47 protein-coding genes and 1 pseudogene (1 of these 48 running past the window's edge) are annotated in these 56,702 nt (G+C 69.6%); 29 read left to right on the top strand and 19 right to left on the bottom strand.

The genetic code is table 11. The features are described 5' to 3' along the window. The first annotated feature begins 52 nt into the window (after window positions 1-52). Window positions 53-1,081 (top strand): tRNA (adenosine(37)-N6)-threonylcarbamoyltransferase complex transferase subunit TsaD, encoded by a 1,029-nt coding sequence (gene tsaD, locus AC3WXD_RS07920; protein ID WP_492323476.1) that lies wholly within the window; start codon window positions 53-55, stop codon window positions 1,079-1,081. A gap of 52 nt (window positions 1,082-1,133) precedes the next feature. Here tsaD and folE2 read toward each other — a convergent pair whose 3' ends face one another. The 4 genes from folE2 to AC3WXD_RS07900 form a co-directional block, all read right to left on the bottom strand. After that, a complete protein-coding gene (folE2, locus tag AC3WXD_RS07915) occupies window positions 1,134-1,937 on the bottom strand; it encodes a GTP cyclohydrolase FolE2 (RefSeq protein WP_020200882.1) in 804 nt (267 codons plus the stop codon). Between the two features lie 306 nt (window positions 1,938-2,243). Next, window positions 2,244-4,154, bottom strand: coding sequence for a 1-deoxy-D-xylulose-5-phosphate synthase (dxs, locus tag AC3WXD_RS07910; RefSeq protein WP_492323475.1), 1,911 nt, complete (start codon window positions 4,152-4,154; stop codon window positions 2,244-2,246). A gap of 57 nt (window positions 4,155-4,211) precedes the next feature. Further along, complete coding sequence (locus AC3WXD_RS07905) at window positions 4,212-5,132, bottom strand: polyprenyl synthetase family protein (protein ID WP_020200884.1); 921 nt, start codon at window positions 5,130-5,132, stop codon at window positions 4,212-4,214. Beyond that, window positions 5,129-5,431, bottom strand: a complete 303-nt coding sequence (locus tag AC3WXD_RS07900; RefSeq protein ID WP_020423639.1) for an exodeoxyribonuclease VII small subunit — start codon at window positions 5,429-5,431, stop codon at window positions 5,129-5,131. Before AC3WXD_RS07900 ends, AC3WXD_RS07905 begins: the two co-directional genes overlap by 4 nt. A gap of 354 nt (window positions 5,432-5,785) precedes the next feature. Between AC3WXD_RS07900 and AC3WXD_RS07895 the strand changes: the two genes are divergently transcribed. From AC3WXD_RS07895 to AC3WXD_RS07885, 3 genes are all read left to right on the top strand, one after another. Further along, a complete protein-coding gene (locus AC3WXD_RS07895) occupies window positions 5,786-6,889 on the top strand; it encodes an aromatic ring-hydroxylating oxygenase subunit alpha (RefSeq protein ID WP_020200886.1) in 1,104 nt (367 codons plus the stop codon). Between the two features lie 273 nt (window positions 6,890-7,162). Then, window positions 7,163-8,092 (top strand): DMT family transporter, encoded by a 930-nt coding sequence (locus tag AC3WXD_RS07890; RefSeq protein WP_454732006.1) that lies wholly within the window; start codon window positions 7,163-7,165, stop codon window positions 8,090-8,092. Window positions 8,093-8,161: 69 nt separating this feature from the next. Then, window positions 8,162-9,019, top strand: coding sequence for a sulfurtransferase (locus tag AC3WXD_RS07885; RefSeq protein ID WP_492323474.1), 858 nt, complete (start codon window positions 8,162-8,164; stop codon window positions 9,017-9,019). A gap of 24 nt (window positions 9,020-9,043) precedes the next feature. Here the strand turns inward: AC3WXD_RS07885 and AC3WXD_RS07880 are convergent, their stop codons facing one another. The 4 genes from AC3WXD_RS07880 to polA all read right to left on the bottom strand — a co-directional run bounded on the left by AC3WXD_RS07880 (window position 9,044) and on the right by polA (window position 15,324). Next, the gene (locus AC3WXD_RS07880) at window positions 9,044-9,826 is read right to left on the bottom strand and encodes a ZIP family metal transporter (RefSeq protein WP_369796860.1); all 783 of its coding nucleotides are present in this window, start codon (window positions 9,824-9,826) and stop codon (window positions 9,044-9,046) included. 205 nt (window positions 9,827-10,031) lie between these two features. Continuing rightward, complete coding sequence (locus AC3WXD_RS07875; RefSeq protein ID WP_020200890.1) at window positions 10,032-10,904, bottom strand: dienelactone hydrolase family protein; 873 nt, start codon at window positions 10,902-10,904, stop codon at window positions 10,032-10,034. Window positions 10,905-11,004: 100 nt separating this feature from the next. Then, a complete protein-coding gene (locus AC3WXD_RS07870) occupies window positions 11,005-12,333 on the bottom strand; it encodes an NAD(P)/FAD-dependent oxidoreductase (RefSeq protein ID WP_029043167.1) in 1,329 nt (442 codons plus the stop codon). 177 nt (window positions 12,334-12,510) lie between these two features. Then, the gene (gene polA / locus AC3WXD_RS07865) at window positions 12,511-15,324 is read right to left on the bottom strand and encodes a DNA polymerase I (protein ID WP_492323473.1); all 2,814 of its coding nucleotides are present in this window, start codon (window positions 15,322-15,324) and stop codon (window positions 12,511-12,513) included. Window positions 15,325-15,328: 4 nt separating this feature from the next. Between polA and AC3WXD_RS07860 the strand changes: the two genes are divergently transcribed. The 4 genes from AC3WXD_RS07860 (at window position 15,329) to AC3WXD_RS07845 (ending at window position 18,923) form a co-directional block, all read left to right on the top strand. Further along, window positions 15,329-16,267 carry an LOG family protein gene (locus tag AC3WXD_RS07860; RefSeq protein WP_081651299.1) on the top strand — a complete coding sequence of 313 codons (939 nt, stop codon included), beginning with the start codon at window positions 15,329-15,331 and terminating at the stop codon, window positions 16,265-16,267. A gap of 200 nt (window positions 16,268-16,467) precedes the next feature. Continuing rightward, a complete protein-coding gene (locus tag AC3WXD_RS07855; protein ID WP_029043170.1) occupies window positions 16,468-16,896 on the top strand; it encodes a DUF2782 domain-containing protein in 429 nt (142 codons plus the stop codon). Window positions 16,897-17,133: 237 nt separating this feature from the next. Beyond that, window positions 17,134-18,117, top strand: coding sequence for a homoserine kinase (locus tag AC3WXD_RS07850; RefSeq protein ID WP_454732010.1), 984 nt, complete (start codon window positions 17,134-17,136; stop codon window positions 18,115-18,117). A gap of 5 nt (window positions 18,118-18,122) precedes the next feature. After that, complete coding sequence (locus tag AC3WXD_RS07845) at window positions 18,123-18,923, top strand: BPSS1780 family membrane protein (RefSeq protein WP_020200896.1); 801 nt, start codon at window positions 18,123-18,125, stop codon at window positions 18,921-18,923. A gap of 10 nt (window positions 18,924-18,933) precedes the next feature. On the opposite strand, the gene AC3WXD_RS07840 is transcribed toward AC3WXD_RS07845, so the two are convergent. Further along, a complete protein-coding gene (locus tag AC3WXD_RS07840; protein ID WP_492323472.1) occupies window positions 18,934-21,288 on the bottom strand; it encodes a UvrD-helicase domain-containing protein in 2,355 nt (784 codons plus the stop codon). A gap of 390 nt (window positions 21,289-21,678) precedes the next feature. Between AC3WXD_RS07840 and AC3WXD_RS07835 the strand changes: the two genes are divergently transcribed. Beyond that, entirely contained in the window at window positions 21,679-24,546 is a 2,868-nt protein-coding gene (locus tag AC3WXD_RS07835; protein ID WP_020200898.1) for a valine--tRNA ligase, read from the top strand. A gap of 53 nt (window positions 24,547-24,599) precedes the next feature. Beyond that, window positions 24,600-25,469, top strand: a complete 870-nt coding sequence (gene galU / locus AC3WXD_RS07830) for a UTP--glucose-1-phosphate uridylyltransferase GalU (RefSeq protein WP_059411296.1) — start codon at window positions 24,600-24,602, stop codon at window positions 25,467-25,469. 978 nt (window positions 25,470-26,447) lie between these two features. On the opposite strand, the gene AC3WXD_RS07825 is transcribed toward galU, so the two are convergent. The 6 genes from AC3WXD_RS07825 to AC3WXD_RS07800 form a co-directional block, all read right to left on the bottom strand. Further along, window positions 26,448-26,675 (bottom strand): sulfurtransferase TusA family protein, encoded by a 228-nt coding sequence (locus tag AC3WXD_RS07825; protein WP_011297045.1) that lies wholly within the window; start codon window positions 26,673-26,675, stop codon window positions 26,448-26,450. 25 nt (window positions 26,676-26,700) lie between these two features. Next, window positions 26,701-27,288, bottom strand: a complete 588-nt coding sequence (locus tag AC3WXD_RS07820) for an NUDIX hydrolase (RefSeq protein ID WP_020206525.1) — start codon at window positions 27,286-27,288, stop codon at window positions 26,701-26,703. Window positions 27,289-27,428: 140 nt separating this feature from the next. Then, window positions 27,429-28,460, bottom strand: a complete 1,032-nt coding sequence (locus AC3WXD_RS07815) for a threonine aldolase family protein (RefSeq protein ID WP_020206524.1) — start codon at window positions 28,458-28,460, stop codon at window positions 27,429-27,431. A 72-nt stretch (window positions 28,461-28,532) separates the two neighbouring features. Beyond that, window positions 28,533-28,721: a 4-oxalocrotonate tautomerase gene (locus AC3WXD_RS07810; RefSeq protein ID WP_020206523.1), complete on the bottom strand. Its 189-nt coding sequence runs from the start codon at window positions 28,719-28,721 to the stop codon at window positions 28,533-28,535. Window positions 28,722-28,781: 60 nt separating this feature from the next. Beyond that, window positions 28,782-29,555 (bottom strand): class II aldolase/adducin family protein, encoded by a 774-nt coding sequence (locus tag AC3WXD_RS07805; protein ID WP_059411381.1) that lies wholly within the window; start codon window positions 29,553-29,555, stop codon window positions 28,782-28,784. Between the two features lie 116 nt (window positions 29,556-29,671). Further along, window positions 29,672-30,895 (bottom strand): YbfB/YjiJ family MFS transporter, encoded by a 1,224-nt coding sequence (locus AC3WXD_RS07800; RefSeq protein ID WP_492323471.1) that lies wholly within the window; start codon window positions 30,893-30,895, stop codon window positions 29,672-29,674. Between the two features lie 222 nt (window positions 30,896-31,117). On the opposite strand from AC3WXD_RS07800, the gene AC3WXD_RS07795 reads away from it, so the two are divergent. The 3 genes from AC3WXD_RS07795 to AC3WXD_RS07785 all read left to right on the top strand — a co-directional run bounded on the left by AC3WXD_RS07795 (window position 31,118) and on the right by AC3WXD_RS07785 (window position 34,357). Continuing rightward, on the top strand, window positions 31,118-31,981 hold the full coding sequence (locus AC3WXD_RS07795) for a LysR substrate-binding domain-containing protein (RefSeq protein WP_020206520.1): 864 nt from the start codon (window positions 31,118-31,120) through the stop codon (window positions 31,979-31,981). A 133-nt stretch (window positions 31,982-32,114) separates the two neighbouring features. Continuing rightward, on the top strand, window positions 32,115-33,596 hold the full coding sequence (locus AC3WXD_RS07790) for an NfeD family protein (protein WP_492323470.1): 1,482 nt from the start codon (window positions 32,115-32,117) through the stop codon (window positions 33,594-33,596). 2 nt (window positions 33,597-33,598) lie between these two features. Beyond that, window positions 33,599-34,357, top strand: coding sequence for a slipin family protein (locus AC3WXD_RS07785; RefSeq protein WP_029044354.1), 759 nt, complete (start codon window positions 33,599-33,601; stop codon window positions 34,355-34,357). 177 nt (window positions 34,358-34,534) lie between these two features. Here AC3WXD_RS07785 and alaS read toward each other — a convergent pair whose 3' ends face one another. Further along, entirely contained in the window at window positions 34,535-37,159 is a 2,625-nt protein-coding gene (gene alaS, locus AC3WXD_RS07780) for an alanine--tRNA ligase (RefSeq protein ID WP_020206517.1), read from the bottom strand. 341 nt (window positions 37,160-37,500) lie between these two features. Here alaS and AC3WXD_RS07775 point away from each other — a divergent pair, with 341 nt between their 5' ends. From AC3WXD_RS07775 to AC3WXD_RS07765, 3 genes are all read left to right on the top strand, one after another. Then, window positions 37,501-38,721: a CaiB/BaiF CoA transferase family protein gene (locus tag AC3WXD_RS07775; protein WP_020206516.1), complete on the top strand. Its 1,221-nt coding sequence runs from the start codon at window positions 37,501-37,503 to the stop codon at window positions 38,719-38,721. Window positions 38,722-38,811: 90 nt separating this feature from the next. Beyond that, window positions 38,812-39,267 carry a DUF2214 family protein gene (locus AC3WXD_RS07770; RefSeq protein WP_020206515.1) on the top strand — a complete coding sequence of 152 codons (456 nt, stop codon included), beginning with the start codon at window positions 38,812-38,814 and terminating at the stop codon, window positions 39,265-39,267. Between the two features lie 28 nt (window positions 39,268-39,295). Beyond that, entirely contained in the window at window positions 39,296-40,315 is a 1,020-nt protein-coding gene (locus AC3WXD_RS07765; RefSeq protein ID WP_370552790.1) for a tripartite tricarboxylate transporter substrate binding protein, read from the top strand. Between the two features lie 42 nt (window positions 40,316-40,357). Here AC3WXD_RS07765 and AC3WXD_RS07760 read toward each other — a convergent pair whose 3' ends face one another. Further along, entirely contained in the window at window positions 40,358-42,100 is a 1,743-nt protein-coding gene (locus AC3WXD_RS07760) for a potassium/proton antiporter (protein ID WP_059411292.1), read from the bottom strand. Between the two features lie 337 nt (window positions 42,101-42,437). Here AC3WXD_RS07760 and AC3WXD_RS07755 point away from each other — a divergent pair, with 337 nt between their 5' ends. Next, the gene (locus AC3WXD_RS07755) at window positions 42,438-42,899 is read left to right on the top strand and encodes a tripartite tricarboxylate transporter TctB family protein (RefSeq protein ID WP_029044352.1); all 462 of its coding nucleotides are present in this window, start codon (window positions 42,438-42,440) and stop codon (window positions 42,897-42,899) included. A gap of 12 nt (window positions 42,900-42,911) precedes the next feature. After that, entirely contained in the window at window positions 42,912-44,414 is a 1,503-nt protein-coding gene (locus AC3WXD_RS07750) for a tripartite tricarboxylate transporter permease (protein WP_059411291.1), read from the top strand. Between the two features lie 69 nt (window positions 44,415-44,483). Here AC3WXD_RS07750 and AC3WXD_RS07745 read toward each other — a convergent pair whose 3' ends face one another. Next, window positions 44,484-45,386, bottom strand: coding sequence for a LysR family transcriptional regulator (locus tag AC3WXD_RS07745; protein WP_492323469.1), 903 nt, complete (start codon window positions 45,384-45,386; stop codon window positions 44,484-44,486). A 198-nt stretch (window positions 45,387-45,584) separates the two neighbouring features. Here AC3WXD_RS07745 and AC3WXD_RS07740 point away from each other — a divergent pair, with 198 nt between their 5' ends. From AC3WXD_RS07740 to AC3WXD_RS07720, 5 genes are all read left to right on the top strand, one after another. After that, on the top strand, window positions 45,585-46,562 hold the full coding sequence (locus AC3WXD_RS07740; protein ID WP_020206906.1) for a Bug family tripartite tricarboxylate transporter substrate binding protein: 978 nt from the start codon (window positions 45,585-45,587) through the stop codon (window positions 46,560-46,562). Between the two features lie 61 nt (window positions 46,563-46,623). After that, window positions 46,624-48,249: a gamma-glutamyltransferase gene (gene ggt, locus AC3WXD_RS07735; RefSeq protein WP_020206905.1), complete on the top strand. Its 1,626-nt coding sequence runs from the start codon at window positions 46,624-46,626 to the stop codon at window positions 48,247-48,249. 276 nt (window positions 48,250-48,525) lie between these two features. Next, a complete protein-coding gene (locus AC3WXD_RS07730; protein ID WP_059411289.1) occupies window positions 48,526-49,386 on the top strand; it encodes a PhzF family phenazine biosynthesis protein in 861 nt (286 codons plus the stop codon). A gap of 123 nt (window positions 49,387-49,509) precedes the next feature. Further along, on the top strand, window positions 49,510-50,127 hold the full coding sequence (locus AC3WXD_RS07725; RefSeq protein WP_020206903.1) for a pyridoxamine 5'-phosphate oxidase family protein: 618 nt from the start codon (window positions 49,510-49,512) through the stop codon (window positions 50,125-50,127). A gap of 25 nt (window positions 50,128-50,152) precedes the next feature. Then, window positions 50,153-50,776, top strand: a complete 624-nt coding sequence (locus tag AC3WXD_RS07720) for an FMN-binding negative transcriptional regulator (RefSeq protein WP_020206902.1) — start codon at window positions 50,153-50,155, stop codon at window positions 50,774-50,776. Here AC3WXD_RS07720 and AC3WXD_RS07715 read toward each other — a convergent pair. Further along, a complete protein-coding gene (locus AC3WXD_RS07715) occupies window positions 50,773-52,212 on the bottom strand; it encodes a CoA transferase (protein WP_492323468.1) in 1,440 nt (479 codons plus the stop codon). The genes AC3WXD_RS07720 and AC3WXD_RS07715 overlap by 4 nt on opposite strands. 320 nt (window positions 52,213-52,532) lie before the next feature. Here AC3WXD_RS07715 and AC3WXD_RS07710 point away from each other — a divergent pair, with 320 nt between their 5' ends. From AC3WXD_RS07710 to AC3WXD_RS07685, 6 genes and pseudogenes are all read left to right on the top strand, one after another. Then, window positions 52,533-54,308 (top strand): glutamine--tRNA ligase/YqeY domain fusion protein, encoded by a 1,776-nt coding sequence (locus AC3WXD_RS07710; RefSeq protein WP_020204583.1) that lies wholly within the window; start codon window positions 52,533-52,535, stop codon window positions 54,306-54,308. A gap of 4 nt (window positions 54,309-54,312) precedes the next feature. Further along, window positions 54,313-54,531: an RNA-binding S4 domain-containing protein gene (locus AC3WXD_RS07705; protein ID WP_006159028.1), complete on the top strand. Its 219-nt coding sequence runs from the start codon at window positions 54,313-54,315 to the stop codon at window positions 54,529-54,531. A gap of 64 nt (window positions 54,532-54,595) precedes the next feature. Continuing rightward, the gene (locus AC3WXD_RS07700) at window positions 54,596-54,979 is read left to right on the top strand and encodes an MAPEG family protein (RefSeq protein WP_020204584.1); all 384 of its coding nucleotides are present in this window, start codon (window positions 54,596-54,598) and stop codon (window positions 54,977-54,979) included. 45 nt (window positions 54,980-55,024) lie between these two features. Further along, window positions 55,025-55,621: a YceI family protein gene (locus AC3WXD_RS07695; RefSeq protein ID WP_020204585.1), complete on the top strand. Its 597-nt coding sequence runs from the start codon at window positions 55,025-55,027 to the stop codon at window positions 55,619-55,621. A 199-nt stretch (window positions 55,622-55,820) separates the two neighbouring features. Continuing rightward, a complete protein-coding gene (locus AC3WXD_RS07690; protein WP_020204586.1) occupies window positions 55,821-56,132 on the top strand; it encodes a hypothetical protein in 312 nt (103 codons plus the stop codon). Between the two features lie 233 nt (window positions 56,133-56,365). Then, window positions 56,366-56,702, top strand: a pseudogene (locus tag AC3WXD_RS07685) (YaeQ family protein); it runs 310 nt beyond the window's last position.

The raw sequence follows: 56,702 nt of genomic DNA, 5'->3' as shown, positions 1-56,702 counted from the left end.
CGCCAACCGATTGATTTGCCGGTCCGCTTCCGGGCCGGCGCTGCCTGTTCCCATGCTTGTCCTCGGCATCGAATCCTCCTGCGACGAAACCGGCCTGGCCCTCTACGACACCACGGCCGGCCTGCTCGCGCACGCGCTCCATTCGCAGATCGCCATGCACCGCGACTACGGCGGCGTGGTGCCCGAGCTCGCCTCGCGCGACCATATCCGCCGCGTGCTGCCGCTGCTGCGGCAGGTCCTCGGCGAGGCCGGCCGCACCCGCGCCGACATCGACGCGATCGCGTTCACGCAAGGCCCCGGCCTGGCCGGCGCACTGCTGGTCGGCGCCTCGGTCGCCAACGCGCTCGGCTTTGCCCTCAACGTGCCGATGCTCGGCGTGCATCACCTCGAAGGCCATCTGCTGTCGCCGCTGCTCACGCGCGATCCGCCGCCGTTCCCGTTCGTCGCGCTGCTGGTCTCCGGCGGCCACACGCAGTTGATGGAAGTGCGCGGCATCGGCGATTACGCGCTGCTCGGCGAGACCCTCGACGACGCCGCCGGCGAGGCGTTCGACAAGACCGCCAAGCTGCTCGGCCTGAGCTATCCGGGCGGGCCGGAAGTCTCGCGCCTGGCCGAGTTCGGCACGCCCGGCGCCTACGCGCTGCCGCGGCCGATGCTGCATTCGGGCAACCTGGATTTTTCGTTCGCCGGCCTCAAGACCGCGGTGCTGACGCAAACCCGCAAGATGGGCAACGTCTGCGAGCAGGACCGCGCCAACCTCGCGCGCGCGTTCGTGGACGCCATCGTCGACGTGCTGGCCGCCAAGTCGATGGCCGCGCTCAGGCAGACCGGGCACCGCAGGCTGGTGGTGGCCGGCGGCGTGGGCGCCAACCGGCAGTTGCGCGAGCGGCTCGACCAGCTCGCCGCGCAGAAGAAGATCGAGGTGCACTACCCCGACCTGGCGTTCTGCACCGACAACGGCGCGATGATCGCCTTCGCCGGCGCGATGCGCCTGCAGGCCGCGCCGGAGCTGGCGCGGCACGACTACGGCTACGGCGTGACGCCGCGCTGGGATCTGTCGGACATCCGCCTGCCGGCGTAGCCGCGGGCACCCGGGCGCGCCGCCGGCGCAAGGCCGGCGGCGGCAGCCCGGATCAGGCGACGCGCTTGTCGCGCTCGATCACGGCGTAGGCGCTGTGATTGTGGATGGACTCGAAGTTCTCCGCCTCGAGCACGTAGGCCACGATGCGCTCGTCCGCGTTGAGGCGCATGGCGATGTCGCGCACCAGGTCCTCGACGAACTTCGGGTTTTCGTAGGCGCGCTCGGTGACGAACTTCTCGTCCGGCCGCTTGAGCAGGCCCCACAGCTCGCACGAGGCTTCTTCCTCGGCCATGCGCACCAGCGCCTCCACCGGCAGGTCGCCCGCCAGCTCGACGTTCATGGTGATGTGCGAGCGCTGGTTGTGCGCGCCGTACTGCGAGATCTTCTTCGAGCACGGGCACAGGCTGGTGACGGGCACCAGCGCCTTGAGAAACACCTTGGCCGCGCCGCCGCGCACTTCGCCGACCAGCGTGACCTCGTAGTCCATCAGCGACTGCACGCCCGACACCGGCGCGACCTTGTTGATGAAATACGGGAAGGTGACTTCGATGCGGCCGGCCTCGGCTTCGAGCTTGAGCAGCATCTTGTCGAGCAGGCGGCGAAAGCCGGCGAGCTCGAGCGGCTCGCGCTCTTCCTCGAGCAGCGCCACGAAACGCGACATGTGCGTGCCCTTCTGGTCCGCCGGCAGGTGCACGTCGAGGTTGAAGGTGCCCACGGTGGCCTGCACGCCGGCCGGCGTCTTCAGCGACAGCGGATAGCGCACGCCCTTCACGCCGACCCGCTGAATGGGGATCTGGCGGGTGTCGAGGCTCGACTGCACGTCGGGCATCACGAAGGCGGGATTGATGTCATTCATACCGGATTCCTAGGTTTCCTCTACGGTCGCGGCATTTTTCGCAGACAACACTGCCGCGCAACGAGTGTGAAACCGCGGGCGACGGCAACCGATGCCTCCCGCAGCTGCGAACACAGAACTTCGGATTTTAAGGGAAATCGCCCGGGGCTGCCGGGAGGGCGGCGATACCCGCACACCAAACGCGGGATGCCGGGAAGACGGGAGGCAGAAGGCGGGAGGAAGGCGGGAGTCGGAAGGCGGGCCGCGCGGGCGGCATCGCGGGGAACACCGCATGCCCGCCGGCGGCGGGCATGCGTGGCGCGCAGGTCAGGCCGCGCGCGTGGCGACCGTGGCCTGGGCCAGCTTGAAGCGCTCGCGCACCGACTGCTCGATGCCCGGCGCGTCGAGCCCGCACTGCGAAAGCAGGAAGGCGGGATCGCCGTGGTCGATGAAGCGGTCGGGCAGCCCGAGCTGCAGCACCGGCACGGCGAGGCCGGCGGCGGCCAGCGCCTCGAGCACCGCGCTGCCGGCGCCGCCCATCACGCTGCCTTCCTCGACCGTGACCAGGTAGTCGTGCTCGTGCGCCAGCTTCTTGACCAGCTCAACGTCGAGCGGCTTGATGAAGCGCATGTTGGCCACCGAGGCGTCGAGCGCCTCGGCCGCGGCCAGCGCCGGGTGCAGCATCGAGCCGAACGCCAGGATGGCCACGCGCTGGCCGGCGCGCGCGCCGCTGGTGCGGCGCACCTCGCCCTTGCCCACCGGCAGCGCGGTCAGCGCCGCCTCGGTCGCCACGCCGGCGCCGGCGCCGCGCGGATAGCGCACGGCGGTCGGGCAGTCCTGCTGGAACGCGGTGGTCAGCAACTGGCGGCATTCGTTCTCGTCGGCCGGCGCCATCACCATCATGTTGGGGATGCAGCGCAGGAAGGCGATGTCGTAGGCGCCCGCGTGGGTGGCGCCGTCGGCGCCGACCAGGCCGGCGCGGTCGAGCGCGAACACCACCGGCAGGTTCTGCAGCGCCACGTCGTGGATCAGCTGGTCGTAGCCGCGCTGCAGGAACGTGGAATAGATCGCCACCACCGGCTTGAGGCCCTCGCAGGCCAGGCCGCCGGCGAACGTCACCGCGTGCTGCTCGGCGATGCCCACGTCGTAGTAGCGGTCCGGGAAGCGCTTCTCGAACTCCACCATGCCCGAGCCTTCGCGCATGGCCGGCGTCACGCCCACCAGGCGCGGGTCGGCCGCGGCCATGTCGCACAGCCAGTCGCCGAAGACCTGGGTGTAGGTCTTGCGCGCGGGCTTGGCCGACGGGCGGATGCCTTCGGCCGGGTTGAACTTGCCCGGGCCGTGGTACAGGATCGGGTCGGCCTCGGCCAGCTTGTAGCCCTGGCCCTTCTTGGTGACCACGTGCAGGAACTGCGGGCCGCCGCCTTCGAGCGCGCGCTTGCGGATGTTCTGCAGCGTCGGCACCAGCGATTCGAGGTCGTGCCCGTCGATCGGGCCGATGTAGTTGAAGCCGAACTCCTCGAACATGGTGGCCGGCACCATCATGCCCTTGGCATGTTCCTCGAAGCGCTTGGCGAATTCCAGCACCGGCGGCGCCACCGACAGCACGCGCTCGATGTGCTTCTTGGTCGAGGCGTAGAACTGGCCGCTCATCAGGCGCGCGAGGTGGCGGTTGAGCATGCCGACCGGGGGCGAGATCGACATGTCGTTGTCGTTGAGCACCACCAGCAGCGGCAGGTCCTTGTAGACGCCGGCGTTGTTCATGGCCTCGAAGGCCATGCCGGCGGTCATCGCGCCGTCGCCGATCACGGCGATCGACACGCGCTGCTCGCCCTGCGTGCGCGCGCCCAGCGCCATGCCGAGCGCGGCCGAGATCGAGGTGGACGAGTGCGCGGTGCCGAAGGTGTCGTATTCGCTTTCGGCGCGGCGCGGGAAGCCCGAGATGCCGCCCCACTGGCGCAGCGAGTGCATGCGGTCGCGCCGCCCGGTCAGGATCTTGTGCGGGTAGCTCTGGTGGCCCACGTCCCATACCACGCGGTCTTCCGGGGTATCGAACACATAGTGCAGGGCGATGGTCAGCTCGACCGTGCCGAGGTTGGACGACAGGTGGCCGCCGGTCTGGGACACGGATTCGAGCACGTAGGCGCGGAGTTCGTCGGCCAGCGTCTGGAGCTGGCGCCGGTCCAGCCTGCGAAGGGCGGCGGGGTCGTCTATGGTTTTAAGCAGTGCGTAGGTCATGATGTCCGTTCGGCGGCCGGATTCTTGTGCCCGGTTATCGGTTTTCTACTTATCATTTCAGTTCGAGCGCAGCACGATCAGATCGGCCAGTTCGCCCAGGCGTTTGGCGCGCGCGCCGAACACCGCCAGCGCCTCGTGCGCCGAGGCGCGCAGTTTCGCGGCCAGCTCGCGGGCGGGCTCGAGGCCCATCAGCGAGACGTAGGTCGGCTTGTCGTTGGCGGCGTCCTTGCCGGCGGTCTTGCCCAGCGTGGCGGTATCCGCGGTCACGTCGAGGATATCGTCCACCACCTGGAACGCCAGCCCGACCGCCGCGGCATAGCGGTCGAGCGCGGCCAGGCCGGCCTCGTCCACGCTGCCGCAGCAGGCGCCCATGCGCACGCTGGCGCGCAGCAGGGCACCGGTCTTCATGCGGTGCATCGCCTCGAGTTCGTCGAGCGACATGGCCAGGCCGACGTGCTGCAGGTCGATGGCCTGCCCGCCGGCCATGCCGACCGAGCCCGAGGCCCGGGCCAGCTCCGCCACCAGGCGCATGCGCGCGGCGGCATCGAGCGAGGCCAGCGAGGCCGATTCGGCCAGCACCATGAACGCCTGGGTCTGCAGCGCGTCGCCCACCAGCAGCGCCGTCGCCTCATCATAAGCCTTGTGCACGGTGGGACGGCCGCGGCGCAGGTCGTCGTCGTCCATGCACGGCATGTCGTCATGCACCAGCGAGTACGCGTGGATCATCTCCACCGCGCAGGCCGCCGCATCGCAGGCCTCGGGTGCCGCGCCGGCCACTTCGCCAGCGGCATGCACCAGCAGCGGCCGCACGCGCTTGCCGCCGCCGAGCACAGCATACCGCATCGCGTCGTGCAGCCTGGCCGGCACGGCATCGACGGCCGGCAGCTCGGCTTCGAGGGCCTGTTCGGTGCGGGCGCCACGGGCGCGCATCCAGCCGGCGAAATCGCCCGCGTCGGGATTCTGCCTGGATTCGCTCATTCCTGCTCTCCCGGCACCGCGGCGGCTTCGGCGGGCGCGCTCTTGAGCACGTCGCCATCCAGCACCTTGACCTGCTGTTCCACGCGCTCCAGCGTCTGCTGGCAGTACTTCACCAGTTCCGCGCCGCGCTTGTACGCCGCCAGCGAATCTTCCAGCGGCAGCGCGCCGCCTTCCATGCTGGCCACCAGCGCCTCCAGTTCGGCCAGGGCGGCCTCGTAGGATGCTGGCGTCGCGGTGGCGGACCGCTGGTCGGCCGAGGCCGTTCCGGGCTGGGCCGGGGAGCTCGTAGTCTTTGGCATTGCGGACAATGAATCTGGGGAAGCTGGGATTTTACGCCAAAGCGCGAGATTGGCCGCATCCATGCTCACGCTCGCGCGGCAGCGTTGCCGGAAAGTGACTTGTGCGCTTGGGTCGTCTTTCCGAATGCGCCCGGAACGGCACCTCCATGACGACCCGGGTCGACTTTTTCGCTAAAAAGGCAAAATAATCAGTCCCTTAACTTTTTGGCTCGGGTACAATCCGCGGTTCGTCAGCGCCATCTCACGCCGGGGCCGGGAAGCAGGTCCGGGCGCCGCTGACTGTCTTTCCCAAATCGATTTCTTTTCGATGGTTGGGTTGTTCACTGCTTTCGCCTGTCATAGGGAGTGGGGATAATGTCCAATCTCAGCACCGCGCTGAAACTGGTGCCGGCTGATTCGCAACTGCCCGTCAACGTCTACTTCGACGAGGCGCTGCATCAACAAGAACTGGAACTGCTGTTCAAGAAGGGCCCGGGCTACGTCGGCCATGAACTGATGGTCCCCGAAACGGGCGACTACCAGGCGCTCGCGGCCGAGGAAGAAGGCCGCATCCTGGTGCGCAACGCGGACGGGATCGAGCTCCTGTCCAACGTCTGCCGCCACCGGCAGGCCATCATGCTCAACGGCCGCGGCAACGCGCAGAACATCGTCTGCCCGCTGCACCGCTGGACCTACGACCTGAAGGGCGACCTGCTCGGCGCGCCGCACTTCGACAAGCAGCCGTGCGTGCACCTGAACCGCTCGCCGCTGCAGAACTGGAACGGGCTGCTGTTCGAGGGCGAGCGCGACGTGCGCGCCGACCTTGCGCGCCTGGGCGTGGCCCAGGACCTGAACTTCGACGGCTACATGCTCGACCACGTCGAGATCCACGAGTGCAACTACAACTGGAAGACCTTCATCGAGGTCTATCTGGAGGACTACCACGTCGTGCCGTTCCACCCCGGCCTGGGCAGCTTCGTCTCGTGCGACGACCTGAGCTGGGAGTTCGGCGACTGGCACAGCGTCCAGACCGTGGGCCTGCACGCCGGCCTGAAGCGGCCCGGCAGCCCGACGTACCAGAAATGGCACGACGCGGTGCTGCGCTTCAACAACGGCCAGCTGCCCAAGTACGGCGCGGTCTGGCTGACCTACTACCCCAACATCATGGTGGAGTGGTATCCGAACGTGCTGGTGGTATCCACGCTGCATCCGCTCGGTCCGGACAAGACCCGCAACGTGGTGGAGTTCTACTACCCCGAGGAAATCGTGCTGTTCGAGCGCGAGTTCGTCGAGGCGGAGCGCGCCGCCTACATGGAAACCTGCATCGAGGACGACGAGATCGCCGAGCGCATGGATGCCGGCCGTCGCGCCCTGCTCAAGCGCGGCGTCAGCGAAACCGGCCCCTACCAGTCGCCGATGGAAGACGGCATGCAGCATTTCCACGAATGGTATCGCCGCGCCATGTCCTTCACCGGGTGAATTGCGGACCGGGGACCTGACGGCCGCGACGGCCGCGACTGCGGCCTGATGCGCAAAACCAACGGAACGGACCGCCCAGGCGGTCCGTTTTGCCTTTGTTGCAGCGCACTCGCGCTGCTACAATCTCCGCTTCCCGTGTGCGCCCGGCTGCGCCCGGCGTCTCGCCGCGCCGCGCGGGCCATTCGCCGCCGCGAAGCCTTTCGCGGGCATGGCCGCCCCGCCCCGGGGCCGGCCGGGCCCGCGCGCTGTCCATTCCTTCCCTGTCGCCCCGCCATGCAATCGCTCTGGATGCTGTTCGCCGCCTTCGCCTTTTCTCTGATGGGGGTGGGCGTCAAGCTGGCATCCGAGCTGTACACCACCGGCGAGATCGTGTTCTACCGCAGCGCGGTCAGCGTGGTCATCATGTGGGTGGTGCTGGCGGGCTCGGGCGTCTCGGTGCGCACGCCGCACATGGTCATGCACATCAAGCGCAGCCTGTTCGGCGTGACCGCGCTGCTGCTGTGGTTCACCTCGATCACGCTGCTGCCGCTGGCCACCGCGATGACGCTGAACTACATGTCGCCGGTGTGGATCGCGCTGATCCTGGGCGCCGGCGCGGCGCTGGCCGGCACGCGCGGGGCCGGCGCGGACCGCAAGCTGATCGGCGCCATCCTGATGTCGTTCGCCGGCGTGCTGTGCCTGCTGCAGCCGTCGGTCGGCAAGGACCAGCTTACCGGCGGCCTGATCGGGCTGATCTCGGGCATCTTCACCGCGCTGGCCTACGTGGAGGTGCGCCAGCTCGGGCAGCTGGGCGAGCCGGAAGGCCGCATCGTGTTCTATTTCTCGGCGGTGGGCATGGTGGTGGGCCTGGGCTGGATGCTGATCGGCGGCGTCCGCCCCCATAGCTGGCACGGCGCGGCGCTGCTGCTGGGCATCGGCATCCTCGCCACGCTGGGGCAGACCGCCATGACGCGCGCCTACAAGCGCGGCAACACGCTGCTCACGGCCAACCTGCAATACGCGGGCATCGTGTTCTCGAGCCTGTGGGGCATGCTGGTCTGGAGCGACAAGCTCAACTGGCTGTCGTGGCTGGGCATGGCGCTGATCATCGCCAGCGGCATCGCCACCACGCTGACGCGCGCGCGCGAGGACACCGCCGGCAGGCAGCCCACCAGCGCCACGCCGCTGCGCTCGCCCGAGGCGGAAGTCCATCCCGAGGTGTAGCATCGACCGTGGCGCGCCATGCCCCGCGCGCGGGCGCGCCCCTGTGCATTTCCAACCAGAGGCCATTCCATGTTCACCACCCTGATTTCCTGCCAGGACCTGCGCGCGCTGCGCGAAGGCAGCGGCCGCCACGGCGTCGTGATCGACTGCACCTTCGACCTGGCAAACCCGGCCGCCGGCCGCGAGGCTTACCACGCCGGCCACCTGCCGGGCGCGTTCTACCTGCACCTGGACAACGAACTGTCCGGCGCCAAGACCGGCAGCAACGGCCGCCACCCGCTGCCCGACCCCGACACGCTGACCGCGCGCCTGCGCGCGCTCGGCGTCGGCACCGGCAGCCAGGTGGTGGCCTACGATGCCCACGGCGGCATGTTTGCGGCGCGCCTGTGGTGGCTGCTGCGCTGGCTGGGCCACGAGGCCGTGGCGGTGCTGGACGGCGGCAGGAATGCGTGGGTGGCGGCCGGCCTGCCGCTGGAAGCGGGCACCGCGCCCGAGCCGGAGACGCCCGGCGACTTCACGCGCAAGGCCTCGCTGGCGGCCACGGTGGATGCGGACCTGGTGCTCGCCAACCTGGACGCGCCGCGCCGGCTGGTGGTGGACGCGCGCGCGCCCGACCGCTTCCGCGGCGAGAACGAGACGCTGGATCCGGTCGGCGGGCACATTCCCGGCGCGGCCAACCGCTTCTTCAAGGACAACCTGCGGGCCGACGGCAGCTTCAAGCCGGCGGCCACGCTGCGCGAGGAATTCGCCCAGGTGCTGGGCGCCACCCCGGCCAGCGCCGCCATCATGCAGTGCGGCTCCGGCGTGACCGCCTGCCACAACCTGCTGGCGCTGGAAGTGGCGGGCCTGCGCGGCGCCGCCCTGTACCCGGGCTCCTGGAGCGAATGGTGCGCCGACCCGGCGCGGCCGGTGGCCAGCGGCGCCTAGCGCCCCGCGCGCGGCCCGCGCGGCTTACTTGCCGGCCGCCGCCGCGTGCGCGCGGCCGTGGCCGTGGCCTTCATGCACGCCGTTGGTGATGAAGAAGATGGCGCCGATCCCGGCCGCCACCAGCACCATCTGGATGATCGACTCGCGCCAGCGCGGCTTGCGCTGCATCTGCGGCATCAGGTCGCTTACGGCGATGTAGACGAAGCTGCTCGAGGCGATCACCAGCACGTAGGGAATCCAGCCGCTCATCTGGTCGAGCAGGTAGTACCCGACCAGCCCGCCGGCGATGGCCGCCAGGCTCGACAGCAGGTTGAAGGCGAACGCGCGCACCTTCGAGAAGCCCGCATTGAGCAGCACGATGAAGTCGCCCACTTCCTGCGGGATCTCGTGCGCGGCGATGGCCAGCGCCGTGACCAGGCCGATGTGCGGATCGGCCAGGAAGGCAGCCGCGATCACGATGCCGTCGGCGAAATTGTGGAAGGTGTCGCCGACCAGGATGGTCAGGCCGCTGCGCCCGGCTTCCTCGCGGTCGTGGCCGTGGTGGTGGTGATGCCCGTCGCCCTCGTGGTGGTGCGAGTGGCGCAGCAGCGCGATCTTTTCCAGCAGGAAGAAGCCCAGCAGGCCGGCCAGCAGCGTGCCGAACAGCGCGCGCGGATCGGCGCCCGACTCGAACGCCTCCGGCAGCGAATGCAGCAGCGCGGTGGCCAGCAGCACCCCGACCGAGAAGCTCACCATGCGCTCCACCACGCGCGAGGCCACCGTCAGCGACAGCAGCGCCGCTCCGAAGATACTGCCCACCCCGGAGATGGTGGCGGCCAGCAGGATGTAGGCAAGGGTGGAATCGATGATGGGCTCCCGGGACCGGCGATGCGCCCCACGGGGAGCGGCACCGGCCTCAAACGCAACAGTGTTGCAAGAAACGAAGCCCGCATTGTACGTAGATTGGCGCCGACTTTGCAAATGCCGCGTCCGCCGGCCACCCCTGCGCGTGATTACGCGCAATTACATGCGATTACACGCCGTGCTGCCTGAACCACGCCAGGCAGCGCTGCCAGCCGTCCTTGGCGTCGGCGGCGACGTAGCTCGGCCGGTAGTCGGCGTTGAACGCATGGCCGGCATCCGGATACACCACGAACACGGACGCGCGGGCGTTGGCATTGTCCGCGGCGGCCAGCGCCGCCTTCATCCGCGCCACGTGCTCCTGCGTGATGCCGGTGTCCTTGGCGCCGTACAGGCCCAGCACCGGCACCTTGAGCTCGCCGGCCACGTCGACCGGGTTGCGCGGCTTGAGCGCGCTGGGCTCGCCCACCAGCTGGCCGTACCAGGCCACGGCGGCCTTGAGCTGCCGGTTGCGCGCGGCGTACAGCCAGGCGACGCGCCCGCCCCAGCAAAAGCCGGTGATGGCCAGCCGGCCGGCGTCGCCGCCATTGGCGAAGGCCCACGCCGCGGCGGCGTCGAGGTCGCCCAGCACCTGCGCGTCCGGCACCTTGGCGATCAACTGGGTCTGCAATTCCTGCAAGGTGCCGAAGCTGTTCGGGTCGCCCTGGCGCGCGAACAGCTCGGGCGCGATGGCCAGGTAGCCCAGCTTGGCGAAGCGCCGGCAGATGTCGGCGATATGCTCGTGCACGCCGAAAATCTCGCTCACCACCAGCACCACCGGCAGATTGGTCTTGCCTTCGGGCTGGGCGCGGTAGGCCGGCATGTTGAAGCCGCTTGAGGCGATGGTGACTTCGCCGGCGGTGAGCCCGGCGAAGTCGGTCTTGATGGTCTGCGCCGACACCGGCAGGACAGCGGCGGCGAATGCCGAGCCCAGCGCGGTCTTGACGAACGCCCGGCGGTCGAAGGACTGTCCGGGTACGAGGCTTTCCACTTCAGGCTTCAGCATGAGGTCTCCTGCTTGGCGGGTTGGGGAGACCGATTCTAAGCAAACATGGCGTACCGCGCACGCCGGAGCCACGCGCCCTGCCCCACCCTGCTCTCAACCCTTAGTGCAGCTTCACGCGCGGGCTGGTCTTGCTGCGCAGCCAGTGGGTCACGGTATCGAGCGCCATGCGCACGGCGCCGTGCAGCGCCAGCACGTGCATGCGGTACAGCGAGGTGTACATCACGCGCGCCATCAGCCCCTCGATGAACATCGAGCCGCCGATCAGCCCGCCCATCAGGCTGCCCACCGCGCTGAAATGCCCGAGCGACACCAGCGAGCCCAGGTCCTTGAACTGGAACGCCGGCAGCGGCTTGCCGGCCAGGCGCGCGCACAGCGCGCCGTAGAGGAAGGTGGCCTGCTGGTGCGCGGCCTGGGCGCGCGGCGGCACCGTGCCCTGCTTCTCCGGCCACGGGCAACTGGCGCAGTCGCCGAAGGCGAAGATGTCCGGATCGGTCTCGCTCTGCAGCGTGGGCCCCACCACGATCTGCCCCATGCGGCTGACCGGCAGGCCGAGCGTGGCCAGCACCGGCGGCGCGGTGATGCCGGCCGCCCACACCGTCAGGTCGGCGTCGATGCGCTTGCCGCTGGCGGTCAGCACCGCGTCCGTGGTGACCTCGGTGACGCGTTCGGCGGTGAAGACGTCGATGCCGAGCTTGTGCAACAGCTTGGTGGTCTCGGTGGAGACGCGCTCGGACAGCGCCGGCAGGATGCGCGGGCCGGCCTCGATCACGTGGATGCGCACGTCGCGGCGCGGGTCGAGCTGGTGCAGGCCGTAGGCGCTCAGCACGTGCGCGGTGTTGCGCAGCTCCGCCGACAGTTCCACGCCGGTGGCGCCGGCGCCGATGATGGCCACGTCCACGCACGGCCGCCCGTCCGCGCCGACGCGCCCGCCGCCGTTCTGCGCGCGCACGCAGGCCGCGATCAGGCGGCGGCGGAAGCGTTCGGCCTGCGCCACGGTGTCGAGCGCGATGGCGTTGGCGGCGGCGCCCGGCACGCCGAAGAAATGCGTGACGCAGCCGATCGCCAGCACCAGCGTGTCGTAGGGCAGCTCGCGCGCGGGCAGCAGCTCCATGCCGTCGAGGTCGACGCAGGCGGCCACCGAGATGGTCTTGCGGGCGCGGTCGATGCCGGTCAGCTCGCCCTGCTGGAACTCAAAGTCGTGCCAGCGCGCCTGCGCCACGTATTCGAGCTGGTGGGTGTTGGGGTCCATGCTGCCGGCGGCAACTTCATGCAGCAGCGGCTTCCAGATGTGGGTCGGCGAGCGGTCCACCAGCACCACCTGCGCGGCCCCGCTCTTGCCGAGCTTGTCGCCCAGCCGCGTGACCAGTTCCAGCCCGCCCGCGCCACCGCCGACCACGATGATGCGATGCGCCCTTGCCTCTGTACTCATGATCTACCCAGTGTCGTCGATAGGCTTGTTGCCCGGCCGGTGCGCGCGGACCGGCCGGGCCTTGGCGCCAGTCTGCTGCACGGCAGCAGGACTGGCAAGCCGCCATTCACCGATTCAGCGGTCGCTTCAATCGAAACCGGATGCAGGCACGGCGGCGCGCGTGGGCGGGCCCGGCGCTCAGTGCGCTTCTTCCCAGTTGCTGCCGCTGCCCACTTCGGCCACCAGCGGCACGCGCAGCTTCGCCACGTTGCACATCAGCTCCGGCAGCCTGACCTTGACCAGCGCCAGCTCCGCCTCGGGGACTTCCAGCACCAGTTCGTCGTGCACCTGCATGATCTGGCGCGTGCCGAGCCGGTCCGCCTCGAGCCAGTCCTGCACGGCGATCATCGACAGCTTGATGAGGTCGGCCGCAGTGCCCTGCATCGGCGCGTTGATGGCCGCGCGCTCGGCGCCCTGGCGGCGCGGGCCGTTGCCGCCGTTGATGTCCGGCAGCCACAGGCGGCGGCCGAACACGGTCTCGACGAAACCCTGCTCGCGCGCGGTCTGGCGCGTCTCTTCCATGTAGTGCGCCACGCCCGGATAGCGCATGAAATAGCGGTCGATGTAGTGCCGCGCGGCCTCGCGCTCGATGCCGAGATTGCTGGCCAGGCCGAACGCGCTCATGCCGTAGATCAGGCCGAAGTTGATGACCTTGGCGTAGCGGCGCTGCTCGCTGCTGACCGCGGCCGGGTCCACGCCGAAGATTTCCGCGGCGGTGGCGCGGTGCACGTCCGCGCCCTCGGCGAACGCGCGCGTCAGGTTCTCGTCGCCCGAGATATGGGCCATGATGCGCAGCTCGATCTGCGAGTAGTCGGCCGAGACGATCACGTTGCCGGGGCCGGCGATGAACGCCTCGCGGATGCGGCGGCCTTCCTCGGTGCGCACCGGGATGTTCTGCAGGTTGGGATCGGTCGAGGCCAGGCGCCCCGTCACCGCGGTGGCCTGCCCGTAGCTGGTGTGCACGCGCCCGGTGGCCGCGTTGACCATCTTGGGCAGCTTGTCGGTATAGGTGGACTTGAGCTTGGACAGGCCGCGGTAGTCCAGCAGCAGCTTGGGCAGCGGATAGTCCTCGGCCAGCTTCTGCAGCACCTCTTCGTCGGTGGAGGGCGCGCCGCTGGCGGTCTTCTTGACCACCGGCAGCTTCATCTGGCCGAACAGGATCTCGCCGATCTGCTTGGGCGAGCCGAGGTTGAACGGCTGGCCGGCCGCGTCGTAGGCGGCCTGCTCGAGCTCCAGCATGCGCTGGCCGAGCTGCGCGCTCTGCGCGGCCAGGCGCTCGGCGTCGATCAGCACGCCGTTGCGCTCGATCTTCTGCAGCACCACCGAGACCGGCATCTCGATCTTCTCGTAGACGTAGAGCAGCTTGTCCAGCGCCTCGAGCTGCGGGTACATGTTGCGGTGCAGGCGCAGCGTGACGTCGGCATCCTCGGCGGCGTACTCGGTGGCGCGCGCGATGTCGATCTGGTCGAAGCAGATCTGGTTCACGCCCTTGCCGCACACTTCCTCGTAGGTGATGGTCTTGAGGCCGAGCAGGCGCTCGGCCAGGCTGTCCATGCCGTGGTTGCGGTGCGAGGCCAGCACGTAGCTCTGCAGCATGGTGTCGTGCGCGACGCCGCGCAGCGCCACGCCGTGGTTGGCGAACACGTGCACGTCGTACTTGAGATGCTGGCCGAGCTTGGCGCGCGACGGGTCTTCGAGCCACGCGCGCATGCGCCCGAGCACGAACTCGCGCGACAACTGGCCGCGCCCTTCCAGGCCCACCACGTCGGGGCCGGCGTGGGCCACCGGGATATAGACCGCCTCGCCCGGCTCGATCGACATCGAGATGCCGACCATCTGCGCCTGCATCGGGTCGAGCGAAGTGGTCTCGGTGTCGATGGCCACCAGCGGCGCGGCTTCCACGCGGCGCATGAATACTTCCAGCTCGGCCTCGGTGGTGATGGCTTCGTAGCGGATCTGCGCCGGCGCGGCATCGAACAGCCCGCCCTGGGCCGGGCCGGCGGCCGGGCCATTCCCCTGCGCGCTACCCTGCGGCAGCGGCTCGCCGGCGCGCGCGCGCGCCTGGGCGCGCGGATCGGGCAGGCTCTCGCCGGTGGCTTCGCGCAGCCAGGTCTTGAAGCCGTAGCGCGAGAAGAACTCGACCAGCTTCTCCCTGTCCTCGCCGGCGTCCTTGAGATGGTGGAAATCGCCCAGCGCGGCCGTCAGGTCGCAGTCGGTCTTGACCGTCACCAGCTCGCGCGCCCTGGGCAGCCACGCCAGCGTGTTGCGCAGGTTCTCGCCGACCACGCCCTTGATGCCGGCGGCATTGGCCATGATGTCGTCGAGCGTGCCGTATTCGGTCAGCCACTTGACCGCGGTCTTGGGCCCCACCTTGGGCACGCCGGGCACGTTGTCCACCGCGTCGCCGATCAGCGAGAGATAGTCGACGATGCGCTGCGGCGGCACGCCGAACTTGGCCACCACGCCGGGCGGGTCGAGCACCTCGCCGCTCATGGTGTTGACCAGCGTGACATGCTCGTCCACCAGTTGCGCGAGGTCCTTGTCGCCGGTGGAGACCACCGTGCGCATGCCCTCGGCGGTGGCCTGGCGCGCCAGCGTGCCGATCACGTCGTCGGCCTCCACGCCGTCCACCACCACGATGGGCCAGCCCAGCGCGCGCACCGCGTCGTGGATCGGCTCGATCTGCCTGGCCAGATCCTCGGGCATCGAGGGGCGATGCTCCTTGTAGGCGGGGTAGAGATCGTCGCGGAAGGTCTTGCCCTTGGCGTCGAACACGCAGGCGCTATACTCTGCCGGAAAATCGTTGCGCAGCTTGCGCAGCATATTGATCATGCCGTAGATTGCCCCTGTGGGCAGCCCCTCCGCGTTCCTCAGGTCCGGCAGGGCGTGATACGCGCGATACAAATAGCTCGACCCATCGACGAGCAAGAGTGTTTTTGGACTATCCGACATTCCCATGGACTCAAAATTGACTGGTGCCGCCGCAGGCGGTGCGAACGCCGCTCCCCGCTCGGACGCGGCAGGCGCCGCCGAACCGGCCGCGGCACTCAAGCAGGCCGCGCAGGGCAGCATGACCACCGCGGCCGATATGGATGTGAACGTGACGGTCAGCGCCGCTGCCGAGGGCCCCGGAGATACGTCCCCCGCCGCCGGCATCCGCGCCAACCCGCGCAAGATGATTCCCAGCCTGCGCGCGCTGGCCGACGAAGACCGCGCCACCGCAAAGAAAGCACGCGCTTCGTGGCAAATGTTCACGATTATGGCAGAGTTCATCGAGGCGACCGAGTACCTCTCGGAGATCCGCCCGGCGGTGTCGATCTACGGCAGCGCGCGCCTGCGCGAGGATTCGCCGTACTACCAGCGCACCATCGAGATCGCGCGTCTGTTCTCGGACGCCGGCTTCGCCGTGATCTCGGGCGGCGGCCCCGGCATCATGGAGGCCGCCAACAAGGGCGCCCACGCCGGCAAGTCGGCCAGCGTCGGCCTGAACATCGAGCTGCCGCACGAACAGCAGGGCAATCCGTACCAGGACATCGCCATGCGCTTTCGCCACTTCTTCACGCGCAAGGTCACTTTCGTCAAGAACTCGGACGCCTTCATCGTGATGCCGGGCGGCTTCGGCACGCTCGACGAACTCGCCGAGGTGCTGACCCTGGTGCAGACCGGCAAGTCGCGCGCGGTGCCGGTGGTGCTGTTCGGCAGCCGCTTCTGGAAGGGCCTGCTCGACTGGTTCCGCTTCACGCTGCTGCCGATGGGCCTGATCGCCGAGCACGACCTCGACCTGATGAAGATCGTCGACGAGCCGCATGAAGTGCTCGAAGCGGTATATGAATACTACGAGCAGCGCGGCGGCGACAACCCGATCCCGCCCAAGGAGGAGATGTTCTACCTGTAGTGCCGCCTGTCATGCCGCCGGCCGTGCCACGGGCGGGCCGGCGCGCGCGCCCGGGTGCCCGGCGGATCACCGCGGGAGCCCGGCGCGGGCAGGAATTGCTAGAATGGAAGCCTGATCCACTGCCAAAGCCCGGCGCCGCCGGGCTGCAGCGCCATTCGCGATGCAGCATGCCCGATTGCTGGATCGCACAGGAGCCCTGAATGACCTCCCCCTCCCTCCTGGCCGCCGCGAGCGCGGGCGCGCCGGAGCAGCCGTTCCCGGCATCCGCCCGGATGCTGGCCGCCGCCGTCCTGCTGGCGCTCGGCGTGCCGTTCGCGGCGCTGGCGCAGCAAGGCACCGAACAGGTCGGCGGCGCGCTGACCCAGCAAGAGCTCAACGAGATCAACAACAGCCCGATCGCCCCGCCGGCCAAGACGCAGCTCAACCAGCCGCGCGAGCCGAGCTTCCAGCTCAACGAGCCGGACGGCACGCAGATCCGGGAGTACCGCAACAAGGGCCAGGCCACGGACATCGAGGTCAAGTCCGGGGTCGGCACCAAGTACCAGATGAGCAAGCCGGAGGACAGCTCGCCGAAGATCCGCGACCGCGAAATGAACCGCGTGCCGTCGGTCAACGTGCTGCAGTTCTGAGCCATGCGCGGGCCGGATGGCGCAATCCGGCCCGTGCGCGGGGCCTCCGGGCCATGACGCCGGCATGCGGCCGCGGGCGCTTGCGCCCGGAGACGCGTCCGGCTACCGCTTTTCCGATTTCCCACGACCCCGCCAGGCCAGCGCGGCGGGGCCGCGCCGGCAACATCCGGCATCCACGCCGCGGCGATGCGCAAGCGTTTGCGCGCGCCGCCATCCGTTTCGATTCACACAAAGAGTATGGCCGTATTCACCACGGTCTCGCCGGACGAGATCGCCAGTTGGCTCCTTGACTACGACCTGGGCGAAATGCGCGAATTGCGCGGCATCGCCTCGGGCATCGAGAACAGCAATTTCTTCCTGACCACGGAGCGGGAGGATGGCACGCACGAGTACGTGCTGACCATCTTCGAGCGGCTGACCTTCGCGCAGTTGCCGTATTACCTGCACCTGATGGCCCACCTGGCCGGGCACGGCATCCGCGTGCCGGCGCCGGTGCCGGGCCGCGACGGCGAGATCCTGCGCGCGCTCAAGGGCAAGCCGGCCACCATCGTCACGCGCCTGCCGGGCAGCTCGCAGCTCGCGCCCGCGGCCGGGCACTGCGCCGAGGTCGGCGACATGCTCGCGCGCATGCACCTGGCCGGCCAGAGCTATCCGCGCCAGCAGCCCAACCTGCGCAGCCTGCCGTGGTGGCAGCAGACCGAGACCGAGATCCTGCCGTTCCTCGATGCCGGCCAGCGCGCGCTGCTGCAGCAGGAACTGGCGCACCAGGCCGCCTTCTTCCACGGCGCCGACTACGCCGCGCTGCCGGGCGGCCCCTGCCACTGCGACCTGTTCCGCGACAACGCCCTGTTCGAGACCGACGGGCACGGCCACGACAAGCTCGGCGGCTTCTTCGACTTCTACTTCGCCGGCAACGACAAGTGGCTGTTCGACCTGGCCGTCACCGTCAACGACTGGTGCATCGACCTGGCCAGCGGCGCGCTCGACGACACGCGCGCCCGCGCGCTGCTGCGGGCCTATCATGCGGTAAGGCCGCTGGGCGCGGTCGAGGCGGCACGCTGGCGCGACATGCTGCGCGCCGGCGCGCTGCGTTTCTGGGTCTCGCGCCTGTGGGACTTCTACCTCCCGCGCGAGGCCGACATGCTGCAGCCGCACGACCCGACCCATTTCGAACGCATCCTGCGCCGGCGCATCGAAGCCGCCGCGCTGCCCTGGACCTGAGCATCATGCAATTACTGGAAGTTTCCGCCAAGGAAGGTTATGTCTGGTTCCGCCAGGGCGTCTGGCTGTTCCGCAAGAACCCGCTCGCCTTCCTGATGCTGCTGTTCATCTACCTGATCGCCGCGCAACTGGCCGTGTTCGTGCCGCTGATCGGCATCATCGCGCTGCTGGTGATCACCCCCGGGCTGTCGGTCGGCATCATGACCGCCTGCCGCGAGGTGATCCAGAACAAGCGGGTGCTGCCCACCGTGCTGCTGGCGGGATTCCGCGCCAACGGCAAGCTGGCCAGCCGCAACCTGCTGGTGCTCGGCGGCATCTACGCCGCGCTGGTGTTCGTGCTGAGCCTGATCGCCGGCAGCCTGGTGGACATCAGCACGCTGGTGCCGATCCTGCTCAAGGAGGAAGCGCCCTCGCCCGACGCCGTGCGCCAGCTCTATTTCGCGCTGATGATCGGCGCCGCGCTGTACACGCCGATCGCCATGATGTTCTGGTTCGCCCCGCTGCTGACCGCTTGGCACAACGTGCCGCCGGTCAAGGCGCTGTTCTTCAGCTGGACCGCGTGCTGGCGCAACCGCGGCGCCTTCCTGGCCTACGCGGTGGTGTTCGCGGTGCTGCTGGTGGCGATTCCGTTCTTCCTCGAGGCGCTGTTCGGCGCGCTCGGCGCCGAGACCCTGCTCTCGTTCCTGGTCACGCCGTACTCGCTGCTGATGCTGGCGATCATGTACTGCTCGTTCTACGCGACCTACCGCGGCTGCTTCAACGTGGTCCCGGAAAACCCGGCCGGCAGCCTCGACACCGCGGCATGACGGCGCGCCTTCAGTCGATCGGGTCCAGCTTCGCCACCGACAGCGCCAGCCACTTGGCGCCGTGGCGCTTGAACTCGATGTTGGCGCGCGCATCGGCGCCGTCGCCCTCGAGCGCCTTGATGACACCCTCGCCGAACTTGTTGTGGAACACGCTCTGGCCGATGCGCAGGCCGGAGCCGGCCTCGCGCTTGGCGTCGGCGTAGCCGTTGCCGGTATCCATGCCGCCGGTGGGCTTGGTGCCCGAGTAGGGCACGTCCTCGGGCTTCTTGAACCAGTCGCGGCCCCAGCCGCTTTCGCTCTGCTGGCGGCGCTGCGCGCCGTAGGACGGCGCCTGCGGCTGCAGCCACTTGAGCGCTTCCTCGGGCAACTCCTCGAAGAAGCGCGAGCGCACGTGATAGCGCATCTGCCCGTGCAGCACGCGGCTCTGCGCGAACGACAGGTAGAGCCGCTCGCGCGCGCGCGTGATGGCCACGTACATCAGGCGGCGCTCTTCCTCCAGCCCGTCGGCCTCGTTGGCGCTGTTCTCGTGCGGGAACAGGCCCTCCTCCAGCCCGGTGATGAACACCGCGTTGAACTCCAGCCCCTTGGCCGCGTGCACGGTCATCATCTGCACCGCGTCCTGGCCGGCCTGCGCCTGGTTGTCGCCGGCCTCGAGCGAGGCGTGGGTCAGGAAGGCCACCAGCGGCGTCATCACCACCGGCAGCGCCTCGGGGTCCAGCACCTGCTGCGCCTGGTCGCCGTCGGCCAGCGCCGGCAGCACCTGCGCGCCGTCGCGCCCGACCGGGATCGCGCTGGCCAGCGCGTCCAGGCCGTAGCCTTCCTCCATCACGAAGGCCTGCGCCGCCGTCACCAGTTCCTGCAGGTTCTCGATGCGGTCCTGGCCTTCCTTCTCGCCGCGGTAATACTCGATCAGGCCGCTGGTGTTGGTCACGTACTCGACCGTCTCCGGCAGCGTCAGGCGGCGCGTCTCGGCATGCATCTTCTCGATCAGCCGCACGAAGGCGCCGAGCGTGCTGCCGGCCTTGCCGGGCACGTAGGCCACCGCCTCGGCCAGCGAGCAGTCGTACTGGCGCGCGGCGTCCTGCAGCGCCTCCAGCGAGCGCGCGCCGATGCCGCGCGCGGGGAAGTTCACCACGCGCCCGAAGGCGGCGTCGTTGCGCGGGTTCTCCAGCAGTTGCAGGTAGGCCAGCGCGTGCTTGACTTCGGCGCGCTCGAAGAAGCGCAGGCCGCCGTACACGCGGTACGGGATGCCCGACGAGAACAGCGCGTGCTCGATCACGCGCGACTGCGCGTTGCTGCGGTAGAGGATGGCGATCTCCGCGCGGCTCATGCCCTGCGCCACCAGGTCGCGGATCTCCTCCACCATCCAGGCCGCTTCCTGGCCGTCCGAGCCCGCCTGGAACACCCGCACCGGCTCGCCGTGGCCGGCGTCGGTGCGCAGGTTCTTGCCCAGGCGGCGCGCGTTGTGCGCGATCAGGTGGTTGGCCGAATCGAGGATGTGGCCGTGCGAGCGGTAATTCTGCTCGAGCTTGATCATGTGGCGCACGCGGAATTCATGCTCGAAGTCGCGCATGTTGCCCACGTTGGCGCCGCGGAACGCATAGATGCTCTGGTCGTCGTCGCCCACCGCGAACACCGCGGCCGGGTTGGGCGTGCCGAAGCCGGCCAGCAGCTTGAGCCAGCGGTACTGCAGCACGTTGGTGTCCTGGAACTCGTCCACCAGGACGTGGCGGAAGCGGTGCTGGTAATGCTGGCGGATGGCGTCGTGGTAGCGCAGCAGCTCGTAGCAGCGCAGCAGCAGCTCGGCGAAGTCGACCACGCCTTCGCGCTGGCACTGCTGGTCGTAGGCGGCGTAGAGGTCGACGAAGCGGCGGTTGAAGTCGTCGTTGGCCTCCACGTCGGCCGGGCGCAGGCCCTGCTCCTTGGCGTTGTTGATGAAGTACTGCAGGCTCTTGGGCGGGTACTTCTCGTCGTCCACGTTGAGCGACTTGAGCAGGCGCTTGAGCGCCGAGAGCTGGTCCTGGCTGTCGAGGATGGCGAAGGTCTGCGGCAGCCCGGCGTCGCGGAAATGCGCGCGCAGCATGCGGTTGCACAGGCCGTGGAAGGTGCCGATCCACATGCCGCGCGTGTTGATCGGCAGCATCGCGGTGAGCCGCGCGGTCATTTCCTTGGCGGCCTTGTTGGTGAACGTCACCGCCAGCAGGCCGGCCGGCGACACGCGCCCGTTCTGGATCAGCCAGGCGATGCGCGTGGTCAGCACGCGGGTCTTGCCGCTGCCCGCGCCCGCCAGGATCAGTGCCGGTTCGTCAGGCAGGGTGACGGCGGCAAGTTGTTCGGCGTTGAGATTGGCAAGCAGATCGGACATCGGGAGGCCTTGTGGAATGCCGGGAATTATACCGGGGCGCCTCCATCGCCCGTGCCCACGGCCCGGCGTGGTCCGGCGCCGGCCCGCGCGGGGCCGCAGACATGGCCGCCGGGCCATGTGATCCCCTCGCAGGAAGTATCCGGAAATCCACCCGGCGCGCGCGGACGGCGGCAAAATGGCGCCCGGATTGCGCAGGCATCATGGCCCGGTGCCCGCGGATCGCGCCCGGATCGGCGTCCCGGCTCGCCCCGGGGACGGCGCGGAACCGGCCTGCGCGGGGTCTTTTCCCGCGCAGGCATCCCGCCTCCCCTATAATTTGACGTTTTCCCCGGCGCGTTTGCCCCGCCCGCCTGGGCCGCAGAATCCGACGCAATCATCGACACCCCGAGCATGACCGCCCAAGACCAGTCCCTTGCCAAGAGCTTCGAACCCGCCGCCATTGAGGCCAAGTGGGGCCCAGAGTGGGAGAAGCGCGGCATCGCGAAGCCGACCCTAGACTCGGACCGCCCCGATTTCTGCATCCAGCTGCCGCCGCCCAATGTGACCGGCACGCTGCACATGGGCCATGCCTTCAACCAGACCATCATGGACGGCCTGGCCCGCCACGCGCGCATGTCCGGCGCCAACACGCTGTGGGTGCCCGGCACCGACCACGCCGGCATCGCCACCCAGATCGTGGTGGAGCGCCAGCTCGAGTCCCAGGGCGTCTCGCGCCACGAGCTCGGCCGCGAGAAGTTCACCGAGAAGGTGTGGGCCTGGAAGGAAGAGTCCGGCTCGACCATCACGCGCCAGATCCGCCGCATGGGCGCCTCGATCGACTGGAGCCACGAATATTTCACGATGTCGCCGGAGATGTCGAAGGCGGTCACCGAAGTGTTCGTGCGCCTGTACGAGCAGGGCCTGATCTACCGCGGCAAGCGCCTGGTCAACTGGGACCCGGTGCTGGGCACCGCGGTGTCCGACCTGGAAGTGGAGAACGTCGAGGAAGAAGGCTCGATGTGGCACATCCGCTATCCGCTCACCGAAGCCGACGGCGTGCGCGGCCTGACCCACCTGACCGTGGCCACCACCCGCCCGGAAACCATGCTGGGCGACGTCGCCGTGATGGTGCACCCGGAAGACGAGCGCTATGCGCACCTGATCGGCAAGTCGGTGCGCCTGCCGCTGACCGGCCGCGACATCCCGGTCATCGCCGACGACTACGTCGACCGCGAATTCGGCACCGGCGTGGTCAAGGTCACGCCGGGCCATGACTTCAACGACTATGCGGTGGGCCAGCGCCACGGCCTGCCGCAGCTGTCCATCCTCACGCTCGACGCCAGGATCGTCGCCAACGCGCCGGCGGCCTACGCCGGGCTGGACCGCTTCGACGCGCGCAAGCGCATCGTCGACGACCTCGACGCGCAGGGCCTGCTGGCCGAGGTCAGGAAGCACAAGCTGATGACGCCGCGCAGCGAGCGCACCGGCAGCGCCATCGAGCCGATGCTGACCGACCAGTGGTTCGTCGCCATGAGCAAGCCGGCGCCCGAAGGCACCTTCTACCCGGGCCGCTCGATCGCCGAGGTGGCGCTCGAGGCCGTGCGCGGCGGCGAGATCAAGCTGATCCCGGAGAACTGGAACAGCACCTACAACCAGTGGCTGGAGAACATCCAGGACTGGTGCATCTCGCGCCAGCTCTGGTGGGGCCACCAGATCCCGGCCTGGTACGACGACAGCGGCAAGTGCTTCGTCGCGCGCACCGAGGAAGACGCGCGCGCGCAGGCCGCGGCCGCCGGCAGCACCGGCGCGCTGCGCCGCGAGGACGACGTGCTCGACACCTGGTTCTCGTCCGCGCTGGTCCCGTTCTCGTCGCTCGGCTGGCCCGCCGAGACGCCCGAACTGCAGCACTTCCTGCCGTCGTCGGCACTTGTCACCGGCTACGACATCATCTTCTTCTGGGTGGCGCGCATGGTCATGATGACCAAGCACTTCACCGGCAAGGTGCCTTTCCACACCGTTTATGTGCACGGCCTGGTGCGCGACTCGGAAGGCAAGAAGATGAGCAAGTCCGAGGGCAACACGCTCGACCCGGTGGACCTGATCGACGGCATCGAGCTCGAGCCGCTGCTCAAGAAGCGCACCACCGGCCTGCGCCGCCCCAAGGACGCGCCCAAGATCGAGAAGAAGACCCGCAAGGAATTCCCCGACGGCATTCCCGCCTTCGGCGCGGACGCGCTGCGCTTCACCTTCGCCTCGCTGGCCACGCTGGGCCGCAACATCAATTTCGACACCGGCCGCTGCGAAGGCTACCGCAACTTCTGCAACAAGCTGTGGAACGCCACCCGCTTCGTGCTGATGAACACCGAAGGCCATGACTGCGGCATGGGCCCGTGCAACAACGACTGCGGCCCGGACGGCTACCTGGACTTCTCCCAGGCCGACCGCTGGATCGTGTCGCTGCTGCAGCGCGTGGAGGGCGAAGTGGAAAAGGGCTTCGCCGAATACCGCTTCGACAATATCGCCAGCGCCATCTACAAGTTCGTGTGGGACGAATACTGCGACTGGTACCTCGAACTGGCCAAGGTGCAGATCCAGAACGGCACGCCGGCGCAGCAGCGCGCCACGCGCCGCACGCTGCTGCGCGTGCTGGAGACGGTGCTGCGCCTGGCCCATCCGATCATCCCCTTCATCACCGAGGAACTGTGGCAGAAGGTGGCCCCGCTCGCCGGCCGCGCCAGGGGCGACGGCAGCGAGACGCTGGCGCTGCAGGCCTACCCGCTGCCGGCCGTGGCCAAAATCGACGAGGCCGCCGAGCAATGGACCGCGCAGCTCAAGGCGGTGGTCGACGCCTGCCGCAACCTGCGCGGCGAGATGAACATCTCGCCGGCCCAGCGCATCCCGCTCTACGCGCAGGGCGACAGCGCCTTCCTGGCCTCGGCCCAGGCCTATGTGCAGGCGCTGGCGAAACTTTCCGAGGTGAAGGTATTCGAAGACGAGAACGCCCTGATGACGGAAGGCGCCGGCGCGCCGGTGGCCATCGTCGGCGGTAATCGCCTGCTGCTGAAGATCGAGATCGACGTGGCCGCCGAGCGCGCGCGCCTGTCCAAGGAAATAGAGCGCCTCAGCGCCGAGATCGGCAAGTGCCGCGGCAAGCTTTCCAACGAAAGCTTCGTCGCCAAGGCACCGCCGGCCGTGGTCGCGCAGGAAACCCAGCGTCTGTCCGATTTCGAACAGACACTGGGCAAGCTCCAGGATCAACTGGGGCGTCTGCCGGCATGAGCTTTGCGTCACCAGCAGGGTTGTCTACACCGAAACGATAAGGAATACCTGTTATGGAAACCCGTGTCACCAAGGCTGTCTTCCCCGTAGCCGGTCTCGGCACCCGCTTCTTGCCCGCTACCAAGGCCAGCCCCAAGGAAATGCTGCCGGTGGTCGACAAGCCCCTGATCCAGTACGCGGTGGAAGAAGCGATGGCCGCCGGCATCACCGAAATGATCTTCGTGACCGGGCGCTCCAAGCGCGCCATCGAGGACCATTTCGACAAGGCCTACGAGCTCGAGGCCGAGCTGGAAGCCAAGAACAAGCAGGCGCTGCTGTCGCTGGTGCGCTCGATCAAGCCGTCGCACGTGGAATTCTTCTACGTGCGCCAGCCCGAGGCGCTCGGGCTCGGCCACGCCGTGCTGTGCGCCGAAAAGCTGGTCGGCGACGCACCGTTCGCGGTCATGCTGGCCGACGACCTGCTCGACGGCGACCCGCCCGTGATGAAGCAGATGACGGACCTGTACGGCCACTACAACTGCTCCGTGCTGGGCGTGGAAGAAATCGCGCCCGAGCAGAGCCGCTCCTACGGCGTGGTCGACGGCCGCGAATGGGACGAAGGCGTGATCAAGGTCTCGGGCATCGTCGAAAAGCCCGCGCCCGAGGATGCCCCTTCCAACCTCGGCGTGGTCGGCCGCTACATCCTGACGCCGCGCATCTTCGACCACATCCGCAGCCTCAAGCCGGGCGCCGGCGGCGAGTACCAGCTCACCGACGCGATCGGCTCGCTGCTCGGCCAGGAACAGGTGCTGGCCTACCGCTACAAGGGCGTGCGCTACGACTGCGGCAGCAAGCTCGGCTACCTCAAGGCCACCGTGGAGTTCGCGCTCAAGCACCCGGAGGTGATGGACGAATTCGGTACTTACCTGCGTACGCGGGGGTGATTGTTGTAGGTGGTTTTGCTGGATAAGGGAAGCGCCCTGCAGGGTGGCCGGTTTTTTGGCTGCTTTGCGGGGCTTTTTTATTTTTTGGTTTGCTGGGTGGGGGGTGAAGTTAGGCTGTTTGGTTTTGGGGGCTTTGACTTCAAGGGCTTTGACTTCAAAGGCTTTAACTTCAAAGGCTTAAAGTCAACATCAAAGTCAAAGGCTTTCGCTCCCCCGGAGCGACCTACTTTCTTTTCCCCGAAAAGAAAGTAGGCAAAGAAAGCGGGCTGCCTGGCCGGCAGGGGCAGAAACGTTGGGGTTTCTAGTGTTTCTGGTTTCGTGGTGGGGGTGGTGGTTCTGCTGGCATCCTGCCGTTACCGGTTCGGCTGGCCACGATCTGGCTGGCGGTATGGGTTTCGGGGTCAGACCTATGGTGGCGAGTGCACTGCTGGTTCGGGCATCTGCCGTTACCGGTTTGAGCCGCCACGACATAGCATCCTCGTGGTTTCGTGGTGGGCGTGGTGGACCCGGCGCGGGTGTGTTGGGTTTCGGTGAACGCTGCGTGTTCCCCGCTGGCACATCTCAAGATCCCGCACCGGGTTCAAACCGGGGCCACCGAGCCCACCACGAATCCAGCACCGTCCCTATGCCGCACCCATCCGCCCCGGTCGCGGCAGCAGCCCGAAGGGCCTGGGCCGACGCCATCATGCAGCGCCACCACGAATCGAACACCACCCGAGAGAGCGTGGCCACCAAAACCGGTACCGGCAGAATCCCGGCAGAACCACAGACCCCACCACGAAACCACCAACCCAAGAAACCCTGTTCGGCTCTGCCCCTGCCGGCCAGGCAGTCCGCTTTCTTGGCTTACTTTCTTTTCGGACAAAAGAAAGTAAGTCGCTCCGGAGGAGCGAAAGCCTTTGACTTTGATGTTGACTTTAAGCCGTTGATTTTGAAGTTAAGCCCTTGACTTTAAAGCCACCCCCAAACCCAAATCCCTCACCGCCTCCGCATATAAAAAACAAACACCTTATCCACCTCCTGATGCGACAGCAACTCATTGCCCGTCTGCTTGGCGAACGCCTGAAAATCACGCGTCGCCCCCGGATCGGTGGCCAGCACCTTGAGCACATCGCCGCTGGCCATGTCGGCCAGCGCCTTCTTGGTACGCAGGATCGGCAGCGGGCAGTTCAGGCCCCGCGCGTCCACTTCTTTCTGGAACTCCATTCCGCTCTTCCTTGGTTCTGGGTATTTACGGCCTGTATTGTAGCGAAGCGCCGGTCAGGTCGAACGCGTCGCGGCGGCGCGGGTCGGGGATGTCCTCGCCGGTGTTGCGGTCGAAGAAGCGCACCGGGTAGCCGCGCGAGGCCAGCCAGTCGGCCACCGCGAAGCCGGTGCCGGCGGACCAGATGCGCATGTCGCCGGGCGCGACCAGCTTGTAGTCGGCCAGTTCTTCCGACAGCGAGACGGTGCCGCTGGCCTGCACGTGGTAGGCGATGATCAGCTCGTTCTTGCGCATGAACTCGTACACGCCGATCAGCGACACCGCGTGCGCGTCCAGGTTGGTCTCCTCCTTGAGCTCGCGCGCCACGCCCTGCTCGGGCGTTTCGTCGCGTTCGAGGAAACCCGTCACCAGGGCGAACATCTTCTCGGGCCAGGCGGCGTTGCGCGCCAGCAGCAGCTTGCCTTCGTACTCCACCACCGCGGCCAGCACCGGCAGCGGGTTGTTCCAGTGGACGAAGCCGCAGTCGGGCTGGACGCAGGCATCGCGCTCGCGGCCGGAATGCGGCAGCACTTCCAGCGGCGAGCCGCATTGGGGGCAGTATCGGTAGTAGGACATTGCGGAGCTCCTTGTCTTTCGGCCTTGCCGGCCTTGTTGTCTGTCTGCCGGCCCGTCGGCTTGCCACGATGCCGGTGTTGCCGCCTGCTTGCCCGCCGGCGCCGCGCCCGGGACGCACCTGGGCCGCGCTCAGGCGATGCTCAGGCGGCGCAGGCCACGCGCATGTCGGCGGCCAGCGCCTCCACGGTTTCCGGCTGCAGGTCCCACGCGCACATGAAGCGGCAGCCGCCCGCGCCGATGAAAGTGTAGAAGCGCCAGCCCTTGGCGCGCAGCGCCTCGATGGCCGTCAGCGGCAGCTCGGCGAAGACCGCGTTGGACTCGGTCGGGAACATGATGCGCACGCCCGGGATGGTGGCGATGCGCTCGTGTAGCAACTGCGCCATCGCGTTGGCGTGGCGCGCGTTGGCCAGCCACACGTCGTTCTCCAGCAGGCCCAGCCACGGCGCCGAGATGAAGCGCATCTTGGAGGCCAGCTGGCCGGCCTGCTTGACGCGGTAGGCGAAGTCCTCGGCCAGCTTACGGTCGAAGAACACCACCGCCTCGCCCACCGGCAGGCCGTTCTTGGTGCCGCCGAAGCACAGCACGTCGACGCCGGCGCGCCAGGTGATCTCGGACGGATGCACGCCCAGCGAGGCCACCGCGTTGGCGAAGCGCGCGCCGTCCATGTGCACGCGCAACTGGCGGCGCTTGGCGATGGCGGCGATGGCGCGCACCTCCTCCACCGTGTACACCGTGCCGACCTCGGTCGACTGCGTCAGCGACACCACCTTGGGCTTGGGATAGTGGATGTCGGAGCGGCGCGTGACCAGCGCCTCCACCGCGTCCGGCGTGAGCTTGCCGTTGGGGCCCGGCGCGGTCAGCAGCTTGGAGCCGTTGGAGAAGAATTCCGGGCCGCCGCATTCGTCGGTCTCGATGTGCGCCAGCTCGTGGCAGATCACCGAGTGGTAGGACTGGCACAGCGCCGACAGCGCCAGCGAGTTCGCCGCGGTGCCGTTGAAGACGAAGAAGACTTCGCAATCGGTCTGGAACAGGTCGCGGATGCGGTCGCAGACCTTCTGGGTCCAGGAGTCGTCGCCATAGGCCTGCTCGTGGCCGCTGCCGTTGGCTTCGAGGAAATACTTGAGCGATTCCGGACAGAAGCCGGCGTAGTTGTCGGAGGCGAAATGCTGCATGAAAGGGGAATCCGTGACGGGTGGAATGCGTGCGGTATCAGCGCGGTGGGCGCCGCTGGGGCCGGCCGGCGCCTACTTCTTGTCGGCCCACAGTTCGCCGCCGGTGGCCCAGTTCTCGCGCTTGACCTCGGTGATGACGATGTCCACCGCCGAGGCCGAGCAGCCCAGCGTTTCGCAGGTGACGCGGGTGACTTCCTCGACCAGCTTGCGCTTTTGCTCGATCGAGCGGCCTTCGAAGAGTTCTACGTGGTAAGTCGGCATGGCGTGGGTTCCTGTGTTCCGGGGGTCTTGATGAGGCCGGGAGCGGCGCGCGGGGGCGCGTCAGTCGCGGTAGGAAGCATCGATTCTATCGAGTTTGCGCAGCAGCGACGGCCATTCCAGCTCGCCTTCCAGCGCGCCGCCGTCGTCGAGCTGCGCGGCGGCATGCGCGGCCACCGCGGGCGCCGGCTGCACGACCTCGCCGCCGGCCTGGGCGGCGATCTGGATCTCGCAGGCCTTGATCAGCGTGGCCATCAGCACGTAGGCCTCGGCCACGGTGCGGCCCACCGTCAGGGTGCCGTGGTTGCGCAGCAGCATGGCCGGCTGCCGGCCGAGCGAAGCGGTCAGGCGGGCGCCCTCGGCCGGCGAGAAGGCCAGTCCCTCGTAGTCGTGGTAGGCCAGCCGGCCGTGGAAGCGCATGGCGTGCTGCGACAGCGCCAGCAGGCCGCGCGCCTGGGCCGACACCGCCACGCCGGCGGTGTTGTGCAGGTGCATCACGCACACCGCGTCGGGCCGCGCGGCGTGCACCGCGCCATGCAGCGCGAAGCCGGTGACGTTGACCGGGTGCGCGCTGGCGCCCACCACCTCGCCGCGGCCGTTGATCTTGACCAGGTCGCTGGCGCGGATCTCGTCGAAGGCGAAGCCGAACGGGTTGATCAGGAAGTGGTCCGGCTCGCCCGGCACGGCGGCGGAGATATGCGTGTAGATCAGGTCGTCCCAGCCCTGCAGCGCGCACAGGCGGTAGGCCGCCGCCAGGTCGGCGCGCAGGCGCGCCTCGAGCGGCGTGGCGGGCTGGGTGGCGCCCGCGGCGCGGGCGGGCTGCAAGGCGAATGACATGGGGATCGGCTCCTGCGCCACGCGCGCGGCGCGCCCGTGCGGGCGGCGGCGCGGCGCAGCGAAGGCGATACTGTAGCGCAAGCCCGTGGCGCCGTCAGGCGCGGCCCCGCACGCGGCTAGCGCGCCGGCACGCGCGCCATCCAGGCGAACATCGCGCCGCCCAGCAGCAGCGCCGCGGCGGCGCAGCACAGCGAGGCGGCAAAGCCGCCGGTGCGCGCCACCAGCGCGGTGGCCAGCGGCGGCCCGACGATCTGGCCCAGCCCGTAGCTGGCCGTCATCAGCCCCATCAGGCGCTGCGCCTGCCCGCCCCACAGCCGCCGGGCCTCGCGCATGGCGAACGCCACCAGCGCGTTGAACGGCAGCCCCGCCAGCAGGCTGCTCAGCGCGAAACCCGCCACCGTGGGCCACGCCACCGCGATCGCCACACCCGCGGCCTGCATGGCGTAGGTGAAGGCCAGCAGCTTGCGGTTGTCGCGCTCGGCGCCCACGCGCGACGCGGCCAGGGCGCCGATCGTCACGCCGGCGCCGAAGATGGGCCAGAACAGGTCGGCCCAGACCGAGCCGGGCATGGCCTGGCGCGCGATCACCGGCAGGAAGGTGGCGGTGATGATGTAGCCGAAGCCGGCCAGGCCGTAGGCCAGCGTCAGCAGCCAGGCCGCGCGGTCGAGCCGCGGCATGGCGGCCGTGGCCGCCGTGGCCGCCGTGGCCGCCGTGGCTGAACCGGTGGCGGCGCGCGGCGCGGGCCGGAACACCCGCCAGACCGCCGCGACCAGCGCCGCGCCCAGCACGCCGAAGGCCAGCCAGGCCCAGCCGGCCCGCCAGCCGGCGCCGACCATGCCGAACGCCGACACCCCGGTGAAGACGATGCCGATGCCCGGGCCGCAGAAGATCAGGCCGCCCAGCGGCGCGCGGCCCAGCTCGGCCAGCCGGTGCATGCACCACGCCGTGCCGTAGACCATCACCAGCGCGCTGGCCATGCCGGCGGCGGCGCGCCACAGGCCCCACGCCGCCATGCCGCCGGGCGCGGCCATGCCGAGCGTCAGCAGCACGGTGGCGGCCAGCCCCAGCCGGACCATGCGCGCCGGCTCCGGGCGCATGAACAGGCAGGCCGCGGCGCCGGCGAAATAACCGAGGTAGTTCAGCGTGGCCAGCCAGCCGCCCTCGCCCAGCGTGACGCTGCCGTCATGCAGCATCATCGGCAGCAGCGGCGTGAAGGCAAAGCGGCCGATGCCCATCGCCACGCCCAGCGCGGCCAGCCCGGCCAGCGCCACGGTCCAGGTGCCGGGCTGCGCGCGCGCGGGCGCCAGCGCGGCGTCGAGCGGGTGGTCAGCGCTGCCCATCAGCCGGCGCCTCGCGGGGAGCGGAAGACGAGGCGAAAGCCGGGCGCGCGGGCGCCGCGGGTCGGGAATGTGGAATCCATCGCCGCATGCTACGCTGCCGGGACGCCGCTGAAAAATGAATAATCGAGAACGCAACGATCTTCCGGCGAGATGGAAGATGGCGTGGACCGGCGGCGCTGGCCGGCAAGGCACGCCGGCGGCAACCCTGGCAAAGGCATCGCAATGGACCTGGCATCCCTGGAAATCTTCCGCTCCGTGGTCGAGGAAGGCGGCGTCACGCGCGCCGCGGCGCGCCTGCACCGCGTGCAGTCCAACGTCACCACCCGCATCCGCCAGCTCGAGGACTCGCTCGGCGTGGCGCTGTTCCTGCGCGACGGCAAGCGCATGGTGCTGACGCCGGCCGGGCAGACCCTGTTCGACTACGCGCGGCGCGTGCTGGACCTGGCCGAGGAAGCGCGCCAGGCCGTGCTGCCCGCCAAGCCGCAGGGACGCCTGCGCATCGCCTCGATGGAAAGCACGGCGGCCAGCCGCCTGCCCGCGCTGCTGGCCGCGTACCACCAGACCTGGCCCGAGGTGCAGCTCGAGCTGGTGACGCTGCCCACGCGCCAGGCGCTGCAGGCGCTGGGCCGCTTCGAGGTGGACTGCGCCTTCGTGGCGGAGCCGCTCGACGATCCCGCGCTGGCGTCGCTGCCGGCCTTCCGCGAGGAACTGGTGCTGGTCGCGCGCGAGCACCACCCGCCCATCCGCGGCGCGGCCGACCTGGAAAGCCGCACCATGCTGGCCTTCGAGCCGGGCTGCCATTACCGCATGCGGCTGGAGACCTGGCTGGCCGCCGGCGACAGCCCGCCGCGCCGGGTGCTGGAGCTGGGCTCCTATCACGCCATCATCGCCTGCGCGGCGGCCGGCATCGGCGTGGCCATCGTGCCGCGCTCGGTACTTGCCCTGTACCGCGACCTGCCCCGCATCAGCCTGCATCCGATGGGCGCGGCGGGCAAGGCCGACACCCTGCTGGCCTGGCATCCGGCGATGGCGAACACGGCGCTGACGGCGCTGGCCGAGCGGGTCCGGCTGGCCGCGGCGGCCTGAACGCCACCCGCGGGCCGCCGGCCGGCGCGGACCAGCGCGGTGTTCCCGGCAGGATGTGGCCGTTCGCCTACACTGGAAGTGGCGCCGCGCTTGCACTCACTGTGCCGGCGCCCTTGCCATGATGCGTGCTCCGATGCTCTTGCGATGGCTTGCCGCCGCCAGCCGGCCCGGCCTGGCTACCGTCTTTGCCACTGTCCTCGCCGCCATCGCCTTTGCTGCCCCGGCGGCTCCGCCGGCAGCGCCGGCCGCGCCGGTCGTGGTGATCCCGCTCAAGGGCGCGGTCGGCCCGGCCAGCGCCAGCTTCATCGTGCGCGGCATGGCGCATGCCCGCGACGGCGGCGCGCAACTGATCGTGCTGGAAATGGACACGCCCGGCGGGCTGGACCTGTCGATGCGCGAGATCATCCAGGCCATCCTGGCCTCGCCGGTGCCGGTGGCCGGCTACGTCTACCCGGGCGGCGCGCGCGCGGCCAGCGCCGGCACCTACATCCTCTACGCCAGCCACATCGCCGCGATGGCGCCGGGCACCAACCTGGGCGCGGCCAGCCCGGTGCAGATCGGCATTGGCGGCCCGGGCAGCCCGGGCGGCGCGCAGAAGCCGGAAGCCACGCCCGCCTCGGCGCCCGCCGGCGCCCCGCCGCAGGACACGATGGAGCGCAAGCAGATGCACGATGCCTCGGCCTACATCCGCGGCCTGGCGCAACTGCGCGGGCGCAATGCCGAATGGGGCGAGCGCGCGGTGCGCGAGGCGGTCAGCCTGTCGGCCAGCGAAGCCGTGGCCCAGCGCGTGGCCGACCTGCTCGCGCCGGACCTGCCGGCGCTGCTGCGCGCGCTCGACGGCCGGCGCGTGCAGGCCGCCGGCGTGGAGCGCGTGCTGCACACCGCGCAGGCGCCGGTGCAGATGCTGGAGCCGGATTGGCGCAGCCGCTTCCTGGCGGTCATCACCGAGCCGAGCGTGGCGCTGATCCTGATGATGATCGGCATCTACGGCCTGATCTTCGAGTTCTCCACGCCGGGCATGGTGCTGCCCGGCGTGGCCGGCGCGATCTGCCTGCTGCTGGCGCTGTTCGCGCTGCAGATGCTGCCGGTCAGCTACGCCGGGCTGGGCCTGATCGCGCTGGGCGTGGGCTGCATGGTGGCGGAGCTGTTCCTGCCCACCTTCGGCGCGCTCGGCGTGGGCGGCATCATCGCCTTCGTGTTCGGCGCGGTGATGCTGATCGACACCGACGTGCCCGGCTTCGGCATCCCGCTGTGGCTGATCGGCGCGCTGGCGCTGGCGAGCGCCGCCTTCCTGCTGGCCGTCTGGACGCTGCTGTGGCGCGCGCGGCGCCTGCCCACCGTCAGCGGCGGCGACGCCATGCTCGGCCTGCCCGGCGTGATGCTGGAGTTGCGCGACGGCGCGCGCCAGGACGGCTGGGCCGAGGTGCGCGGCGAGCGCTGGCGCGTGCACGGCGCGCTGCCGCTCGCGCCCGGCCAGCGCGTGCGCGTGATCGGGCGCCACGGGCTGCTGCTGGAAGTGCGCGCGCTCGATGCCGCCGAGGATGCGGCCGAAGGTCCCGTCCAAGATGCGGCCAACGCGCCGGTCACCATCCACCCATCCACTCGAGGAGCATGATCATGGCATTCGGATTCAGCGCGGGCGGTCTGGTCTTCCTCATCGCCCTGCTCATCGTCTCGTCGATCCGCGTGCTGCGCGAATACGAGCGCGGCGTAGTGTTCATGCTCGGGCGCTTCTGGAAGGTGAAAGGCCCCGGGCTGGTGATCCTGATCCCGGCCGTGCAGCAGATGGTGCGCGTGGACCTGCGCACGGTGGTGATGGACGTGCCGCCGCAGGACGTGATCTCGCGCGACAACGTCTCGGTCAAGGTCAACGCGGTGGTGTACTTCCGCGTGATCGACCCCGAGCGCGCCATCATCCAGGTGGCCAACTTCCTCGAGGCCACCAGCCAGCTCGCGCAGACCACGCTGCGCTCGGTGCTGGGCAAGCACGAGCTCGACGAGATGCTGGCCGAGCGCGAGCAGCTCAACATCGACATCCAGAAAGCGCTCGACGCCCAGACCGACAGCTGGGGCATCAAGGTCTCGAACGTGGAGATCAAGCACGTCGACCTCAACGAGACCATGATCCGCGCCATCGCGCGCCAGGCCGAGGCCGAGCGCGAGCGGCGCGCCAAGGTGATCCACGCCGAGGGCGAGCTGCAGGCCTCGGTCAAGCTGCTCGAAGCCGCGCAGATGCTGGCGCGCGAGCCGCAGGCGATGCAGTTGCGCTACCTGCAGACGCTCACGCAGATCGCCGGCGACAAGAGCTCGACCATCGTGTTTCCGCTGCCGATCGACATCCTGACGCTGATGGGCAAACTCAGCCGGGAAACGTAGCAAGGGACATGAAAAAAGGCGCCGAAGCGCCTTTGGGGAACTGCCCGAAGCAATGAACGGAGCCGACGGTCTTTTCCGGCACGGCAGCATTCGCAAGCTCCCGCCCTCTCCCCCGGCCCCCCTCCCGCAAGCGGGAGAGGGGAGCGAACCGATCGGACGATCGGCGCCTTTGGAACCTCAGACCTTCGCCGCCACCCACTCGCCCACGCCGGCCAGGGCCTTGGGCAGGTTGGCCGGCTCGGTGCCGCCGGCCTGCGCCATGTCGGGACGGCCACCGCCCTTGCCGCCGACCTGCTGGGCGACGAAGTTGACCAGTTCGCCGGCCTTGACGCGGCCGGTCGCGTCCGCCGTCACGCCGGCGATCAGGCTGACCTTGCCGTCGGCCACGGCACCCAGCACGATGGCCGCGCTGCCGAGCTTGTCCTTGAGCTTGTCCATCGTCTCGCGCAGCGTCTTGACGTCGGCGCCGTCGAGCTGGGCGGCCAGCACCTTGATGCCCTTGACGTCGATGGCCTGCGCGGCCAGCTCGTCGCCCTGCGAGGCGGCCAGCTTGCTCTTGAGGCGCTCGAGTTCCTTCTCCAGCGCGCGCACCTGCTCCTGCACCTGGCCGATGCGCGGCACCAGCTCGGACGGCTGGGCCTTGAGCGCGGCGGCGGCTTCGTTGAGCTTGGCGTCGAGCGCCTGCAGGTAGTGCAGCGCGTTGTCGCCGGTGATGGCTTCGACGCGGCGGATGCCGGCGGCCACGCCGCCTTCCATCACGATCTTGAACAGGCCGATGTCGCCGGTGCGCGCCACGTGGGTGCCGCCGCACAGTTCCTTCGAGCTGCCGATCGACAGCACGCGCACGTCGTCGGCGTACTTCTCGCCGAACAGCGCCATCGCGCCGCTCTTGACGGCATCGTCGAACGGCATGACCTCGGCGCCGGTGGCGGCGTTCTGCAGGATCTCGGCGTTGACGATCTCCTCGACGCGGCGGATCTGCTCGTCGCTCATCGGCGCGTTGTGCGAAAAGTCGAAGCGGGTCTTGTCGGCATCCACCAGCGAGCCCTTCTGCTGCACGTGGGTGCCCAGCACCTCGCGCAGCGCCTTGTGCATCAGGTGGGTGGCCGAGTGGTTGCGCATGGTGCGCGCGCGGCGCGCCGCGTCGACCTGCGCGCTCACGCTGTCGCCGACCTTGAGCGCGCCGCCGGCCAGCGTGCCCTGGTGGCCGAACACGTCGGCCTGCACCTTGGTGGTGTCGGCCACGCTGAACACGGCCGCGCCGGCGCGCAGTTCGCCCTGGTCGCCGGCCTGGCCGCCGGACTCGGCGTAGAACGGGGTGTTGTCGAGCACCACCACGCCGGTCTGGCCGGGCTGCATGGTGTCGACGGCGGCGCCGTCCACGTACAGCGCGGTGATCTTCGCGCCGTCCACGCCCAGCTTCTCGTAGCCGTGGAAGGTGGTCTTGTCGCCGTGGTATTCGAGGCCGGCGGCCATCTTGAACTTGCCGGCGGCGCGGGCCTGCTCGCGCTGGCGGTTCATGGCCGCGTCGAAGGCGGCTTCGTCCACCGTCAGTTCCTGCTCGCGGCACACGTCCTGCGTCAGGTCGAGCGGGAAGCCGAAGGTGTCGTGCAGCTTGAACGCGAGTTCGCCGTCGAGCACGGTGCCGCCCTTGGCCTTCACGTCGGCCAGCGCGGCGTCGAGGATGGCCATGCCGTTCTCGATAGTCTCGAAGAAGCGCTCTTCCTCGGCCTTGAGCACCTCGGTCACGCGCGACTCGGCCTCGGCCAGTTCGGGGTAGGCCTGGCCCATCTGCGCCACCAGGTCCGGCACCAGCTTGTGGAAGAACGGGGTCTTGCGGCCCAGCTTGTAGCCGTGGCGGATGGCGCGGCGCACGATGCGGCGCAGCACGTAGCCGCGGCCTTCGTTGCCGGGGATCACGCCGTCGACGATCAGGAACGAGCAGGCGCGGATGTGGTCGGCGATGACCTTGAGCGAGTTGTTGTTCAGGTCGCTGGTGCCGGTCTCGCGCGCGGCGGCCTTGATGAGCGCCTGGAACAGGTCGATCTCATAGTTGCTGTGCACGTGCTGCAGCACCGCGGCGATGCGCTCCAGGCCCATGCCGGTGTCGACGCAGGGCTTGGGCAGGCGCGGCATGTTGCCCTGCTCGTCGCGGTTGAACTGCATGAACACCAGGTTCCAGATCTCGATGTAGCGGTCGCCGTCTTCCTCGGGCGATCCCGGCGGGCCGCCCCACACTTCCGGGCCGTGGTCGTAGAAGATTTCCGAGCACGGGCCGCACGGGCCGGTATCGGCCATCTGCCAGAAGTTGTCCGAGGCGTAGCGCGCGCCCTTGTTGTCGCCGATGCGCACGATGCGCTCGGCCGGCACGCCCACTTCCCTGGACCAGATGTCGTAGGCTTCGTCGTCTTCCGCGTACACCGTGACCCACAGCTTCTCGGCCGGCAGGTGGTAGACCTTGGTCAGCAGCTCCCACGCGTACTGGATGGCTTCGCGCTTGAAATAGTCGCCGAACGAGAAGTTGCCGAGCATCTCGAAGAACGTGTGGTGGCGCGCGGTGTAGCCCACGTTCTCCAGGTCGTTGTGCTTGCCGCCGGCGCGCACCGAGCGCTGCGACGACGTGGCGCGCGTGTACGGGCGCTTGTCGGTGCCGAGGAACACGTCCTTGAACTGCACCATGCCGGAGTTGGTGAACAGCAGCGTCGGATCGTTCCCCGGCACCAGGCTGGACGAGCGGACCACGGTATGGCCCTTCGATTCGAAGTACTGCAGGAACTTGCTGCGGATGTCGGAGACTTTCATGTTCTGGGCAGGGCGTCCCGCGGCGTGGCAGGTCGCTGTCGGTCAGTGTGGATTTGCAAACCATTGATTATACGGGGAAGCCTGCCGCCGCGGCGCGGCGCCGGGGCTTTCGCGGAGCGGGCGGCCCCGGGTGCGGCGCGGCGCGCCGCGATGTGCCTCCGGCGGCGTGCCGGTGGTAAAGTGCTGGCTGTCCCGGCCGGCCGCCCCGGGGCCGGCTGCCCGCCGCTCCCGGTTGCCCCGAGATTGCCCTCGAACGCCGCCCCCCGCTGCCCGCGGGAACCCGGCGGCGGGGGCCGCCCGGCCTTCTCCTGCCCACCCCTTCCGGAACCGCATCCAACCCAATGGGAGCCTTAAGCCACCTCCGCGTCCTCGACCTGACCCGCGTTCTCGCCGGGCCGTGGTGCGCCCAGAACCTTGCCGACTTCGGCGCCGACGTGATCAAGATCGAGCGCCCCGGCGCCGGCGACGACACCCGCACCTGGGGCCCGCCCTGGCTGCAGGACGCCGACGGCCGCGACACCGCCGAAGCCGCCTACTACCTGGCCGCCAACCGCAACAAGCGCTCCGTGACCTGCGACATCAGCACGCCGGAAGGCCAGGACGTGGTGCGCGCGCTGGCCGCGCAGAGCGACGTGGTGCTGGAGAACTACAAGGTCGGCCAGCTCAGGAAGTACGGCCTGGACTACGCGTCGCTCAAGGCGGTCAAGCCCGACCTGATCTACTGCTCCGTGACCGGCTTCGGCCAGACCGGCCCCTACGCGGCGCGCCCCGGCTACGACTTCATCATCCAGGGCATGGGCGGCTTCATGAGCCTGACCGGCGAGCGCGACGACCTGCCCGGCGGCGGCCCGCAGAAGGCCGGCGTGGCCATCTCCGACCTGATGACCGGCCAGTACGCCACCATCGCCGTGCTGGCGGCGCTGGCGCACCGCGAGCGCACCGGAGAGGGCCAGTACATCGACATGGCCCTGCTCGACGTGCAGGTCGCCATGCTGGCCAACATGAACACCAACTACCTGGCCAGCGGCGTGGCGCCCAGGCGCTGGGGCAATGCCCACCCGAACATCGTCCCCTACCAGACCTTCCAGGCCGCCGACGGCTGGATCATCGTGGCGGTGGGCAACGACGGCCAGTTCCGCAAGTTCGTCACCGCGGGCGGGCGGCCCGAACTGGCCGACGACGCGCGCTTCGCCACCAACCCGCAGCGCGTGGCCCAGCGCGACGTGCTGGTGCCGATCCTGGCCGAGATGGTCAGGCCGCGCACGCGCGCGCAGTGGATCCTGGACCTGGAAGCCGCCGGCGTGCCGTGCGGCCCGATCAACACCCTGGACGACGTGTTCGAGGATGCCCAGGTCAAGGCGCGCGGCCTGCGCGTGGACCTGCCGCACCCGAGCGCCGGCGAGGTCAAGCTGGTCGGCAGCCCGATCAAGATGAGCGCCACCCCGCCCGAGGCCGTGCGCCACCCGCCGCTGCTGGGCGAGCACACCGACGCCGTGCTGGCGGACATGCTCGGCTACGGCGCGGAGCAGATCGCCGCGCTGCGCGCGAAGGGCGTGCTGTGATGCGGCGGGCCGCGGCAAGCAAGCACGCGCAAGAGACCTGACCCGCGCGCGCCGCCGGCCGGCGCCTGCCCACCCACGAGAGGAGTTTGGATGCTGACCGACGCCCTGCTGGCCTTCCTGCACTTCACCTTCATCTTCCTGCTGATCGCGCTGATGACCGCCGAGGCGGTGGTGCTGCGCCCCGGCATCACGCCGGCCACGCTGCGGCGGCTGTCGATCTACGACCTGGTCTATTTCCTGTCCGCCGTGGCGGTGCTGGCCAGCGGCCTGCTGCGCCTGTTCTTCGGCGCCAAGGGCGTGCAGTTCTACCTGCACAACCCGTGGTTCCACGCCAAGATGACGGTGTTCGTGGTGATCGCGCTGTGCTCGCTGCCGCCCACCTTCGCCATCCGCCGCTGGCGCCTGCAGGCCGGCGCGCAGCCGGACTTCGTGCCCGACGCGGCGGACCTGAAGACGGCGCGCCGCTGGGTCATGATCGAGGCGCACCTGCTGATCCTGCTGCCGCTGTGCGCGGTCATGATGGCGCGCGGCATCGGCATGCGGTAAGCCACTTTCCTCCGTACCACGCCAACCCATGCGCTTTTCCCTGTTCAAGCAACGATGCGCCGCGGCGCTGCTGGCCGCCGGCGCCCTCGCCATCCCGGGCGCGATGCCGGCCGCGGCCGCGCCGGCCTATCCCGCCAAGCCGCTCAAGTTCGTCGTGCCCTACCCGGCGGGCGGTCCGCTCGACACCGTGGCGCGCGCCATCGGCGACAAGCTCAAGGACAGCCTGGGCCAGCCCGTGGTGGTGGAGAACCGTCCCGGCGCCGGCGGCAACCTCGGCGCCGACTACGTCGCCCGGCAGCCGGCCGACGGCTACACCATCGTGATGGGCGCGGTGGCCACGCATGCCATCAACCCGACGCTGTTCGCCAGGATGCCGTACGACCCGGTCAAGGACTTCAGCCCCGTCACGCTGGTGGCTGACGTGCCCAACGTGCTGGTGATGCACCCCGGCAAGGCCGCCGCCCTGCACATCACCAGCCTGCGCGAGCTGGTCGAATACGCGCGCAGGAATCCGGGCAAGCTGGACTACGCCTCGGGCGGCAACGGCAGCGCGGGCCACCTGTCGGGCGAGCTGTTCAAGAGCATGGCCCGCGTCAGCATGGTCCATATCCCGTACAACGGCGCCGCGCCGGCGCAGTTGTCGGTGCTGTCCGGCCAGACCGACATGATCTTCGACAACCTCGCCTCGGCCGCGGCCAACATCAAGGCCGGCAAGCTCAAGGCCTTCGCCGTGACCACCGCGGCGCGCGCGGCCGCCTTCCCGGAGCTGCCGACCATTGCCGAGGCCGGCAAGGGCCTGGGGCTGGAAGGCTTCGACATCTCCACGTGGTTCGGCGTGTTCGCGCCGGCCAATACGCCGCGCGAGATCGTCGAGCGGCTCAACCACGACATCGTGGCCATCCTCAAGACCGACGACATGAAGGCCCGCCTGGCGCGCATCGGCGCGCAGCCGGCGCCGGGCACGCCGGAGCAGTTCGGCGCGCTGGTGCAGCGCGAGCTCAGGAAGTACGCGCAGATCGTCAAGGCGTCCGGCGCCAAGGTGGACTAAGCGTGGGACTGAAGGTGGATTGAACGCGCCCGGGCGGCGCGCTCAGTCCTGCTGCGCCACCGCGCCGCGCGCCGCGCGCGGCAGCAGCAGCCCGACCTGGATGATGCGCGGGCCGTCCATGCGCGTCACGGTCAGCGCCAGGCCGCCGATCTCCACCGTATCCCCCTCCACCGGCGGCGACGTGAACGCCGCCTGCATGGCGGCCTCCAGCGTCATGGCCGCCTGCGCGGCGGTCAGGTCGCGCGTGCCGTACAGTCCCGCCACGTCGCGCAGCATGGCCTCGCCGCTCAGCAGGAAATCGTGGCTGGCCTTGCCCCAGGCCGGCGCCGGGGCCGGCTTGTGGAACAGCAGCGCGAGCGTCGGCACGCTGGTGCCCGGCGCCAGGATGGAAACCGCGTCGCCGGCGCGCAGCACGGTCTGCTCCGGCGCCGCCAGCGCCCGTTCGCGCACCACCGTGAGCAGGCGGCAGCGCGGCGGCAGTTCGAGCTGGTCGGCGCGCAGGTGCTCGGCCGGCGAGCCGGCCTGCACCGCGAACTGCATCACTTCGAGCGCCGGCGCATGCGTGCCGTGCAAGCGCGCGCGCGCCAGCGGCTCGGGGTAGGCCGGCCGCAGCACGCGGGCCAGGCGCGCCGCGAACTTCACCGTGGTGCCCTGGAGCAGCAGGCTGGCCAGCACCACCGCGAAGGCCACCCGGAACAGCAGGCCCGATTCGGGCAGGCCCTGCAGCAGCGGGAACAGCGCCAGCACGATCGGCACCGCGCCGCGCAGGCCCATCCACGCCACGAAGCCCTTCTCGCGCGCGCTGAAGCGGAACGGCAGCAGCGCCAGCCAGACCGCGGCCGGGCGCGCCACCAGCATCAGGAACACCGCCACCGCCGCGGCGGGCCCGGCCACTTCCCAGATCCGGTGCGGCGCCACCAGCAGGCCCAGCAGCAGGAACATCGCCGACTGCGACAGCCACGCCATGCCGTCCATCGCGCGCATGGTGTCGGCGCTGACCGCGCGGTCGCGGTTGCCGACCAGGATGCCGGTCAGGTAGACCGCCAGGAAGCCGCTGCCGCCGGCGCTCTGCACGATGGCGAACACCATCGCCCCGCCCGAGCACAGCAGGATGGCCTGCAGGCCCTCGGCCACGCGGATGCGCTCCATCACGTTGGCCAGGCAGTAGCCCAGCCCCGCGCCCAGCAGGCCGCCCACGCCGAACTGCACCACCAGCCGCCACGCCAGCGCGCCCGCGCTCAGGCCGGCCGGCGCGCCGATCCATTCGATCAGCGTGAGGGTCAGGAAGATCGCCATCGGGTCGTTGATGCCCGACTCGATCTCCAGCACGCTGGCCACGCGCTCCTTGAGGCGGATGCCGCTGGTATTGAGCAGCGAGAACACCGCGGCGGCGTCGGTGGAGCCGACGATGGCGCCCAGCAGCAGGCCCAGCTTCCAGTCGATCTCCAGCATCCAGGCCGCGAACAGCCCCACCGTGCCGGTGGTCACCAGCACGCCCACGGTGGCCAGCGACAGCGACGGCCGGAGCGCCACGCGGAACGTGGCCAGCCGCGTGCGCAGGCCGCCGTCGAGCAGGATCACCGCCAGCGCCAGGTTGCCGACCAGGAAACTCAGCCAGGTATTGGAAAAGCGGATGCCGCCCGGGCCGTCGACGCCGGCCAGCATGCCCACCGACAGGAAGACCAGCAGGAACGGCACGCCGAGGCGCGCCGAGAAGGCGCCCACCACAATGCCCAGGGACATCACGACGGCGCCGATCAGGATGACATGGTCGATGCTTTCCAAAGCGGCTTTCCTTTTTAGTGCGGTGCCGCATTGCCCACACGCCACGGACGGGCGCGCCACGGCAGGGGCAGCGGACGATGATAGCGCAGCGCCCCGATGGGCCTACCGCGCGGCCCCGCGCAAGGCCCGACGCGAGGCCCGCCGGCGCCCCTTCATATGTCTCCTAGGGAGATACCCGCAGATTGACCATTTCACAAGACATCCGAAAGGTAACTGAAAGGTATTCCCCTTACTTTCCTCCCTGCCTGTGGCAGCCCGGCTTTCGCCCATCGTTTTTGTGCGACGCAGCATGCGCCAGCCGCCCGGATTTCAAGCAGATATATCGAGGAGAATCATTTTGCGCATACGTAGCCAAAAGGACTTTGCCTCCGGCCTGATGTTCATCCTGGTCGGATTCGGCTTTTCCTGGGTCGCACGCGGCTATTCCATGGGGACCGCGGCAAAGATGGGACCGGGATACTTCCCGTTCTGGCTCGGCGTCGTGCTCGCCCTGCTGGGCGCGCTGGTGCTGTGGAGCTCGCTGTCTTCCAAGACGGAAGAGGACCAGCTGGCCCGCTGGGACATCAAGACGCTGCTGTGGATCCTGGGTTCGGTGGTGCTGTTCGGCCTGCTGCTCAAGCCGCTCGGCATGGTGCTGTCGGTGCTGGTGCTGGTGCTGGTGTCCTCGATGGCCAGCCATGAATTCAGCTGGAAGGGCGCGGTGCTCAACGCCATCGTGCTGGTGCTGATCAGCGTGGGCGCCTTCGTCTACGGCATCAATCTTCAGATGCCGGTGTGGCCGGCATTCTTGGCAGGTTAAGGAGACGGCCATATGGAACTAATCGCCAACCTGGGCCTGGGCTTCTCGACCGCCCTGACCCTGCAAAACCTCGCCTACGCCTTCCTCGGCTGCGTGCTGGGCACCCTGATCGGCGTGCTGCCGGGCCTGGGGCCACTGGCCACCATCGCCATGCTGCTGCCGGTGACCTACACGCTGCCGCCGGTGGCCGCGCTCATCATGCTCGCCGGCATCTACTACGGCGCGCAGTACGGCGGCTCCACCACCGCCATCCTGGTCAACCTGCCCGGTGAATCGTCGTCGGTGGTGACCACCATCGACGGCTACCAGATGGCGCGGCGAGGGCGAGCGGGGGTGGCGCTGGCCACCGCCGGCCTGGGCTCGTTCTTCGCCGGCTGCGTGGCCACCCTGATCCTGGCGGCGTTCGCCGCCCCGCTGTCGGAACTGGCGTTCAAGTTCGGTCCCGCCGAGTACTTCTCGCTGATGGTGCTGGGCCTGATCGGCGCCGTGGTGCTGGCTTCGGGCTCGCTGGTCAAGGCCATCGCCATGATCGTGCTGGGCCTGCTGCTCGGCCTGGTCGGCACCGACGTCAACTCGGGCGCGGCGCGCTTCTCGTTCGACGTGCCCGAACTCACCGACGGCCTGAACTTCGTCTCGGTGGCGATGGGCGTGTTCGGCTTCGCGGAGATCATCGCCAACCTCGAGCAGAAGGAAAACCGCGAGACCTTCACCGACCACATCACCAACCTGTTCCCGACCAAGGCCGACTTCAAGCGCATGATCCCGGCGGTGCTGCGCGGCACCGCGCTGGGCTCGGCGCTGGGCATCCTGCCCGGCGGCGGCGCGGCGCTGGCCTCGTTTGCGGCCTACTCGCTCGAGAAGAAGACCTCCAAGTTCTCGCACGAGTTCGGCAAGGGCGCCATCGAAGGCGTGGCCGGTCCCGAGTCGGCCAACAACGCCGCCGCGCAGACCTCCTTCATCCCGCTGCTGACGCTGGGCATCCCGCCCAACGCCGTGATGGCGCTGATGGTCGGCGCCATGACCATCCACAACATCCAGCCCGGCCCGCAGGTCATGACCAGCAACCCCGCGCTGTTCTGGGGCCTGATCGCCTCGATGTGGATCGGCAACTTCATGCTCATCATCCTGAACCTGCCGATGATCGGCATCTGGGTGAAGCTGCTCAAGGTGCCCTACCGCTACCTGTTCCCGGCCATCCTGACGTTCTGCTGCATCGGCGTGTACTCGGTCCAGAACACCACCTTCGACGTGTTCCAGACCGCGGCCTTCGGCGTGATCGGCTACCTGTTCATCAAGCTCAAGTGCGAGCCGGCGCCGCTGCTGCTGGGCTTCGTGCTGGGGCCGATGATGGAAGAGAACTTCCGCCGCTCCCTGCTGCTGTCGCGCGGCGACTTCACCGTGTTCGTGACGCGCCCGCTGTCGCTGGGCCTGCTGATCGCCGCCGCCGTGCTGGTGCTGATCGTAGCGCTGCCGTCGATCAAGAACAAGCGCGAGGAAGCGTTCCAGGAAGAATAAGCCGGCAACGGCGCGGCGGACCGCCGCAACCGCAAGACCTTCGAAAGGGTGCCGCGAGGCACCCTTTTTTCATGGCCGGGCCCCGGCCTCGCCGCCGAACGACGCCATGCACGCCTCGCGCACCACCGCCGTGACATGCCGGCGCGCGTGGTCGCGCCGCTCCAGCATGCCGACCGTGCGCAGCACCGGCGCGCCGCCGGCTTCCAGCGGCAGGATGCGCAGGGCTTCGTCGTCGCGCCAGCGCGCGCGCCGCAGCAGCGGCACCACGGTCACGCCGACTTCCTGGCGCACCAGCTCAACCAGCGCCTCGATCGAATTCAGCTCGAGGAATTCGTTGACGCGCAGATGGGCGCGGCGCAGCGCGCGCTCGACCAGCATGCCGGTGCGCTGACCGCGGTCGAAGCGCAGGAAGGGGTTGGCCGCGAGCGCTTCGCGCGCGCTGGCGCCGGGCATGCCGAGGCCGGCGATGGCCACCAGCGGCTCGCGGTAGAGCGGCGTCCACACCAGCGTGCCGGGCAGGCGGCCGGCGCCTTCCACCAGCATGGCGGCGTCGAGCTCGCCGGCTTCCACCTGCGCGGCCAGGTCGATCGACTTGGCGCCCACCAGGCGCACGTCCAGCGCGGGGTAGGCGCGCTTCATGCGCGCCACCACGTGCGACAGGCCGCCCATCACGGAGACCACGGCGCCCACCGCCACCGCGCCGGCCATCGCGTCGGGCGCCTCGGGCGGCAGCCGCATCTCGCCGTAGAGCGCCAGCATGCGGCGCGCCTGCGGCAGCAGCTCGCGCCCGCCGGCGTTGAGCACCACCACCCGGCCGCCGCGGTCGAACAGCTCGCGCCGCAGCTCCATCTCCAGCGCGCGCATCTGCAGGCTGACGGCGGCCTGCGTGAGCGCGACCTGCTCGGCGGCGGCGGCGAAGGAGCCGTGCTCGGCCACGGCGACGAAGGTACGCAGGAAACGGATGGTGCTCATGGAATGGGACCTCGGCAGGAGGCTTTCCCGCCACGCTGATACTTAAGAAAATCTTGAGACACAAGAAAGAAATATTAGCTTTCATTACGATGGGGCGCACGGAATAATGAAGCGACACATCACCGCCACATCGGCGGTGTAGCGCGCGCGGCCCCGCCGCGAGCCGCATCGCCTGCCTTCCCCGATCCGGAGATCATCATGAAACACTGGCTGCGCCTGCTGGGCACGAGCCTGGCCACGAGCCTGGCGCTGGGCGCCGTCCCGGCCTTCGCCGACACGTTCCCGAACAAGCCGATCCGCCTGATCGTGCCGTTCCCCGCCAGCGGCGCCACCGACCTGCTGGCGCGCGCGATCGCGCAGAAGGTGGGCAGCAACATCGGCCAGCAGATCGTGGTGGACAACCGTCCCGGCGCGGGCGGCGCGATCGGCTCCGACATGGCGGCCAAGGCGCCGGCCGACGGCTACACGCTGCTGATCGCCACCACCAGCACGCACTCGATCGGGCCGTACATCAACACCCACCTGCCCTACAACACCGAGACCGACTTCACGCCGATCGGCGAGGTGGCCATCGCCACCAACGTGCTGGTGGTGCCGAACGCCCTGCCGGTGAAGAACGTCAAGGAACTGATCGACTACGCCAAGAAGCATCCCGGCGAGCTGAACTACGCTTCGAGCGGCAACGGCACCGTGGTGCACCTGACCGCCGAGGCCTTCAAGGCGCAAGCCGGCGTGTTCATCACCCACATTCCGTACCGCGGCACCGCGCTGGCGGTGCCGGACCTGATCTCCAACAAGGTGCAGGTGCTGTTCGACAGCATCGTCTCGGGCCTGCCGCACGTGAAGGACGGCAAGCTCAAGGCGCTGGCCGTGACCAGCCTGAAGCGCTCGCCGCTGGCGCCGGAGATCCCCACCGCCAGCGAATCCGGCCTGCCCGGCTTCGAGTCCGACACGTGGTTCGGCATCTATGGCCCGAAGGGCATGCCGGCCGACCTCGTGAACCGCCTCAATGCCGAGTTCAACAAGGCCATCCAGGCGCAGGACGTCAAGGACCGCCTGGCCAAGCTGGGCGCCGAGCCGGTCGGCGGCACGCCGGCGCAGTTCGCCGCGATGGTCAGGAAGGACAGCGCGCGCTGGGGTAAGCTCATCAAGGACCGCAAGATCACCGTCGAATAAGAAAGACGCACAAGAAGCGGCGGCGCGCCCCTGCGCGCCACGCGAGCAACCGAGACAAGCCATGCAGAATTTCAACTGGACCAACCCCTATCCCTCCGTGCGCATCCCGCTGTTCGCGCGCAACGTGGTGTCCACCTCGCACCCGCTGGCGGCGCAGGCCGGCCTGCGCATGCTGCTCAAGGGCGGCAACGCGGTGGACGCGGCCATCGCCGCGGCGGCGGCCATCACCATCGTCGAGCCGGTCTCGTGCGGGCTGGGCAGCGACGCCTTCGCCATCCTGTGGGACGGCAAGGAGCTGCACGGCCTGAACGCCTCCGGCGTGGCGCCGGCGGCGTGGAACCCCGACTACTTCAAGAACAAGTACGGCGTGGACGCCAACGGCATCGCCAAGCGCCCGGTGCGCGGCTGGGACGCCGTCACCGTGCCGGGCGTGATCGCCGGCTGGGCCGCGCTGCACGAGCGCTTCGGCAAGCTGCCGTTCGCCGACCTGATGGAGCCCGCCATCGAGATCGCCGAGCGCGGCTACGCCGTGCCGCCGGTGGTGGCGCACAAGTGGGCCGCCGCGGTGCCCGAGCTGAAGGACCAGCCCGGCTACGCCGAGGCCTTCATGCCCAACGGCCGCGCGCCCGCCGTGGGCGAGAAGTTCACGCTCAAGGCCGCCGCCGACACGCTGCGCAAGATCGGCGCCACCAAGGGCCGCGCCTACTACGAAGGCGAGATCGCCGAGCGCATCGCCGCCTTCAGCAAGGAGTGCGGCGGCGCCATGACCGCCGCCGACCTGCGCGACTACAAGCCCGACTGGGTCAAGCCGATCAGCAAGTCCTACCGCGGCTACGAGATGCACGAGATCCCGCCCAACGGCCAGGGCATCGCCGCGCTGATGGCGCTGGGCATCCTCGACCAGTTCGACCTGGCCGCGCTGCCGGTGGATTCGGTCGAGTCGCAGCACCTGCAGATCGAGGCGATGAAGCTGGCCTTCGCCGACCTCTACCGCTACGTGGCCGACCCGCGCAGCATGGAAGTCACGCCCGAGCAGATGCTCGACGACGCCTACCTCAAGTCGCGCGCGAAGCTGATCGACATGCAGCGCGCCACGCATTTCGACTTCGGCATGCCCAAGGTGGGCGGCACCATCTACCTGAGCGCCGCCGACGAGAACGGCATGATGATCTCGTTCATCCAGTCGAACTACATGGGCTTCGGCTCCGGCGTGGTGGTGCCCGGCACCGGCATCAGCCTGCAGAACCGCGGCGTGGGCTTCTCGATGGACCCGAAATCCGCCAACGTGGTGGCCGGCGGCAAGCGCCCGTTCCACACCATCATCCCGGCCTTCCTGACCAGGGGCGGCCAGCCGGTCATGAGCTTCGGCGTGATGGGCGGCGACATGCAGCCGCAGGGCCACCTGCAGACCGTGGTGCGCATGGTGGACTACAACCAGCAGCCGCAGGCCGCCTGCTGCGCGCCGCGCTGGAAGGTCAACCGCGATTTCACGCTCGACGTGGAGGCCAGCATGGACCCGGCCGTGGTCGCCGGCCTCAAGGCGCGCGGCCATCAGCTCAAGTCGGTCGACGACCCGTACATGGACTTCGGCTCCGGCCAGTTCATCTGGCGCCTGTCGGACGACGCCGACCACGGCTACGTGGCCGCCAGCGACAGCCGGCGCGACGGGCAGGCTGTGGGGTTCTGAGGTTGCGCGGGTAGTGTTGGAGCATCCTGCAACAGCACACTTGCCGCCTGTTTGCTCCCCTCTCCCACGTCGTGGGAGAGGGGAGCAAACCTTTGGCAACCGGCGATACGTCGGCGACCCGGCTCCCGTCAACGGGACGCTTTCCTGCGCGCCGGCGCAATAGTGTCCGCAACTGGCCCGGCCGGCTTCGGCACGACTGTGCATGGCGTGCGCGCGCCGGCGCCGTAGACTGTGATGTCCGCCATCCACGGCCCGGCGCCCTCCTCCGGAAAATACATGACCACCTACGCCTACCGCCTGCTCAACGTGTTCGCCGAATCGACCTTCGGCGGCAACCCGCTGTGCGTGTTCGAAGACGCGCGCGGCCTCGACGACGCCACCATGCAGGCGCTCGCGCTGCAGTTCAACCTGTCCGAGACCACCTTCATCCTGCCCTCGGCGCAGGCCGCCGCCCAGGTGCGCATCTTCACGCCCGGCTACGAGATGCGCTTCGCCGGCCATCCCACGCTCGGCACCGCGCACGTGGTGCGCGAGCTGGCCGGCGCCGGCGATGCGTTCTCGCTCGAATTCAAGGCCGGGGTGGTACCGGTCACGGCGCAGGGCGACGTCTGGACCTTCACCGCGCCGCACGCCGGCGCGCCGCGCACCGCGCCGGCCGGGCTGCCGGACGCGCAGATGGCCGGCCTGCTCGGCCTGGGCGAGGCGGACCTGCTGGCGCCGCCGATGTGGGTCGATACCGGCGCCGACCAGTTGCTGGTGCCGCTGCGCAGCGTGGACGCCGTGCACCGCACCCAGCCCGACAGCAGCCGGCTCGAGGCATGGCCGCAGAGCAGCCTGGGCCGCAAGACCGCCTATGTGTTCGCCTTCGACCCCGCCCAGCCCGGGCGCGTGGTGTCGCGCTATTTCTTCACCAAGCAGGGTGGCGGCGTGGCGGAAGACCCGGGCACCGGCTCGGCCTGCGCCAACCTGGGCGGCTGGCTCATCGCCAGCGGCCGCGCGCTGCCGGCCAGCTACCGCATCGACCAGGGCGAGGCCGTGGGCCGGCCGTGCGCGCTGCACCTCGAGGTCACGGCCGCGCGGGCCATCCGCGTGGGCGGGCGCGTGATCGAGCTGGGCCGCGGCACGGTGACGCTCTAGCATGTGACGCCGCAGCATCCGGCGCGGCCGCCGCGCGCCGGCCAGGCGTGGACGGCGCCGGATTGCGGTACAGTCAGGTTTCCTCGCAAAAGAACCCCGCGCGCGCCGCCCGGCGCCCGAGCCATGAATCCCTACGCCATCACCACGCTGGCCGAGCTGGAGGCCCGCTACGGCGACGCCGGCGAAGCCTCGCTCGCCAAGGAAGTCGACTACCTGCATCCGCACTACCGCGCCTTCATCGAGGCCGCGCCGCTGTGCCTGCTGTCCACCGTGGGCGGCAAATACGCCGAGTGCTCGCCGCGCGGCGACGCGCCGGGCTTCGTGCAGGTGCTCGACGAGCGCACCCTGCTGCTGCCGGACCGCCGCGGCAACAATCGCATCGACAGCCTGCGCAACATCGTGGCCGATCCGCGCGTGGGCCTGCTGTTCGTGATCCCCGGCGTCAACGAGACCATCCGCGTGGCGGGCACCGCCACCATCTCGGTGGACCCGGCGCTGATCGCGCGCTGCGTGGTCGACGGCAAGGCGCCAGCCACGGTGCTGGTGATCGCCATCGAATCGGTGTTCTTCCAGTGCGCCCGCGCGCTGGTGCGCTCGAAGCTGTGGGCGCCCGAGACGCAGGTGGCGCGCGACCGCCTGCCGAGCAACGGCACCATCCTCGCCACGCTGACGCGCGACGCCATCGACGGCACCGCCTACGACGCGGCCCAGCCCGCCCGCATGCGGCAAACCCTGTATTGACGACTCACACTCCGGTCACGCCCACATGTACCTGCCTTCCCACTTTGCCAGCACCGAAGCCGACGCCATCGACGACGTCATGCGCGGCTACCCGTTCGCCACCCTGGCCGGCAACGACGCCGACGGCGTCCCCTTCGCCACCCACCTGCCGGTGGTGGCCGAGCGCACCGGCGACACCTGGCGCATCGAGGCACACATGGCGCGCGCCAATCCGCACTGGCGCTGGCTGGAGCAGACCCCGCGCGCGCTGCTGGTGTTCCAGGGCCCGCACGGCTACGTCTCGCCCGCGCTGTACGACCAGAAGCTGTCGGTGCCGACCTGGAACTACGTGGCGGTGCACGTCTACGCGGAAGTCACCACGCTCCACGACGCCGCCGACAAGGACGCGCTGCTCAAGCGCCTGATCGCGCAGCACGAGCCGGACTACGCCGCGCAGTGGCGCGGCCTGCCGGAGGACTTCCAGCAGAAGATGCTGGGCGCCATCGTCGGCCTGCGCATCGTGCCGACGCGCGTGGAGGCCAAGTTCAAGCTCAGCCAGAACCGGCCCGCCGCCGACCGCGAGCGCATCCTGGCCGCGCAGCGCGCCGGCACGCCGCTCGAGCGCGACATGGCGCAGTGGATGGCGCGCATGACCGGCGCGCAAGGCTAGGCGCGCGGCAGCCACGCGGGCGCGTGCGTGCCGAGCGGCACCGAAGGCAGCACCCAGCGCGCGGGCGTCTGCGACAGCCGCGCCGCGTGCGACACCACCGTCAGTTCGCCAAACCCGGACGGCATGGTCTCCAGCAGGTCCCGCACGTCCTCGAAGCGCTGCTCCGGCTGGCGCAGCCCGCCCTCGACGCGGCCCAGGCCGCGCAGCCACTGGCCGGTCTGCGCCAGCGACACGCGCACGTGCCAGCTGCCGCCCTCGGTGGCGCGGCGGTATAGCGCGGCCATCACGCCGAGCGCCAGCAGGTAGCCGGCGGCGTGGTCCAGCGCCTGGGCCGGCAGCGGCAGCGGTTCCGCGCTGCCAGCCGCCTGCGCCTCGGCATGGTTGAAGCCGGTCGCGGTCTGCACCAGCGAGTCGAAGCCGCGCCGGCCGGCCCACGGCCCCACGTGGCCGTAGGCGCTCAGCGTGGCATAGACGATGCCGGGCCGCGCGCGCGCGGCGGCTTCCGGCCCCACGCCGAGCTCGGCCAGCCCTTGCGGGCGGTAGCCCTGCACCAGCACGTCGGCGCCATGCAGCAGCTTGTGCAGGGCGCGCTTGTCGTCGGGGTCGCGCAGGTCGAGCTGGCAGGAACGCTTGCCGCGCCCGGTGTCGATCACCAGCGGCGCGATGAACGGCAGGTGCGCCGCCGTGACCAGCAGCACGTCGGCGCCGTGCGCGGCCAGCGTGCGCCCGGCCACCGGGCCGGCGATGATGCGGGTGAAGTCCAGCACGCGCACGCCGGCCAGCGGCCGGGCGCTCTCCGCCGGGAAAGCCGGCAAGGGCTGCGGCGGCGCCTCGCCGATGCGCTCGAGCACGAGCGGCGGCAGCCCGCGCAGGGCCTGCCCCTGCGGATGGCGGTCCCAGGCCTCGAAGCTGCGCAGGGCCGCCACCACGAGGCCGGCCTCGGCGGCGGCGGTCTCGAACGCCTCGGCCTCCCATTTCGACAGCGCCGCGCCGACCGCGGCCGGGTCGGGGCCGCAGCCGAGCAGGCGCAGCACGCCGTCGCGGTGATGCGGGAAATTGGTGTGCAGGCGCACCCAGCCGCCGTCGCCGCAGCGGTAGAGGCCGCCGGTCCGGTCGCGGAATTCCGGCGCCGGCGCGCCGTTCACGCGCAGGTAGCGCTCGCTGCGGAACTCGGCCGCGGCATGGCGCATGTCCACCGCGACCTGCTGCGCGCCGCCGCCGCGCAACTGCCACAAGGCCGCCGCGGCCAGCGCCGCGGCGCCGATGGCCGCCTGCGCCGCGGTGCCCACGGCGAACGAGGAAGGCAGCACCGGATCGGCGCCGGCAAGCCGCAGCGCATCCGGCGCGGCGGGCGGCAGCCCGGCGGCCTGCCAGAGCCCGGCCACGGCTTCCTGCGGGGTCGGGCGGGCGGCTGGAGTGACGGTCGAGGCGGGCATGGCGGCAAGGCTCCCGGAAAAGTGGATGGCGTTGACTCCATGCTAGGCCGAGCCGGACGTCTTGGGGACGTCTTGGGGACGTTTTAGGGCCGGTTCGAGGTCTCCCGGAGACCCCGTTTTGGGGTCTTTTGCCGTCTTTTGCCGCGCGCTCCGGCCGCCGCCCCCCATCCGCGCGCCGGGTTTCCACGATGCGCCGCGCAGGCACGGTAAAATCACGCGACCCGGCATTCCGCCATGCAATCGAGCAGCGCGGCGGGCCGCGCGCCGCTTCCCGGCGCGCAGGCCCGCGCCTGCTGACGTAACCGCCCTCCGGCGCAACCATGAGCCACGACCCCAAAGCCAACGACAGCACCCCCGCCGCATCCAATTTCCTGCGCAGCATCATCGACCAGGACAACAACGCCGGCACCTATGCCGGCCGCCAGGATGCGCAGGGCCAGCCGTTGCCCACCGTCATCACCCGCTTCCCGCCGGAGCCCAACGGCTACCTGCACATCGGCCACGCCAAGAGCATCTGCGTGAACTTCGGCCTGGCGCGCGACTACGGCGGCCGCTGCCATCTGCGCTTCGACGACACCAACCCGGTCAAGGAAGACACCGAATACGTCGATTCCATCATCGACGCGGTGCACTGGCTCGGCTTCAGCTGGGACGCCACCGGCGCCGACGGCAGCAAGCAGCCGCACCTGTACTACGCCAGCGACTACTTCGACCGGCTCTACGCGTTCGCCGAGAAGCTGATCGAGCGCGGCGTGGCCTACGTCGACAGCCAGAGCGCCGAGCAGATCGCCGCCAGCCGCGGCGACTTCTCGCGCCCGGGCACGCCTTCGCCGTACCGCGACCGCGCCGCGGCGGAGAACCTGCAGCTGTTCCGCGACATGCGCGACGGCAAGTACGCCGACGGCGAGCACGTGCTGCGCGCCAAGATCGACATGAGCGCGCCCAACATCGTGATGCGCGACCCGGTGATCTACCGCATCCGCCACGCCCATCACCACCGCACGGGCGACAAGTGGTGCATCTACCCGATGTACGACTTCACGCACTGCATCTCGGACGCGCTGGAGAACATCACCCACTCGCTGTGCACGCTGGAGTTCGAGAACAACCGCCCGCTCTACGACTGGGTGCTGGCCCAGCTGCGCGAATGCGGCGTGTTCCGCGACCCGCTGCCGCACCAGTACGAGTTCGCGCGCCTGAACCTGACCTACGCCATCACCAGCAAGCGCCGCCTGCTGCAGCTGGTCAACGAGCAGCGCGTGGACGGCTGGGACGACCCGCGCATGCCGACCATCGTGGGCGTGCGCCGGCGCGGCTACACGCCGGAATCGATCCAGACGTTCTGCGAGCGCATCGGCGTGGCCAAGTCCGACAGCTGGATCGACATGAGCACGCTCGAAGGCGCCGTGCGCGACGACCTCGACGCGCGCGCGCCGCGCAGCGTGGGCGTGCTGGACCCGCTCCGGCTGATCCTCGACAACTACCCCGAAGGCCAGAACGAGGAATGCTCGGCCCCGGTGCACCCGAAGCAGCCCGAGCTGGGCCGCCGCGTGTTCCCGCTCTCGCGCGAGCTGTGGATCGAGCGCGACGACTTCAGCGAAGCGCCGCCCAAGGGCTATTTCCGCCTGTTCGCGCCGAAGGACGGCAACCCGGGCAGCAAGGTGCGGCTGCGCTACGGCTACGTGATCGAATGCACGGGCGTGGACCGCGACGCCGACGGCAAGATCGTCGCCGTGCACGCGAACTACCTGCCGGACACCAAGAGCGGCACGCCGGGCGCGGACAGCGTCAAGGTCAAGGGCAACATCCACTGGGTCAGCGCGGCGCACGCCTACGAGGCCGAGGTGCGCCTGTACGACCGCCTGTTCAGCGACCCCAACCCGGATGCCGGCGGCAAGAATTTCCTCGATGCGCTGAACCCGGACTCCAAGAAGGTGGTCACAGCCTATCTGGAGCCGGGCCTGCAGCAGGCCGCCGCGGAGGACCGCTTCCAGTTCGAGCGCCACGGCTATTTCGTGGCCGACCGCGTCGATTCGAAGCCGGGCAAGCCGGTCTTCAACCGCATCGTCGGGCTCAAGGACAGCTGGGGCAAATAAGCGCATGCAGACCATCACCTTCCCGCTCGAGGGCGAGCACATCGCCCTCAACGACCTGCTCAAGGTGGCCGGCGTGTGCGACAGCGGCGGCGCCGGCAAGGCCCTGGTGGCGGCCGGCGAAGTCTCGGTCGACGGCGCCGTGGAATCGCGCAAGACCGCCAAGATCCGCGCCGGCCAGGTGGTCAGCGTGGCCGGCGTGAAGATCCGCGTGGTGGCCGCCTGAAGCGCGCCGCGCGGGGGCTTGCCTGGCGGGCCCCCGCGCGGGACATGACGACTGAGGAAATACGATGCCAATCGCATTCTGGTGCGTACTGCTGGCGGGCATCCTGCCCGTGACGACGGTGGCCATCGCCAAGGCCGGCGGGCGCGGCTTCGACAACCACGACCCGCGCGGCTGGCTGGAGCGGCAGGCCGGACGCGCGCGCCGCGCCGACCTGGCGCACCGCAACCACTTCGAGGCCTTTCCGTTCTTTGCCGCGGCGGTGCTGTCGGCCACCTACCTGCATGCGCCGGCGGCGCGCATCGACGAGCTGGCGCTGGTCTTCATCGCCGCGCGCGTGCTCTACACTGTGTGTTACCTGGCGGACCGCGCCACGCTGCGCACGCTGTGCTGGACCGTGGGCTTCCTCTCGGTGATCGGCATCTTCCTGCTGCCGGTGTTCGTCCACTAGCGCCGCCCGGCAACCGGCCGGTTCACCAGAGGAGAGGCCCGCGCCATGCCGAAGCTTCCCGCCTTCACGCGCGCGCTGTGCCTGCTGGCCGCGCTGCCCTGCGCGGCGCAGGCCGCCCCCGCCGACTACGCGGTCGATCCCACCCACACCGCGGTCTACTTCGCCGCCAGCCACTTCGAGCGCACCTCCGTGCGCGGGCGCTTCGGCAAGATCGACGGCCGCATCAGCTACGACGAAGCCACCGGCGCCGGCGGCATCGACTTCACGGTCAATGCCGATTCGGTCGACTCGGGCAACCGCACGCTCGACGGCATCCTGCAGTCGGCGCAGTTCCTCGACGCGCAGAACTTCCCCGTGGTGCGGCTGCGCGCCAGCCGCTTCATCCGCGACGGCGAGCGCCTGGCGGCGGTGGAAGGCGAGCTGACGCTGCACGGCGTCACCCAGCCGGTGCGGCTCGAGGCGCAGCGCTTCAGCTGCGGCGAGATCTCGCTGTTCGGCATCAGGCGCCACGTGTGCGGCGGCGACTTCCGCGCCGTGATCTCGCGCAGCGCGTTCGGCATGACGCGCTTCCTGCCCGACGTCGGCGACGCCGTGACGCTCTCGATCTCGGTGGAGGCCTCGCCCGGCAAGCCGGCCGAGTGATCCGCCGGGTGACAGGCGCGCCATTCGCGCCGCGCCGCTCGCCGCGCAACATCGCCGGATGTCGCCGGATGTCGCAGGATGTCGGCCAAGGGACACCTTGGCGCCCGCTTTCTTCTGTAAAATCAGCGGTTTGCGGTTTTTCGGCCGGCCCTTTCCTCCTGGCTTCCCGGCCCTTGCCTGAACGGGGACGATTGACAAGATGACGATGATCGACGTCGGCGACGTGGTGGCGGCCTCGCTGGCCGCGGCGGGCGCCTGCCTGGTGTGCAGCATTCCCGCGGCCTTCCTGCGCCGCTTTCCGGCGTGGGCGCTGCGCACCTACGGCCGGCGCGCGCTGCTGGCGCCGCTGCTGACGCTGGCGGTGGCAAGCTGGCTGGCTGGACTGGCCATGTCCGGGCAGATCGACACCCCGGCCGGCCATGCGATGGTGGTCGCGGCGGCCTTCCTGTGCCTGCAGCTGGCCGCGGCGCTGCTGCGTTTCTACCTCGGCGAATACCGCAAGACCCGCTGAGGCAAGCCCGTTTGAGGCAAAACGCCGCGAGCGCGCCCCGGCGCTGCGCGATCGGGGCCGGCGGCACGGCGATCGCGCCCGGCATCGCCGCGCGCGCCGTGGGAGCGGCCTGAGCGGCGCGCCCGCGGATTCACGTATCATGCGGCCTTTCGCCTTGCGCGCCACGCCGTGCGGCCCCGGTGCGCGGCGCCCGTGCACCACCCCTGCACCACCCCATTGCGCAGCAACCTCACATGGCTCTCAAATCCACCATCTACAAGGCCGAGCTTTCCGTGTCCGACATGGACCGGCCGTATTACGGCAGCCACGCGCTGACCATCGCCAAGCACCCGTCGGAAAACGACGCGCGCATGATGGTGCGCCTGCTGGCCTTCGCCTGCGAAGCCAGCGAAGCGCTCACCTTCACGCGCGGCCTGGACGAGCCCGACGAGCCGGACCTGTGGGAAAAGACCCTGACCGACGAGATCGAGCACTGGATCGAGCTGGGCCAGCCCGACGAGTCCCGCCTCAAGCGCGCCGGGGGGGGGGGGGGGGGGGGGGGGGGGGTGGGTGGGGTACAGGACGAAGATA

Source organism: Cupriavidus sp. FW216-B1 (assembly GCF_058789195.1).
The sequence above is the reverse complement of the archived record's forward strand: the minus strand, read 5'-3'. Positions and strand labels throughout refer to the sequence as shown.

Bases quoted from the DNA above. Each gene is read 5' to 3' on its own strand.
- folE2 (WP_020200882.1), bottom strand. From the start codon at position 1,937: ATGAATGACATCAATCCCGCCTTCGTGATGCCCGACGTGCAGTCGAGC.
- dxs (WP_492323475.1), bottom strand. From the start codon at position 4,154: ATGACCTACGCACTGCTTAAAACCATAGACGACCCCGCCGCCCTTCGC.
- AC3WXD_RS07900 (WP_020423639.1), bottom strand. From the start codon at position 5,431: ATGCCAAAGACTACGAGCTCCCCGGCCCAGCCCGGAACGGCCTCGGCC.
- AC3WXD_RS07775 (WP_020206516.1), top strand. From the start codon at position 37,501: ATGGGAGCCTTAAGCCACCTCCGCGTCCTCGACCTGACCCGCGTTCTC.
- AC3WXD_RS07840 (WP_492323472.1), bottom strand. From the start codon at position 21,288: ATGTCCGATCTGCTTGCCAATCTCAACGCCGAACAACTTGCCGCCGTC.
- alaS (WP_020206517.1), bottom strand. From the start codon at position 37,159: ATGAAAGTCTCCGACATCCGCAGCAAGTTCCTGCAGTACTTCGAATCG.
- AC3WXD_RS07905 (WP_020200884.1), bottom strand. From the start codon at position 5,132: ATGAGCGAATCCAGGCAGAATCCCGACGCGGGCGATTTCGCCGGCTGG.
- AC3WXD_RS07715 (WP_492323468.1), bottom strand. From the start codon at position 52,212: ATGCCCGCCTCGACCGTCACTCCAGCCGCCCGCCCGACCCCGCAGGAA.
- AC3WXD_RS07895 (WP_020200886.1), top strand. From the start codon at position 5,786: ATGTCCAATCTCAGCACCGCGCTGAAACTGGTGCCGGCTGATTCGCAA.
- AC3WXD_RS07870 (WP_029043167.1), bottom strand. From the start codon at position 12,333: ATGAGTACAGAGGCAAGGGCGCATCGCATCATCGTGGTCGGCGGTGGC.
- AC3WXD_RS07815 (WP_020206524.1), bottom strand. From the start codon at position 28,460: ATGCAGCATTTCGCCTCCGACAACTACGCCGGCTTCTGTCCGGAATCG.
- AC3WXD_RS07800 (WP_492323471.1), bottom strand. From the start codon at position 30,895: ATGGGCAGCGCTGACCACCCGCTCGACGCCGCGCTGGCGCCCGCGCGC.
- tsaD (WP_492323476.1), top strand. From the start codon at position 53: ATGCTTGTCCTCGGCATCGAATCCTCCTGCGACGAAACCGGCCTGGCC.
- AC3WXD_RS07890 (WP_454732006.1), top strand. From the start codon at position 7,163: ATGCAATCGCTCTGGATGCTGTTCGCCGCCTTCGCCTTTTCTCTGATG.
- AC3WXD_RS07695 (WP_020204585.1), top strand. From the start codon at position 55,025: ATGCCGAAGCTTCCCGCCTTCACGCGCGCGCTGTGCCTGCTGGCCGCG.
- AC3WXD_RS07745 (WP_492323469.1), bottom strand. From the start codon at position 45,386: ATGAGCACCATCCGTTTCCTGCGTACCTTCGTCGCCGTGGCCGAGCAC.
- AC3WXD_RS07845 (WP_020200896.1), top strand. From the start codon at position 18,123: ATGCAATTACTGGAAGTTTCCGCCAAGGAAGGTTATGTCTGGTTCCGC.
- AC3WXD_RS07875 (WP_020200890.1), bottom strand. From the start codon at position 10,904: ATGCTGAAGCCTGAAGTGGAAAGCCTCGTACCCGGACAGTCCTTCGAC.
- AC3WXD_RS07720 (WP_020206902.1), top strand. From the start codon at position 50,153: ATGTACCTGCCTTCCCACTTTGCCAGCACCGAAGCCGACGCCATCGAC.
- AC3WXD_RS07785 (WP_029044354.1), top strand. From the start codon at position 33,599: ATGGCATTCGGATTCAGCGCGGGCGGTCTGGTCTTCCTCATCGCCCTG.
- AC3WXD_RS07725 (WP_020206903.1), top strand. From the start codon at position 49,510: ATGAATCCCTACGCCATCACCACGCTGGCCGAGCTGGAGGCCCGCTAC.
- polA (WP_492323473.1), bottom strand. From the start codon at position 15,324: ATGTCGGATAGTCCAAAAACACTCTTGCTCGTCGATGGGTCGAGCTAT.
- AC3WXD_RS07850 (WP_454732010.1), top strand. From the start codon at position 17,134: ATGGCCGTATTCACCACGGTCTCGCCGGACGAGATCGCCAGTTGGCTC.
- AC3WXD_RS07805 (WP_059411381.1), bottom strand. From the start codon at position 29,555: ATGTCATTCGCCTTGCAGCCCGCCCGCGCCGCGGGCGCCACCCAGCCC.
- ggt (WP_020206905.1), top strand. From the start codon at position 46,624: ATGCAGAATTTCAACTGGACCAACCCCTATCCCTCCGTGCGCATCCCG.
- AC3WXD_RS07705 (WP_006159028.1), top strand. From the start codon at position 54,313: ATGCAGACCATCACCTTCCCGCTCGAGGGCGAGCACATCGCCCTCAAC.
- AC3WXD_RS07860 (WP_081651299.1), top strand. From the start codon at position 15,329: ATGGACTCAAAATTGACTGGTGCCGCCGCAGGCGGTGCGAACGCCGCT.
- AC3WXD_RS07835 (WP_020200898.1), top strand. From the start codon at position 21,679: ATGACCGCCCAAGACCAGTCCCTTGCCAAGAGCTTCGAACCCGCCGCC.
- AC3WXD_RS07730 (WP_059411289.1), top strand. From the start codon at position 48,526: ATGACCACCTACGCCTACCGCCTGCTCAACGTGTTCGCCGAATCGACC.
- AC3WXD_RS07765 (WP_370552790.1), top strand. From the start codon at position 39,296: ATGCGCTTTTCCCTGTTCAAGCAACGATGCGCCGCGGCGCTGCTGGCC.
- AC3WXD_RS07885 (WP_492323474.1), top strand. From the start codon at position 8,162: ATGTTCACCACCCTGATTTCCTGCCAGGACCTGCGCGCGCTGCGCGAA.
- AC3WXD_RS07690 (WP_020204586.1), top strand. From the start codon at position 55,821: ATGACGATGATCGACGTCGGCGACGTGGTGGCGGCCTCGCTGGCCGCG.
- AC3WXD_RS07750 (WP_059411291.1), top strand. From the start codon at position 42,912: ATGGAACTAATCGCCAACCTGGGCCTGGGCTTCTCGACCGCCCTGACC.
- AC3WXD_RS07770 (WP_020206515.1), top strand. From the start codon at position 38,812: ATGCTGACCGACGCCCTGCTGGCCTTCCTGCACTTCACCTTCATCTTC.
- AC3WXD_RS07710 (WP_020204583.1), top strand. From the start codon at position 52,533: ATGAGCCACGACCCCAAAGCCAACGACAGCACCCCCGCCGCATCCAAT.
- galU (WP_059411296.1), top strand. From the start codon at position 24,600: ATGGAAACCCGTGTCACCAAGGCTGTCTTCCCCGTAGCCGGTCTCGGC.
- AC3WXD_RS07810 (WP_020206523.1), bottom strand. From the start codon at position 28,721: ATGCCGACTTACCACGTAGAACTCTTCGAAGGCCGCTCGATCGAGCAA.
- AC3WXD_RS07820 (WP_020206525.1), bottom strand. From the start codon at position 27,288: ATGTCCTACTACCGATACTGCCCCCAATGCGGCTCGCCGCTGGAAGTG.
- AC3WXD_RS07795 (WP_020206520.1), top strand. From the start codon at position 31,118: ATGGACCTGGCATCCCTGGAAATCTTCCGCTCCGTGGTCGAGGAAGGC.
- AC3WXD_RS07855 (WP_029043170.1), top strand. From the start codon at position 16,468: ATGACCTCCCCCTCCCTCCTGGCCGCCGCGAGCGCGGGCGCGCCGGAG.
- AC3WXD_RS07740 (WP_020206906.1), top strand. From the start codon at position 45,585: ATGAAACACTGGCTGCGCCTGCTGGGCACGAGCCTGGCCACGAGCCTG.
- AC3WXD_RS07700 (WP_020204584.1), top strand. From the start codon at position 54,596: ATGCCAATCGCATTCTGGTGCGTACTGCTGGCGGGCATCCTGCCCGTG.
- AC3WXD_RS07790 (WP_492323470.1), top strand. From the start codon at position 32,115: ATGCTCTTGCGATGGCTTGCCGCCGCCAGCCGGCCCGGCCTGGCTACC.
- AC3WXD_RS07825 (WP_011297045.1), bottom strand. From the start codon at position 26,675: ATGGAGTTCCAGAAAGAAGTGGACGCGCGGGGCCTGAACTGCCCGCTG.